Annotated in this window: 40 protein-coding genes; 14 read left to right on the top strand and 26 right to left on the bottom strand. The window is 73.8% G+C overall.

Going from position 1 to position 47,362, the window contains the following annotated elements:
• Positions 1-90: 90 nt before the first annotated feature.
• Positions 91-486: a transposase gene (locus ABZS80_RS31740; RefSeq protein WP_355061692.1), complete on the top strand. Its 396-nt coding sequence runs from the start codon at positions 91-93 to the stop codon at positions 484-486.
• A gap of 204 nt (positions 487-690) precedes the next feature.
• Positions 691-1,248 (top strand): hypothetical protein, encoded by a 558-nt coding sequence (locus tag ABZS80_RS31735; protein ID WP_355061690.1) that lies wholly within the window; start codon positions 691-693, stop codon positions 1,246-1,248.
• Between the two features lie 60 nt (positions 1,249-1,308).
• On the opposite strand, the gene ABZS80_RS31730 is transcribed toward ABZS80_RS31735, so the two are convergent.
• The 4 genes from ABZS80_RS31730 to ABZS80_RS31715 all read right to left on the bottom strand — a co-directional run bounded on the left by ABZS80_RS31730 (position 1,309) and on the right by ABZS80_RS31715 (position 7,054).
• The gene (locus ABZS80_RS31730; RefSeq protein ID WP_355061688.1) at positions 1,309-3,747 is read right to left on the bottom strand and encodes a glycoside hydrolase family 2 protein; all 2,439 of its coding nucleotides are present in this window, start codon (positions 3,745-3,747) and stop codon (positions 1,309-1,311) included.
• Positions 3,744-4,622: a carbohydrate ABC transporter permease gene (locus ABZS80_RS31725; RefSeq protein WP_355061686.1), complete on the bottom strand. Its 879-nt coding sequence runs from the start codon at positions 4,620-4,622 to the stop codon at positions 3,744-3,746. The genes ABZS80_RS31730 and ABZS80_RS31725 overlap by 4 nt, the downstream gene beginning before the upstream one ends.
• A 55-nt stretch (positions 4,623-4,677) precedes the next feature.
• Positions 4,678-5,688, bottom strand: a complete 1,011-nt coding sequence (locus ABZS80_RS31720; protein ID WP_355061684.1) for a sugar ABC transporter permease — start codon at positions 5,686-5,688, stop codon at positions 4,678-4,680.
• An 82-nt stretch (positions 5,689-5,770) separates the two neighbouring features.
• Positions 5,771-7,054 carry an extracellular solute-binding protein gene (locus ABZS80_RS31715; RefSeq protein ID WP_355061682.1) on the bottom strand — a complete coding sequence of 428 codons (1,284 nt, stop codon included), beginning with the start codon at positions 7,052-7,054 and terminating at the stop codon, positions 5,771-5,773.
• 340 nt (positions 7,055-7,394) lie between these two features.
• Here ABZS80_RS31715 and ABZS80_RS31710 point away from each other — a divergent pair, with 340 nt between their 5' ends.
• Positions 7,395-8,414, top strand: a complete 1,020-nt coding sequence (locus ABZS80_RS31710; protein ID WP_355061680.1) for a LacI family DNA-binding transcriptional regulator — start codon at positions 7,395-7,397, stop codon at positions 8,412-8,414.
• Positions 8,415-8,445: 31 nt separating this feature from the next.
• Here the strand turns inward: ABZS80_RS31710 and ABZS80_RS31705 are convergent, their stop codons facing one another.
• Positions 8,446-10,767 carry a GGDEF domain-containing phosphodiesterase gene (locus ABZS80_RS31705; protein WP_355061678.1) on the bottom strand — a complete coding sequence of 774 codons (2,322 nt, stop codon included), beginning with the start codon at positions 10,765-10,767 and terminating at the stop codon, positions 8,446-8,448.
• A gap of 236 nt (positions 10,768-11,003) precedes the next feature.
• Here ABZS80_RS31705 and ABZS80_RS31700 point away from each other — a divergent pair, with 236 nt between their 5' ends.
• On the top strand, positions 11,004-11,381 hold the full coding sequence (locus ABZS80_RS31700; RefSeq protein ID WP_355061676.1) for a PH domain-containing protein: 378 nt from the start codon (positions 11,004-11,006) through the stop codon (positions 11,379-11,381).
• Positions 11,382-11,385: 4 nt separating this feature from the next.
• On the opposite strand, the gene ABZS80_RS31695 is transcribed toward ABZS80_RS31700, so the two are convergent.
• Positions 11,386-12,312 carry a 2-hydroxyacid dehydrogenase gene (locus tag ABZS80_RS31695; RefSeq protein WP_355061674.1) on the bottom strand — a complete coding sequence of 309 codons (927 nt, stop codon included), beginning with the start codon at positions 12,310-12,312 and terminating at the stop codon, positions 11,386-11,388.
• Positions 12,313-12,453: 141 nt separating this feature from the next.
• Here ABZS80_RS31695 and ABZS80_RS31690 point away from each other — a divergent pair, with 141 nt between their 5' ends.
• The 3 genes from ABZS80_RS31690 to ABZS80_RS31680 are packed head-to-tail and all read left to right on the top strand — an operon-like array spanning position 12,454 to position 17,160.
• Positions 12,454-14,259 (top strand): SpoIIE family protein phosphatase, encoded by a 1,806-nt coding sequence (locus ABZS80_RS31690; RefSeq protein WP_355061672.1) that lies wholly within the window; start codon positions 12,454-12,456, stop codon positions 14,257-14,259.
• Between the two features lie 56 nt (positions 14,260-14,315).
• Positions 14,316-15,491 (top strand): PQQ-dependent sugar dehydrogenase, encoded by a 1,176-nt coding sequence (locus ABZS80_RS31685; RefSeq protein ID WP_355061670.1) that lies wholly within the window; start codon positions 14,316-14,318, stop codon positions 15,489-15,491.
• Positions 15,492-15,546: 55 nt separating this feature from the next.
• Positions 15,547-17,160, top strand: coding sequence for a metallophosphoesterase (locus ABZS80_RS31680; protein ID WP_355061668.1), 1,614 nt, complete (start codon positions 15,547-15,549; stop codon positions 17,158-17,160).
• A gap of 3 nt (positions 17,161-17,163) precedes the next feature.
• Here the strand turns inward: ABZS80_RS31680 and ABZS80_RS31675 are convergent, their stop codons facing one another.
• The 6 genes from ABZS80_RS31675 to ligA all read right to left on the bottom strand — a co-directional run bounded on the left by ABZS80_RS31675 (position 17,164) and on the right by ligA (position 28,213).
• Positions 17,164-19,521 carry a pyruvate dehydrogenase gene (locus tag ABZS80_RS31675; protein WP_355061666.1) on the bottom strand — a complete coding sequence of 786 codons (2,358 nt, stop codon included), beginning with the start codon at positions 19,519-19,521 and terminating at the stop codon, positions 17,164-17,166.
• A gap of 109 nt (positions 19,522-19,630) precedes the next feature.
• On the bottom strand, positions 19,631-21,124 hold the full coding sequence (gene gatB / locus ABZS80_RS31670) for an Asp-tRNA(Asn)/Glu-tRNA(Gln) amidotransferase subunit GatB (RefSeq protein ID WP_355061664.1): 1,494 nt from the start codon (positions 21,122-21,124) through the stop codon (positions 19,631-19,633).
• 13 nt (positions 21,125-21,137) lie between these two features.
• Positions 21,138-22,613 (bottom strand): Asp-tRNA(Asn)/Glu-tRNA(Gln) amidotransferase subunit GatA, encoded by a 1,476-nt coding sequence (gene gatA / locus ABZS80_RS31665; protein ID WP_355061662.1) that lies wholly within the window; start codon positions 22,611-22,613, stop codon positions 21,138-21,140.
• Positions 22,610-22,915, bottom strand: coding sequence for an Asp-tRNA(Asn)/Glu-tRNA(Gln) amidotransferase subunit GatC (gatC, locus tag ABZS80_RS31660; RefSeq protein WP_355061660.1), 306 nt, complete (start codon positions 22,913-22,915; stop codon positions 22,610-22,612). Before gatC ends, gatA begins: the two co-directional genes overlap by 4 nt.
• A 218-nt stretch (positions 22,916-23,133) precedes the next feature.
• Positions 23,134-25,926 carry an EAL domain-containing protein gene (locus ABZS80_RS31655; RefSeq protein WP_355061658.1) on the bottom strand — a complete coding sequence of 931 codons (2,793 nt, stop codon included), beginning with the start codon at positions 25,924-25,926 and terminating at the stop codon, positions 23,134-23,136.
• 151 nt (positions 25,927-26,077) lie between these two features.
• Positions 26,078-28,213 (bottom strand): NAD-dependent DNA ligase LigA, encoded by a 2,136-nt coding sequence (ligA, locus tag ABZS80_RS31650; protein ID WP_355061656.1) that lies wholly within the window; start codon positions 28,211-28,213, stop codon positions 26,078-26,080.
• A gap of 110 nt (positions 28,214-28,323) precedes the next feature.
• Here ligA and ABZS80_RS31645 point away from each other — a divergent pair, with 110 nt between their 5' ends.
• Entirely contained in the window at positions 28,324-29,151 is an 828-nt protein-coding gene (locus ABZS80_RS31645; protein WP_355061654.1) for a type II toxin-antitoxin system PemK/MazF family toxin, read from the top strand.
• 132 nt (positions 29,152-29,283) lie between these two features.
• Here the strand turns inward: ABZS80_RS31645 and ABZS80_RS31640 are convergent, their stop codons facing one another.
• The 8 genes from ABZS80_RS31640 to ABZS80_RS31605 form a co-directional block, all read right to left on the bottom strand.
• On the bottom strand, positions 29,284-30,297 hold the full coding sequence (locus ABZS80_RS31640; protein ID WP_355061652.1) for an ADP-ribosylglycohydrolase family protein: 1,014 nt from the start codon (positions 30,295-30,297) through the stop codon (positions 29,284-29,286).
• A 31-nt stretch (positions 30,298-30,328) separates the two neighbouring features.
• A complete protein-coding gene (locus tag ABZS80_RS31635; RefSeq protein WP_355061650.1) occupies positions 30,329-30,697 on the bottom strand; it encodes a VOC family protein in 369 nt (122 codons plus the stop codon).
• A 5-nt stretch (positions 30,698-30,702) separates the two neighbouring features.
• Positions 30,703-32,160 (bottom strand): transposase, encoded by a 1,458-nt coding sequence (locus ABZS80_RS31630; protein ID WP_355061648.1) that lies wholly within the window; start codon positions 32,158-32,160, stop codon positions 30,703-30,705.
• Positions 32,161-32,367: 207 nt separating this feature from the next.
• Positions 32,368-33,372, bottom strand: coding sequence for a methionine synthase (locus ABZS80_RS31625; protein WP_355061647.1), 1,005 nt, complete (start codon positions 33,370-33,372; stop codon positions 32,368-32,370).
• A gap of 29 nt (positions 33,373-33,401) precedes the next feature.
• Entirely contained in the window at positions 33,402-34,475 is a 1,074-nt protein-coding gene (gene mnmA / locus ABZS80_RS31620) for a tRNA 2-thiouridine(34) synthase MnmA (protein WP_355061645.1), read from the bottom strand.
• Positions 34,476-34,512: 37 nt separating this feature from the next.
• Positions 34,513-35,688, bottom strand: a complete 1,176-nt coding sequence (locus ABZS80_RS31615) for a cysteine desulfurase family protein (protein ID WP_355061643.1) — start codon at positions 35,686-35,688, stop codon at positions 34,513-34,515.
• Between the two features lie 88 nt (positions 35,689-35,776).
• Positions 35,777-36,436 carry a class F sortase gene (locus ABZS80_RS31610; RefSeq protein ID WP_355061641.1) on the bottom strand — a complete coding sequence of 220 codons (660 nt, stop codon included), beginning with the start codon at positions 36,434-36,436 and terminating at the stop codon, positions 35,777-35,779.
• Positions 36,433-37,263 (bottom strand): DUF4397 domain-containing protein, encoded by an 831-nt coding sequence (locus ABZS80_RS31605; RefSeq protein WP_355061639.1) that lies wholly within the window; start codon positions 37,261-37,263, stop codon positions 36,433-36,435. The genes ABZS80_RS31610 and ABZS80_RS31605 overlap by 4 nt, the downstream gene beginning before the upstream one ends.
• 240 nt (positions 37,264-37,503) lie before the next feature.
• Between ABZS80_RS31605 and ABZS80_RS31600 the strand changes: the two genes are divergently transcribed.
• Both ABZS80_RS31600 and ABZS80_RS31595 read left to right on the top strand, forming a co-directional pair.
• The gene (locus ABZS80_RS31600; protein WP_355061637.1) at positions 37,504-38,109 is read left to right on the top strand and encodes a sigma-70 family RNA polymerase sigma factor; all 606 of its coding nucleotides are present in this window, start codon (positions 37,504-37,506) and stop codon (positions 38,107-38,109) included.
• Entirely contained in the window at positions 38,063-38,824 is a 762-nt protein-coding gene (locus ABZS80_RS31595) for an anti-sigma factor (RefSeq protein ID WP_355061635.1), read from the top strand. Before ABZS80_RS31600 ends, ABZS80_RS31595 begins: the two co-directional genes overlap by 47 nt.
• Positions 38,825-38,943: 119 nt before the next feature.
• Here the strand turns inward: ABZS80_RS31595 and ABZS80_RS31590 are convergent, their stop codons facing one another.
• From ABZS80_RS31590 to ABZS80_RS31575, 4 genes are all read right to left on the bottom strand, one after another.
• A complete protein-coding gene (locus tag ABZS80_RS31590; protein ID WP_355061633.1) occupies positions 38,944-39,903 on the bottom strand; it encodes an electron transfer flavoprotein subunit alpha/FixB family protein in 960 nt (319 codons plus the stop codon).
• An 11-nt stretch (positions 39,904-39,914) separates the two neighbouring features.
• Entirely contained in the window at positions 39,915-40,694 is a 780-nt protein-coding gene (locus ABZS80_RS31585; protein ID WP_151463914.1) for an electron transfer flavoprotein subunit beta/FixA family protein, read from the bottom strand.
• A 390-nt stretch (positions 40,695-41,084) separates the two neighbouring features.
• Positions 41,085-41,489 (bottom strand): hypothetical protein, encoded by a 405-nt coding sequence (locus tag ABZS80_RS31580; protein WP_151463915.1) that lies wholly within the window; start codon positions 41,487-41,489, stop codon positions 41,085-41,087.
• A gap of 2 nt (positions 41,490-41,491) precedes the next feature.
• The gene (locus ABZS80_RS31575) at positions 41,492-42,289 is read right to left on the bottom strand and encodes a GNAT family N-acetyltransferase (RefSeq protein ID WP_355061631.1); all 798 of its coding nucleotides are present in this window, start codon (positions 42,287-42,289) and stop codon (positions 41,492-41,494) included.
• A 41-nt stretch (positions 42,290-42,330) separates the two neighbouring features.
• On the opposite strand from ABZS80_RS31575, the gene ABZS80_RS31570 reads away from it, so the two are divergent.
• Genes ABZS80_RS31570 through ABZS80_RS31560 form a run of 3 tightly spaced genes read left to right on the top strand, consistent with a single transcriptional unit; the run spans position 42,331 to position 43,449 of the window.
• Entirely contained in the window at positions 42,331-42,717 is a 387-nt protein-coding gene (locus ABZS80_RS31570; RefSeq protein ID WP_355061629.1) for a DUF202 domain-containing protein, read from the top strand.
• The gene (locus ABZS80_RS31565) at positions 42,714-43,013 is read left to right on the top strand and encodes a DUF202 domain-containing protein (protein WP_355061627.1); all 300 of its coding nucleotides are present in this window, start codon (positions 42,714-42,716) and stop codon (positions 43,011-43,013) included. Before ABZS80_RS31570 ends, ABZS80_RS31565 begins: the two co-directional genes overlap by 4 nt.
• Before the next feature lie 28 nt (positions 43,014-43,041).
• Positions 43,042-43,449, top strand: a complete 408-nt coding sequence (locus tag ABZS80_RS31560) for a PLD nuclease N-terminal domain-containing protein (protein ID WP_151463919.1) — start codon at positions 43,042-43,044, stop codon at positions 43,447-43,449.
• 117 nt (positions 43,450-43,566) lie between these two features.
• Here ABZS80_RS31560 and ABZS80_RS31555 read toward each other — a convergent pair whose 3' ends face one another.
• Positions 43,567-45,189: an acetolactate synthase gene (locus ABZS80_RS31555; protein ID WP_355061625.1), complete on the bottom strand. Its 1,623-nt coding sequence runs from the start codon at positions 45,187-45,189 to the stop codon at positions 43,567-43,569.
• Positions 45,190-45,295: 106 nt separating this feature from the next.
• Positions 45,296-46,069: an enoyl-CoA hydratase-related protein gene (locus tag ABZS80_RS31550; RefSeq protein ID WP_151465820.1), complete on the bottom strand. Its 774-nt coding sequence runs from the start codon at positions 46,067-46,069 to the stop codon at positions 45,296-45,298.
• Positions 46,070-46,262: 193 nt separating this feature from the next.
• Between ABZS80_RS31550 and tnpB the strand changes: the two genes are divergently transcribed.
• Positions 46,263-47,362 (top strand): IS607 family element RNA-guided endonuclease TnpB (gene tnpB / locus ABZS80_RS31545; protein WP_355061622.1); only part of this gene is annotated, 1,100 nt, incomplete at its 3' end.

Here is a 47,362-nt window from a genome sequence, read left to right as displayed (position 1 = left end):
CGCGGCTGTAGAGGGGAAGGAAGCCGCAAAACCGATCATGCATTCACGGCGAGGCAGCAACCGCCGCAACACACCCAATTAGCCAGCAGGATCCAACTGGCCTACAAGCAGCAGTGGCGCGGCGGCCAACTGGCCCTGGTCGACCGCTGGTACCCGTCGACCAAGACCTGCTCCGCATGCCGGAGGGTGGCCCCCGCGATGCCTCTGCACCAGCGCACGTTCACCTGCCAGGTGTGCGGGCATCGGGCCGATCGGGACCACAATGCCGCAGTCAACCTCGCTGTCTGGGCCGAGCAGCACCATGCCCAGGTCCGGGACCTCCCCGCAGGGGGCCCGGTCACCAACGCCGGCCGAGGGGAAGGCTCTGGCCCACGCACACGCGCGGGCGAAACCGGCCCCGATGACGCAGGAACCGCACCCGCCCCACCCGGGGCAAGGCGCGGACGCCCGAGAAGGGCGCTGTCTCACAACTCCACAGAGTTATGAAACAGGCCGTAACACCGTCCCCCGGGTAGGGTGCCGCGGCGTGGACACGACTGTGAGCTATGCCCGACTGATCCGACCGGCCATTGACCGGGTGTACGTGGGCGCCCGCTGGGCGGCCCGCGCCCGCATGGAGAAGTTCTACACCGACGCGGCGCCGACCTCGGCTACGAGAACTCGTTCTTCTCCGGGGTGCTGGCCCGCCCGATGCCCGCCGAGGCGCTCGCCGACGGGCTGGCCTACACCGACGGCGACATGAGCCGCGAGCTGGCCCAGGGTGTGACCACCGTGGACGCCGACGGCGCCTGGCACCTCACCGAGCTGGGCCGGGAGCTGGCGCTGTTCGCGCAGCGGGCCACCGCCGAGGCCGCCGAGGAGCTGTGGTCGGACCTGCCGGGAATGCTGCCCGGCCTGCGCATCGTGCCCCGGCTGGCCGACCTCGTGGGCCGGGTGCTCGCACACGGGCAGGCCACCGGCGGACCGGCGTTCCGGGCCATGTCCCCGCCGTACGAGCCGGACGGCGCCTCGCCGGCGCTGCTGCTGGTCACCCGCCTCGGCTCGCTGCGCCACCACCGCGCCGACGCGCACCGGGCGGCGTGGCGGGCCGCCGGGCTGACCGCCGACGAGATCCGCGCGCTGCCCGACGGGCCGGAGCGAGCCGCCATCGAGGCGGAGACCGACCGCCGCGACGAGCCCGCGTACGCGGTGCTGACCGATGCCGAGCGCTGGGAACTGCTCTCCGGCCTGGCCGCCCTGCCGAACTGACACTGCAGGTTAGGAGGGGGCCCTTCCTATACAGGAGGCGTTAATAGGGGGCCCCTCCTTTCAGTCGTTGACGCAGCGCAGCACCGGGCGGGTGGTCAGGGCCGTCGGGTCGAGTGGGGTGGGTGCGGTCACCGTGAAGGTGGTGGATTCGCCCGGCAGCAGGGTGATCAGGGCCTGGTCGACCTGCGCCGACGGGTGCAGCCGGTCCGGGTGGAGCGTCAGGTCGCGCAGCACCGTCCGGGCGGTGACCCGCACTCGCTGGCCGTCGCCCGCCGGCTCGACCGTCGCGGAAAACGCCGCCGCCGGCCACTCGACCTCCCGGTCGGTGGCGAAGAACCACAGCGCCCGCTCGGCGGTCTCCCCCGCCTCCGCGACCAGCAGTTCCCGCCGGGCCTCGTCCGGCCGCGCCAGCTCCGCGGGTAGCGCCAGCACCACCGAGGAGTACGCGGGGACGTCGAGGTCCACCGAGGTCTTCGCCCTCGGCTCCCCGGTGAGGGTGAGCCGGGTGACCGTGCCCGGCGCCTGCCACGCCTCGCCGGTCTCGTTCACCGCCACCAGCGCCAGCCCGCCGTCGCGGGGCTGCACGGTGAGCAGCCGGGCGGCGTAGGCGCGGCGGAGCGCGTACCAGAGGGGTTTGCGCCGGCCGTCGCCGTCGACGGCCGACCAGGAGGTGACCGGCCAGCAGTCGTTGAGCTGCCACACGATGGTGCCCATGCAGATCGGCCGGTGCGAGCGGAAGTGCTCGACGCCGAGTTGGATGGCCCGGGCCTGGTTGAGCTGGGTGAGGTGGTGCCAGTCGTCGAAGTCGGCGGGCGCCGGCAGGTGGGCGTCGAGGCCGCGCCGCAGTTTCCGGTCCCCGTCGGCGGCCTTCTGGTGGTGCGCCATGCCGGGTGAGTCGTGGGCGAGCGGCTCGTCGGAGAGGGCCCGGCGCAGCGTCGCGTACGCGGGGGGCGCCTGGTAGCCGAACTCGGCGACGAAGCGGGGCACGTACTCCCGGTATTTCGTGTAGTCGTCGGTGTTCCACACGTCCCAGATGTGCGTGGTGCCGTGGGCCGGGTCGTTGGGGTGCACGTCCTCGCTGCCCGACCAGGGGCTGCCCGGCCAGTACGGCCGGGTCGGGTCCAGCTCGGCGACGACGGCGGGCAGCAGGTCCAGGTAGTAGCCGCGCCCCCAGGTGCGGCCGGCGAGCGGCTCCTGCCAGTCCCAGTCGTGCCAGCCCCAGATGTTCTCGTTGTTGCCGGTCCAGAGCACCAGCGAGGGGTGGCTGGCGAGCCGGGTGACCTGCTCCCGCGCCTCCGCCTCGACCTCGGTGCGGAACGGCTCCTCCTCCGGGTAGGCGGCGCACGCGAAGAGGAAGTCCTGCTGCACCAGCAGCCCGAGTTCGTCGGCCAGCTCGTAGAAGTCCTCCGACTCGTAGCGGCCGCCGCCCCAGACCCGCAGCAGGTTGACGTTCGCGCCGGCGGCCTGCGCGAAGCGCTCGGCGAGACGCACGCGGGTGACCCGGTTGGGGAAGGCGTCGTCGGGGATCCAGTTGACCCCCTTCACGAAGACCGGCACCCCGTTGACGTGCAGGGTGAACGCGGAGCCGTGGGCGTCGGGGGTGGTGTCGAGGCGTACCGAGCGGAAGCCGATCCGGCGGGACCAGCCGTCCAGCGCCCGGCCGTCGGCGGCGCGGAGGGTCACGTCGAGGTCGTGCAGGGGCTGCTCGCCGTACCCGACGGGCCACCAGAGCGCCGGGTCGCGGACCGTGAGGGTCGCCACGGCGCGGCGCTCCCCCGCGGGGACGGTGACCTCGACGGCGGCGCCGGCCACGGTGGCGTGGACGGTGAGCGGCTCGTCCCGCGTCCGCTCGACCTCGACGTGCAGCTCCACGCGGCCGCTGCCGGCCTCGACGGTGACCAGTGGGCGGACGGTCGCCAGCCGGGCGACCGACCAGGCGTGCAGCCCGATCTCCTGCCAGATGCCGGCGGTGACCAGCGTCGGTCCCCAGTCCCAGCCGAAGTTGCAGGCCGTCTTGCGGATGAAGTGGAACGGCTCCGGGTACGCGTTGGGCCGGTCGCCGAGCCGGTCCCGGTGCGCCTCGGCGTAGCGGTAGGGCGAGTCGAAGCGCACGGTGACGGTGTTGGCGCCGGGCCGGAGCAGCGGGCCGATCGGGAAGCGGTGGCCGCGGTGCTGGTTCTCGGTGCGGCCGGCCTCGGTGCCGTTGACGGTGATGGTGGCGACCGTGTCGAGGCCGGCGCAGACCAGGTCGACCCGCTCGTCGTCGCCGGGCCGCCAGTCGACGGTGGTCTCGTAGACCCAGTCGGTGCGGCCGATCCAGCCGAGGCGGTTCTCGTTGTCGTCGAGGTACGGGTCGGGGATGAGGCCGGCCGCCAGCAGGTCGGTGTGCACTTCTCCGGGGACGGTCGCCGGCACCGCCCGCCCGGCGACCTCCGGCGGCACCTGCGGGCCGGACACGGCCCGTAGCAGCCAACCCTCGTGCAGCGTCTGACGGCTCACGACTTCACCGCGCCTTCCATGATTCCGCGGACGATCTGTCGTCCACCGATGAACAGCATGACCAGCAGGGGCACGGTGGCGATGAACGCCCCGGCCAGCACCCGCCGGTAGATCACGTAGTTGCCGCTGGCCAGGTCGGAGACCGCGACCATCGAGGTCGGGAAGTCCGTGCCGCTCAGCGTGATGAGCGGCCACTGGAAGTCGTTCCAGGTGGCCACGAAGGTGAGCAGCCCGAGCACGGCCAGGGCCGGGCGGATCGCCGGCAGCACGATGCTGGCGTACACCCGCATGGTGGTGGCGCCGTCCATCCGGGCCGACTCGACCAGCTCGTCGGGGACGGTGTTGACGATGAACTGCCGCATGTAGAACACCCCGAACGCGGTGACCAGCCCGGGGGCGATGACCGCCAGCAGGGTGCCGTTCCAGCCGAGCTTGCCCATCACGATGTAGAGCGCCACGATGCCGAGCTGATTGGGCACGGTGAGGGTGAGCACCACGAAGACCATCAGGGCGTTGCTGCCCGTGAAGCGCAGCTTGGCGAAGGCGAACCCGGCCAGCGAGCAGAAGAACAGCACCGAGGCGGTGACCACGGTGGCGACGATGACGCTGTTGACCAGCGAGGCGGCGAAGTAGACGTCCTGGAGCGAGAAGACCTCGTCGACGTTGGTCAGGAACCGGTCGCCGGGGACGATCGCCGGCGGCAGCTTCGCGAGCGCCTCGTCGTCGCTGGTCGCGATGACGAACATCCAGTAGAGCGGGAACGCGGCGAACAGCATGGTCAGCGCGAGGAACAGGTAGGTCCAGAGCCCGGCGGCGGTCTCCTGCGGGGCCCGGGCCACCAGCCGCGGCCGGCGGCGCGGGGGTGCGACGGTCATCAGAGCCTCCTTCCGTTCGCGACTGCGGTACTCCGCTTCGCTGCGTTCCTCGCGCTCACCGCTGCCCTCCGGACAGTCGGTTCGTCACGAGGTAGTTCACGCCCGCGACGATCAGGATGATCAGGAAGAGGGCCCAGGACATGGCCGCGGCGTAGCCGAGGTTGAGGTCCTTCCAGCCGACCTTGTAGATGAGCTGGGCGATGGTCTGCCATTCGCCGTTCGGCCCGCCGGTGGCGGCCTGGGCGTTCGGGTCGAAGAGCATGGGCTCGGTGAAGAGCTGGAGGCCGCCGATGGTGGAGAGGATGACGGTGAAGAGCACCACGGGCTGGATCATCGGCACGGTGATCCGCCAGAGCTGCTTCCACGGCCCGGCGCCGTCGATGGCCGCCGCCTCGTAGACGTCGCGCGGGATGGACTGCATGGCGGCCAGGTAGAGCACGGCGTTGTAGCCGATCCACTTCCAGTTGACCATCGTGGCGATGGCGATCCAGGAGTGCAGCTTGTCGGCCCGCCAGTCGATCGGGTCGTCCGGGCCGCCGAGGCCGAACAGGCCGAGCACCCAGTTGGCCATGCCGAAGTCGCGGGAGAAGAAGACGCTGAACACCATGGTCGAGGCGACGATCGGGGTCACGTACGGCAGCAGCACCCCCACCCGCCACCAGGTCTGCGCCCGCAGCTTGCGGTTGAGCAGCGAGGCGACGACGAGCGCGAGCAGCAGCTGGGGCACCGAGGAGAGCAGGAAGATGCCGAAGGTGTTGTAGAGGGCGTTCCAGAAGTCCTCGTCGCCGAGGAGCCGGCTGAAGTTCTCGCCGCCCGCCCAGTAGGGCAGCGTCGGGTCGTCCAGCCGGTAGTTGCGCAGCGAGACCACCGCGTTGAACAGCAGCGGGAAGAGCCCGAACACGATGAAGAGCAGGAAGAACGGCGCGATCATCAGGTACGGCATGTAGCGCATGTCGAAGCGGTACAGCCGGTTGCGCCAGGACAGCCGTCGGTCGCCGCCGGAGCGGCCGCGCTCCGGCCCGGCGGGGCGGCTCGACGGCGCGGGCGCGGCACGGGTGGTGGACATCGGATCACTCCAGGGCCGGGGTGGGTGAGGCGGTACGGCGGTGACGGGGCCGGCCGCGGCCCACCCCGTCACCGGTGTCCGGTCAGGACCTGGCGGCCTTGTCGGCCTCCTTGACCGCCTCGCCCCAGGCGGCGTCCGGCTTGAGGCTCTTGTTCTCGACGCGCCGGATCACGTTCTCCACGGCGACCCGGGTCGGGCCGTTTTTCCTGCCCAGGTACTGCGGGGTGAGGCCCTGCGCCATCTTCGGGAAGATCTGGCCGACCGGGGCGTCGTTGAAGAACGGGTTCTTGAAGTCGGCGATCGCCGGGTCGGCGTAGAGCGCCGGCTGCGAGGGCAGGTTGCCGACCTTCTTGAAGATCTCGATCTGCTGCTCGGGCGCGACCAGCCACTCCAGCAGCTTGTACGCCTCGTCGACGTGCTTGCCCTGCTTGGGGATGGTCAGGAATGAGCCGCCCCAGTTGCCGCCGCCGCCGGGCACTGCGGCGATGTCCCACTTGCCCTGGGTGCCGGGGGCGGTGTCCTTGATGTGGCCGAGCATCCACGCCGGGCAGGCGAGCACGGCGAAGGCGCCGCTCGTGAAGCCCTTGTCCCAGTCGGCCTGGAAGCTGACCAGATTGGCCGAGAGCCCGGCCTGGACGGCCTTGACCGTGTAGTCGAAGGCGACCTTGGGGCCGCCGTCCATCTGGAGTTGCTCCTGGTCGGAGTAGAAGCCGACCTGCTGCTGGCCGAGGATCGGGTTGAACAGGTTGGTGCCGGCGTCGATGAACTTGTTGTTGGTCTTCGCGGTGTACTGCTGGCCGACCTCGATGAACCTGTCCCAGTTGGGCCAGAGCGCGGAGACCTGGTCCCGCTCGGTGGGCAGGCCGGCGGCCTTGAACAGGTCGGTGCGGTAGCACATGGCCAGGCCGCCGACGTCGGTGCCGAGGCCGATCTGGGTCCTGCCGTCGGCAGAGAGCGACTGCTTCCACTTCCAGGGCAGGTACTTGCTCTCGTACTCACCGGCGCCCTTGTCCAGCAGGTTGACGAACGTGTCGGACTGGCTGCGGAACTGGACCATGAAGCCCTCGTCGATCGCCGCGATGTCCGGCGCGCCGTTGCCGGCGACGAGCTTCTTCTGCAGGTCCTCGTGCTGTGCGTTGTACTCGCCGGAGTTCAGCTGGATCTTGACGTTCGGGTGGTCGGCCTCGTACCTCGCCTTGAGGTCCTGGAGGCCGAAGTCGCCCCAGAAGTTGATCTTCAGGGTGACCTGACCGCCGGCGGCGTCGGAGCCGCCCGTGGTGCTCTTGCCGCTGCAGGCCGCGACCATGACCAGGCTGACGGCACCCACGGTGGCCGCCCGGGCCCAGTGCGTCCAGGACCGTTTCATGTCATCCTCCGCGCCGAATGTGGGAACGCTCCCGAGATCGAGGAACGTTGACTGAACCGGATAAGTGAGCACACCGTACGGGGCACCCCCAGGGCTGTCAACGGCCGGTGACGAGCGGGGCCGTCCGGTAACCTGATCGCCGTCATTAGCGCTTGTTTCACCACTCTTCGGCGCCCGACCGGCCCGAAGCGAGGTGGACCGAGTCCGGCGCTTAACCGTGCAAGCGGTGGGCGGGCGTGCCGCACCGACCGCGCCGCAACCCGGTGCAGTAGCGTGACAGCCGCCGGTCACCCCGGCGGTGAAACGGGCCCGCGAGGGCCGGACCAGTGGAGGAGCGCCGGTGAAGCGGCCGACCATCGCCGATGTCGCCCGGCGGGCCGGGGTCTCCAAGGGCGCGGTGTCGTACGCGCTGAACGGCCAGCCCGGCGTGTCCGAGGCGACCCGGCAGCGGATCCTGGCCATCGCCGCCGAGATCGGGTTCAGCCCGAGCAGCGCCGCCCGGGCGCTCTCCGGCGCCACCGCCAAGGCGGTCGGCCTGGCCCTGTGCCGGCCGGCCCGGATACTGGGCATCGAGCCCTTCTTCATGGAGCTGATCAGCGGCGTGGAGGCGGAGTTGTCAGCCCGCTCCTACGCGCTGACCCTCCAGGTGGTCGCCGACCAGGAGGCCGAGATCGCGGTCTACCGCCGCTGGTGGGCCGAGCGCCGAGTGGACGGCGTGTTCGTCTGCGACCTGCGCACCGACGACCGGCGGGTGCCGGCGCTGGAGGAGCTGCAGCTGCCGGCCGTCGTGATCGGCGGCCCCGGCCACACCGGCAGCCTGGCCAGCGTCTGGTCCGACGACGCGGCGGCCCTGGTCGAGACCGTGGAGTACCTGGTCGCCTTGGGGCACCGGCGGATCGCCCGGGTGGGCGGGCTTCCCTCGCTGCTGCACACCGAGATCCGCACCGACGCGTTCACCGAGGTGTGCCGGCGGCTCGGGCTGGACGAGGCCACCACGGTCTGGTCCGACTACACCGGTGAGGAGGGCGCGCGGGCCACCCGCCGCCTGCTCAGCTCCGCCGCCCGGCCCACCGCGGTGATCTACGACAACGACGTGATGGCTGTCGCCGGGCTCTCCGTGGCTCAGGAGATGGGGCTGGCCGTGCCGGGCGACCTGTCCATCGTGGCCTGGGACGACTCCCCGCTCTGCCGGCTCGTGCATCCGCCGCTGACGGCGCTGGGCCGGGACATCCCCGCGTACGGGGCGCACGCCGCGCGGCAACTCCTGGCCGTGATCGCCGGCGAGCCGGTGACCGGCCTCCAGGACGAGGCCGCCCACCTCACGCCGCGCGGCAGCACCGCACCGCCGCGCCCTCGGTGAACCGGTTCAGCGATCCGGCTGGACGGCCAGGTCAGCGGAGTGTCGAGGGGAACTCCTCGAACCACGCCTCCACCCGCTCGGCGGGGGCCGGGCGGGCCAACGCGAAGCCCTGCCCGTAGCGGCAGCCGGCCCGGCGTGCCCCGGCGACCTGGGCGTCGGACTCCAGGCCCTCGACCACCACCTCCAGGCCGAGCCGGTCGCCCAGATTGGCCACCACGTCGATGAGCGGGCGCTGCCCGTCCGCGCCCGGCCCGACCAGGTGCGGGCCCGCCTTGAGCAGGTCGATCGGCAGGCGGCGGAGCTGGGCGAGCGAGGCGTGCTCGGCGCGGAAGTCGTCCAGCGCGGTGCGGACGCCGAGCGAGCGGAGGCCGGCGAGCCGGGCCACCACGGTGGACAGCTCGGGGGCCACGGCCGGCTCGGCCACCTCCACCACCAGGCGCTCCGGCGGCACGTCGTACGCGGCCAGCGCCGTCGCCGTGCGGGCCACGAAGTCGGGCGCGGCCAGCTCCCGGGGCGTCACGTTGACCGCCATCCACAGCTCCCGGCCGCCCCCCGACCAGTCGGCGAGCTGCCGGCAGGCCCGGTCCAGCACCCACCGCCCGACCTCGCCGAGCAGGTCGAGGTCGGTCGCCACGGGCAGCAGCTCGGCCGGCAGCACCGTGCCCAGCACCGGGCTGCGCCACCGCAGCAGCGCCTCGGTGCCCACCGGCTGCCGGTCGGCCAGCGCCAGCACCGGCTGGTAGACCAGGTCCAGCTCGCCCCGGGCGACCGCGCCCGGCAGCTCGCGTTCCAGGTCGAGCCGGCGGACCAGTTGCTCCTCCAGGTAGGCGTCGTACCACTCGACCCGGTCGCGGCCGAGCTGCACCGCGCGCCGCCGGGCCAGGTCGGCCTGGCGCAGCACGTTCTCCGGCTCGCCGCCGGTGGTCTCGGCCAGCCCGATGCTGGCCCGGATCCGGCTCGCCCCGCCGGGTCGCGGGCACGGCTCGGCGAGCGCGGCCAGCAGGCGGATGCCCAGCGCGTACGCGGGCACCGGCCCGAGGTCGGTGAGCACGGCGAACTCGGTGTCGGTGAGCCGGGCCACCAGGTCGTGCGGGCCCGAGCCGGCCCGGAGCCGGTGGACGACCTCGGCCAGCACCGGCCCGTCCAGCACCGCCGTCTCGTCGGCGCCGTGCAGGTCGACGACGAGCAGCGCGCCGCCGGCGCGCCGGGCGAGCGCGCGGACCAGCTCGGCCCGGTCGGCCGGTGGGGCGTCCGCGGGCCACTCCCCGTCGCCGGCCAGCAGCCGCAGCCGCGCCTCGCTCGCGGCCAGCCGCTCGGCCCGGCGCCGGTGGTCGGCGGCGGCCAGGACCTCTCGGACCACCATCGGCGGGATGACGGCCAGCCCCAGGGCGATCTCCGGTGCGGTGAACTGTCCCACCGTCCACAGGTGGTGACCGGCGGCCAGCGCCGCGATGCCGGCCGGCGCGGTCAGCCCGGGCCAGGCGGCCGGCGCGGCGCCCGTGCGGGGCCGCTCCCCGGCCGCGGTACGCCGGGCGCCGCCCGCGGTCAGCAGCGCGCCGGCCAGCAGCGGCGGCGCGACGGCCAGCACGGCCCGGTCCGGGGCGGTGCCGGCGAGCAGCACCACGAGCAGGGCCAGCCCGCCCAGCGTGGCGGCCGCGCCGGCGTGGCAGAGGGCCGCGCCCGGTCGCCGGCGCCGCTCGGCGAACGCGGCGACCAGCAGGACGGCCAGCGCCAGGGCGCCGCCGACGCTCGCGGCCCGCGCGGCCGGCGGCACCGGGCCGGTCGGCAGCAGCACCCAGCCGGCGAAGACCAGGCTGACGCCGAGGCCGACCACGTCCACGCCGCGGCGCAGCCGTTCCGCGCCGGAGAGCCGGGAGCGGCCGGGCAGCCGGAGCAGGGCGACGGCGTACAGCGGGGCGGTCACCGCCAGGCCGGCCAGGGCGACCGGCAGCCGGTGCGCGGGTTCGGTCAGCGGCAGCACTGCCACGGTGAGGCCGGCGGCCAGCACGGCGACGTCGAGGATCCCGGCGACCCGGCGGGACAGCGCCACCCGGCGGGCCCGCCGGCCGGTCGGCCGGGCGGCGGCCGGCTCCGGCCGGTCCGGCGGACCGGTACCGCCGGAGCGTTCGGCGGGCGGCGCGGCGGTGGGCGGCGCCGGTGGGGTGCCGGCCAGCCAGGCGAGCCGGACGCAGGCCAGGGCGGAGCCACCGGCCACGGCCAGCGCCACGGCGGCGGGGCCGGGAACCAGGCCGGCGGCGCCGGCGAGGACGAACAGCGCGCCGGCGAGCGACACGACGAGGTCGGGCAGTGGTGGCCGGCGGCGGGGACCGGCGGCGGGGTGGGTGACGGGCACGGCGGTCGCCTTCGTGAGGGGGCACGGGGCGGTGCGGTTGCGGTACGACGTGCGGGGTCAGCGGGTCGGTGCGGGTGCGACCGGCACCGGACGGGGACCGGTGCGGCCACGCCCATAAACGATCCCGGACGCCCCCGGTTACGCGACACATCACGTGACGCCCGTCACACCCGAGCTTCCGCCCGTGCCGGCCGCCCACTGGGATCCCCGCCGGCCCGGGGTGGGATCATCGAGGGGTGAGCCGCGCCGACACCGTCCGTTTCCGCTACAACCAGGCGATCCTGGTCGCTGCGCTCGTCGCGTTCCTCGGCGCGCTGCCGCTGGCCACCGCGCGCTGGTGGCTGCTCTGGGTGCTGCTGGTCCCGCTCGCGGTCGCCGTCTGGGCGTGGCGGGCCGGCACCGACGCGGACGCCCGTGAGCTGCGGCTGCGGGCCCTCGTCGGCCAGCGGCGGGTGCCCTGGGCGCGGGTCGCCGAGCTGGCCGCCGACCCGCGGGGCCGGGCCGTCGCCCGCCTCGACAACGGCGAGACGCTCATGCTCCCCGCGGTCCGCGCCGCCGACCTGCCCCGGCTGGTTTCCGCCACCGGGCAGGAACTGCCCGAATCCGCCGGCTGACCGGTCAGTAGCCGTCGACCACCCGGTTCGTCAGCGGCTCCCCGGCGGCGAACCGGCGCAGCTGCTCCCCCACGAGCCGGTACGCCCGCGGCAGCAGGCCGCGGACCGAGCCGGCGACGTGCGGGGTGAGCAGCACGTTCGGCAGCTCCCACAGGGGATGCCCGGCCGGCAGCGGCTCCGGGTCGGTCACGTCCAGCGCGGCCCGCAGCCGCCCCGACGCCAGCTCGGCGACCAGCGCCGGGGTGCGGGCCACCGGGCCGCGGGCGGCGTTGACCAGCAGCGCGCCGTCGGGCATCGCGGCGAGGAACTTCTCGTCGACCAGCCCCCGGGTCTGCTCGGTCAACGGCACGAGCAGCACCACCACGTCCGCCTCGGGCAGCAGGGCGGGCAGTTCGTCGACGCCGTGCACCCCCTCGGCCGGGCGCGGCGTGCGGGCAACCAGGGTGAAGCTCACCTCGAACGGGGCCAGCCGCGCTCGGACGGCCGCGCCGATCGAGCCGGCGCCGACGATCAGCACCCGCTTGCCGGCCAGCTCGTCGGTCGGGGCCACCTCGTCGTACGCCCACTCGCCGCGGGCCTGGGCGCGGGCCAGCGGGCCGAAGCCGCGCAGCGCGGACAGGATCGCGGCGACCACCCACTCGGCGGTCGCCGAGTCGTGCACACCCCGGGCGTCGCAGAGCGTCACGCCCTCGGGAACCTTCCCCACCCAGGCGTCCGCTCCAGCGGACAGGAGCTGCACCACCTTCAGGTCCGGCAGCTCGGACAGGAGCGCGCCCGCGTCCGGACCGGCGAGGAAGGGCGGCACCCAGAACCGCACACCGGTCGGGGACGACGGCGGCCGGGCCGGATCCTCCAGCAGCTCCACGGTGACGCCCGCGGGCAGGTCGCCGAGGAGACGCCGGCCGGCCGGGTGCGGAATCCATACCTTCACGACCGCCGACGATAGCCGTCCCCGACGGCGTACGTGGGCGGGGTCGTGACGGCCACCGCTGAGACGATTGACGGCCGGCGGCGCGAGGTATAACCGAGGCGGAGCGCCGGCCGGCGTTCCCGAATCCGGAGACAGGTGGCGATGAGCGAGGAAACTCCGGGACGCCCGGCCGTGCCGATTCCGGCGCTGGCCGACCCCGAGCGGCTCCGGTCCCTCGCGGAGACCCGGCTCGACGCGGCGCCCGACGAGGCGTTCGACCGGTTCGCCCGGCTGGTCGGCGACCTGCTCGACGTGCCGGTCGCGCTGGTCTCCCTGGTCACCGCCGACCGCCAGTTCTTCCCCGGTGCGGCCGGGCTGCCCGAGCCGTGGGCCGGCCGGCGGGAGACGCCGCTGAGCCACTCGTTCTGCCAGCACGTGGTCGACGTCGAGGTGCCGATGGTGCTGCCCGACGCCCGGCTCCACCCGCGGGTGCGGGGCAACCTGGCCATCGAGGACCTCGGGGTGGTCGCGTACGCCGGGATGCCGCTGACCGACCTGGACGGCCGGGTGCTCGGCTCGCTCTGCGCCATCGACAGCAAGCCCCGGGCCTGGACGGCCGAGCAGCTGCGCACGCTCGCCGACCTGGCCGCCGCCTGCTCGTCCGAGCTGCGCCTGCGCATCGCCGTGCAGAGCGCCGAGCAGGCCCGCCGCCGCGCCGAGGAGGCCCACGACCGACTCACCGTGCTGGCCGGGATGAGCGAGACGCTGGGCGGCACGCTCGACGTGGCCACGGCGGTCGACCGGCTCGGGCACGCCATGGTCCCGCTGCTGGCCGACTGGTGCCTGATCACCCTGGTCGACCCGGTGGGCCGGCCGCGTTCCGTCTCCGGCCTGCACCGGGACCCGGACCGGGCGGGCGACCTGGCCCGGTTCGCCGCGCTGCTGGCCACCGGCCTCGGCCCGGACTCGGTCATCCGGTCGGTGCTGCGGAGCGGGCGGCCGGTCATGCGCGAATCGGCCACCCTGGCCGACGTCGAGCGGGGCACCACCCACCCGGAGCTGACGCCGCTCGCCGGCCGGCTGGGCTTCAGCTCGCACCTCACCGTGCCGATCACCGCCACCGGCGTCCGGGTCATCGGCGCCGTCACGCTGGTCAACGGCCCGTCCCGGCGCGGGCTCGACGAGAGCGACCTGCGGACCGCGCTGGACATCGGCCGCCGCGCCAGCCAGGCCGTGGACAACAGCCGGCTCTACGGCGAGCAGCGGCACGTCGCCGAGGTCCTGCAGCACAGCATGCTGCCCCTGCTGCCCGTGGTGCCCGGCGTCGAGCTGGCCGCCCGCTACCAGGCGGCGGCGGACCGGGTGGAAGTGGGCGGCGACTGGTACGACGCCTTCGTCCAGCCCGACGGCGATCTGGTGGCCGCGATCGGCGACGTCGCCGGGCACGACATCGAGGCCGCGGCGACCATGGGGCAGCTGCGCAACCTGGTCCGCGGCGACGCGTACGGGCGGGACGACCCGGTCGACGAGCTGCTGACCCACCTCGACCGGGCGATCCAGGGGCTGCCCGTCCCGACCGTCGCCTCCGCCGTGCTGGCCCGGGTCCGGCCGGCCGCGCCCGGGCTCCGGATCTCCTGGTGCAACGCGGGCCACCCGCCGCCGCTGCTGGTCCACGCCGACGGGCGGGTGCGGATACTGGACGGGGTCCGGGGGCCGCTGCTCGGCCTGACGCACCCGCCGCGCCGCGCCCGGCAGGAGCTGACGCTGGCACCCGGCGACACCCTGCTGCTGCACACCGACGGGTTGACCGAGCGCCGGGACCGGCCGATCGACGAGGGCGAGGCCGAGCTGATGGCGCAGCTCGGCGGTGCCGCCGGGCTACCCCTCGCGACCCTCTGCGACCGGCTGCTCGCCGCCGCCCACCGGCGCGAGGACGACGTCGCCCTGCTCGCCCTGCGCGCCCGTTGAGCCGCGACTCGGTTCGTCGGGCCCGCTTCGCCACCGGCCCCGCTAGGCTGGGCCGGGTGAGGCCGCGTCCCCCGTACCCCCGCACCGGCCGCCTCCGGGCGGCGCTGGCGGCGTCCTGCGCGACGCTGCTGCTGGGCACCGCCGGTTGTGCCTTCGGCGACCCCGATCCCGACCCGGCCGGCGAGCCGCCCAACCTCCCGTCGCCGTCCACCTCGGCCAGCCCCGGCGGCGCCGGCCAGCAGGTGGTGGCCACGGTGCTGGCGAAGGGGCTGGCGGTGCCCTGGGGCGTCGCCTTCCTGCCCGACGGCGCCGCGCTGGTCACCGAACGGGACAGCGGGCGGATCCTCCAGGTCGGCCCGGAGTCGGGGCCGGAGGGGATGACCGTCCGGGTGGTGCAGACCGTGCCGGACGTGGCAGCCGCCGGCGAGGGCGGGCTGCTCGGCATCGCCGTCTCCCCCGCGTACGCCCGGGACCGCACGGTCTTCGTCTACTACACCAGCGCCGAGGACAACCGGATCGCCAAGCTGGAGCTGGGCCGACCGCCGACCCCGATCGTCACCGGCATCCCCAAGGCCGGCAACCACAACGGCGGCGGGCTGGGCTTCGGCCCGGACGGCTTCCTCTACGCCAGCACTGGCGACGCCGGGCGCACCGCGAACGCGCAGGACCCGAAGAGCCTCGGCGGCAAGATCCTACGGCTCACCCGGGACGGCAAGCCCGCTCCCGGCAACCCCACCGCCGGCTCCCCGGTCTGGTCGACCGGGCACCGCAACGTGCAGGGGTTCGCCTGGACGCCGGACAAGCGGCTGTACGCCGTGGAGTTCGGCCAGAACACCTGGGACGAGATCAACCAGATCAACAAGGGCGGCAACTACGGCTGGCCGCAGGTCGAGGGGCGCGGCGACGACCGCCGCTACGTCAACCCGATCGTGCAGTGGCGCACCGGCGAAGCCTCCTGCTCCGGCCTGGCCGCCGTGGACCGGCTGCTGATCACCGCCTGCCTGCGCGGGCAGCGACTCTGGCTGGTCGAGCTGGCCGGCAACGGCACGGTCCTCGGCCAGCCGCGCGAACTGCTCACCGGCAGGTACGGGCGGCTGCGCGCCGCCGCCGTGGCGCCGGACGGCTCGGTCTGGGTGACCACCTCCAACCGGGACGGGCGGGGCAAGCCGGCCGGCGACGACGACCGGATCCTGCGGCTGGTCTTCGCCGACGGCGGCGCCGGGCGCGGCTGACACCGCTTCCCCCGGGTTTGCCAAGATCCTTCGACGGGCAGGTCAGAATCTCAGCATGGACGGCCAGGAGAACGAGCAGCACAGCGCCGGGGACGGGACGACCCCGGAGGACGGGCGCGCCCGTCGCCGGTGGCGCCCCGGCAGCGGCCTGCGCCGGCTCGGCGTCGTGCTGGCCCTGCTCGTGGTCACCTTCGCGGGGGTCGTGGCCGGCACGTACGCGGGCGGGCACGTGGGCACCGACATCGGGCCGTTCCGCGCGCAGCTCAACCTCAGCCCGTCGCTGAGCGGCGGCACCACCGTCGACATCCCGCCGCTGGGCGCGCTGCTGCTGGACAGCCACGACGGGCCGGCGTACCTGACCGTCGAGCTGGGCGCGCTCGACCAGCGGCGGACCGAGGCGCTGATCGACGACCCGGCGAGCATCAGCCGGGCCAGCCAGTCGGCGGTCGAGGACGTCCGGGCCGGCGTCATGCGGCTCGGCCTGAAGACCCTCGCCTCGGCGGTGCTGGCCACCCTGCTGCTGGCCGGGCTGGTCTTCCGCGACGCGCGCCGCACCGCCTGGGCGGGCGGCCTGGCGCTGGTGGTCACCGCCGGCAGCCTCGGCCTGGCCGCCGCCACCATCCGGCCGCAGGCGATCGAGGAGCCACGCTACGAGGGGCTGCTGGTCAACGCGCCGGCCATCGTCGGTGACGCGCGGCGGATCGCCAACGACTACACCAAGTACGCCGAGCAGCTGCAACGGCTGGTCGGCAACGTCAGCAAGCTCTACACGACCGTCTCCGCGCTGCCGGTGGTCCAGCCCTCACCCGGCACCACGCGGGTGCTGCACGTCTCCGACATGCACCTCAACCCCACCGGCTGGCAGCTCATCCGCACGGTGGTGGAGCAGTTCGGCATCGACGTGGTGATCGACACCGGTGACATCACCGACTGGGGCAGCGAGCCCGAGGCGTCCTTCGTCGGCTCGATCGGCCTGCTCAAGAAGCCGTACGTCTACATCCGCGGCAACCACGACTCGGCGCGGACCGCCGCCGCCGTGGCCGCCCAGCCGAACGCCGTCGTGCTGAACAACTCCACGACCACGGTGGCGGGGCTGACCATCGCCGGCATCGGCGACCCCCGGTTCACCCCGGACAAAGAGACCTCACCGGCCGGCAGCGGGCTCACCAGGGTGGTCGCCGACCAGGTGATCGGGGCCGGCGAGCAGCTCGCCGCCACGGTGAACAGCTCGCCGAAGCCGGTGAACATCGCACTGGTACACGACCCGGCCTCGGCCGGCCCGCTCTCCGGCACCTGCCCGCTGGTGCTGGCCGGGCACACCCACGCCCGGCAGGTGTCGAAGCTGCCGCAGGTGCCCGGCAAGCAGCCCACCCAGCTCTTCGTCGAGGGCTCCACCGGCGGCGCCGGGCTGCGCGGCCTGGAGGGCGAGAAGCCCACCCCGCTGTCGATGACGGTGCTCTACTTCGACCAGCAGAAGCTGCTCCAGGCCTACGACGACATCACCGTGGGCGGGACCGGGCAGTCGCAGGTCAACCTGGAACGGCACATCATCCAGGACCCGAAGAAGGGCGACCAGGTGCCGGTCACCCCGACCCCGACCCGGGGCGGGCCCGTCACGCCCGCCCCGAACGGCAGCAGCCCGACCGCGACGCCCAGCCGCACGGGCTGAGGCTCAGCGCAGCGACAGGGCGGCCAGCGCGGCGTTGACGATGCTGCCGGGCAGCAGGTCGTGCAGCTCGTACAGCTCTCCGACGCTGCCGGACTGGCCGAACTCGTCCACCCCGAGCGGCACGGCCGGGGCGCCGAGCGCCGAGCCCAGCCAGGCCATCGCGTGCGAGGCGGCGTCGTGCACGGTGACCACCGGGACCCGGTCGGCGAAGGCCGACCGCAGCGCGCCGGGCACGCTCGGCACGGTCGCCGTCCGCACACCCTGGCGCAGGGTCCGCTGCCACGCCCGGTAGAGCCGGTCCAGGCTGGTCACGTCGACCACGTGCGCCGCGACGCCCTCCTCCGCCAGCTCCGCGGCGGCCGCGAGGACCTCCGGCAGCACCGCGCCGGAGGCGGCGAGCTGCACGGCCGGGGCGTCCGCCAGGTGGGGGTACGCCTCGTGCGCGTCGACGAGCCGGTACGCGCCCGCCACCACCTGCCGGCGCAGCACCGCGTCGCCGATCCGCGCCCGGGCCGCCTCGAACGGCGCCTGGTCGACGGGCCGGGTGCTGAGGCGGAAGTAGTACGCCCCGTCCTCGGCCGGCGCGGCCGTGGCGGCCGGCGCCGCTCCCCCGGCGATCTGACCGAGCGCGTCGCAGAGCAGCCAGTCGAGGCTGCCGGCGTACGCGGGTTCGCAGAAGGTGACCCCGGGCAGCTCCAGGCCCACGGAGGCCGTGATGGTCGACTGGTGGGCGCCGCCCTCGGGGGCCAGGGTGATGCCGGACGGCGTGCCGGCCACCACGAACCGGGAACCGGAGTAGGTGCCGTAGAGGAACGCGTCCAGGCCGCGCAGCACGAACGGGTCGTAGACCGTGCCGACCGGCAGCAGCGGCTGCCCGGACAGGTCCCACGACAGGCCGAGCTGGCCGAGCAGCAGGAACAGGTTCATCTCGGAGATGCCCAGCTCGATGTGCTGGCCGGCCGGCGTCTCCGTCCAGCGCAGCATCCGGTCCTCGGTCCACGACCGCTGCTCGGTGGGGGCGAACACGCCGGTCTTGTTGATGAACCCGGCCAGGTTCGTGGAGGTGGCCACGTCCGGCGCGGTGGTGACCAGGTAGGGCGCGACCTTCGGGTCGCGGGCCAGGTCGACCAGCACCCGGCCGAAGACCTCCTGGGTGGAGACCGGCTTGTTCACCCGTACCTTCGTGGTCTCCGGGACGGTGACCCCCAGCGCCCGCTCACGCGGCGCGCGGGCCAGCGCCTCCCGGCGCTCGCCGGCCCGGATGCCGGCCGGGGACGCCGGGTCGAGGCGGTCCCACTCGGTGTCGCGGGTCAGACCGTGGGCGGCGCGCAGCGCGTTGACCTGCTCGGTGGTGAGCAGCGCCGAGTGGTTGCGCGGGTTGCCGGCGATCGGCAGGCCCCAGCCCTTGACCGTGTAGGCGAAGACCACGCTGGGCCGGTCGGTGACCGCGTCGCACTGGGCGTACGCGTCGAGCATCGCCTGGAGGTCGTGCCCGCCCAGGTCGGTGACGAGCGGGCCCAGCTCGTCGTCGGGGATGTCGGCCACGAAGGCCGCCACCTCGGCCGGGGCGCCGTCCAGGAACTGCTTGCGCAGGGCCGGCCCGGCCAGCCCGAACAGCGACTGGTACTGCTCGTTGGGCATCAGGTCGATCCAGTCACGCAGCGCCGCCCCGCCCGGCCGCTCGTACGCCTCGGCGAGCTTGCGGCCGTACTTGACCTCGACCACGTGCCAGCCGGCGGCCTCGAACTGGCCGCGCCACTGGTTGATCCGCACGCCGGGGACGACCCGGTCCAGTGACTGGCGGTTGAAGTCGACAAGCCACATCACGTTGCCCAGCCCCGTGGTGGCCGGGTCGGCGACGGCCTCCCAGATGTTGCCCTCGTCCAGCTCGGCGTCACCGATGAGGGCGATGAACCGGGAGTGCGGCCGCTCGCCGAAGTGCGCGTCGACGTAGCGGCGGGTGACCGCCGCGAACAGCGGCGCGGCCGCGCCCAGGCCGACCGAGCCGGTGGAGAAGTCCACCCCGTCCGGATCCTTGGTCCGCGACGGGTACGACTGGAGCCCGCCGCGCGCCCGCAGCTTCGGCAGGTACGACCGGTCGAGGTTGCCGAGCAGGTACTGCACGGCGTGGAAGACCGGCGAGGCGTGCGGCTTGACCGCGACCCGGTCCTCGGCGTCCAGGTGGGCGAACCAGAGCGCGGTCATCGCCGTGACCAGCGAGGCGCTCGACGCCTGGTGGCCGCCGACCTTCACCCCGTCGCCGGTGTCCCGGTCGTGGTTGGCCGCGTCGACGATGCGGGTGGCGAGCCAGAGCACCCGCCGCTGGATCTCGTCGAGGACGTCGAGGTCGTGCTGGTTCACGGTGACTCCATCCGGGCGTCGCCGTTGACGCCCTGTACGCGGGGGGTGAGGCGTTAGGAAGGGCCCCCTCCTACGCACCAGGCGTTAAGAAGGGGCCCTTCCTTGCAGCTCAGGCGCCGAGGCGCGCCAGGATCAGCTCGCGGACGGTCTTGGCGTCGGCCTGGCCGCGGGTGGTCTTCATGACCGCGCCGACCAGCGCGCCGGCCGCCGCCACCTTGCCGCTGCGGATCTTGTCGGCGACGTCCGGGTTGGCGGCGATCGCCTCGTCCACGGCGGCGGTGAGCGCGCCGGTGTCGGAGACCACCTCGAGGTTGCGGTTGGTCATGATCTCGGTCGGCGAGCCCTCGCCGGCCACCACGCCCTCCAGCACGGTGCGAGCCAGCTTGTCGTTGAGCTTGCCGGCGTCGACCAGACCCTGCAGCTCGGCGACCTGCGCCGGGGTGGCCCCGACGTCGGCCAGCTCCACGCCGCTCTCGTTGGCCCGGCGGGACAGCTCGCCCAGCCACCACTTGCGGGCGGCGGCCGGGGTGGCCCCGGCCGCCACGGTCGCCTCGATCAGCTCGACCGCGCCGGCGTTGACCACCGACTGCATGTCCAGGTCGGACAGGCCCCAGTCCTGCTGGATCCGCTTGCGGCGCAGCCGCGGCAGCTCCGGCAGGGCGGCCTTCAGCTCGGCCACCCAGGCGGTGTCCGGCGCGAGCGGGACCAGGTCCGGCTCCGGGAAGTACCGGTAGTCGGTGGCGGTCTCCTTGGACCGCCCGGAGGTGGTGTCCCCGGTGTCCTCGTGGAAGTGCCGGGTCTCCTGGGTGATCCTGCCGCCCGCGTCGAGCACCGACGCCTGGCGCAGCATCTCCGAGCGGACCGCCCGCTCGACCGAACGCAGCGAGTTGACGTTCTTGGTCTCGGTGCGGGTGCCCCACTCCTCGCCCGGCCTGTTCAGCGACGTGTTGACGTCGCAGCGCAGCGAGCCCTCCTCCATCCGGACGTCGGAGACGCCCAGCGAGCGGATCACGTCGCGCAGCTCGGTGACGTACGCCCGGGCCACGTCGGGGGCGAGCGCGCCCGTGCCCGGGATCGGCTTGGTGACGATCTCGACGAGCGGGATGCCGGCCCGGTTGTAGTCGACCAGCGACTCGGTGGCGCCCTGGATCCGGCCGGTGGCGCCGCCGACGTGCAGCGTTTTGCCGGTGTCCTCCTCCAGGTGCACCCGCTCGATGCCGATCCGCACCGTCTCGCCGTTGACGTCGACGTCCAGGTAGCCGTCGACGCAGAGCGGCTCGTCGTACTGGCTGATCTGGAAGTTCTTCGGCATGTCCGGGTAGAAGTAGTTCTTCCGGGCGAACCGGCACCACTCGGCGATCGAGCAGTTCAGCGCGAGGCCGATCCGGATGGTCGCCTCGATGGCCGCCTTGTTGGCCACCGGCAGCGAGCCGGGCAGACCCAGGCAGACCGGGCAGACCCGGGTGTTCGGCTCGCCGCCGAAGTCGGTCGGGCAGCCGCACCACATCTTGGTGTTCGTGCCCAGCTCGACGTGGGTCTCCAGGCCGACCACCGGTTCCCAGCGCGCCACGACCTCGTCGTACGCGGGCAGTGTCGTCGTCATCGGTGCTCCTGCCTCACAGTGCCGGTGGGGTGAACGTGCCGACCGTGGACTCCAGCGCGGCGGCGACCCGGTACATCCGGTCGTCGGCCATCGTCGGCGCCATGATCTGGAAACCGACCGGGAGGCCGTCGGAGAGGCCGCACGGCACCGAGATGGCCGGTCCGCCGTACAGGTTGGTCGGGATGGTGAACAGGTCGGCCAGGTACATCTGGTAGGGGTCGGCGGTGCGCGCCCCGATTGGGAAGGCCACGAACGGGGTGGTCGGCGAGATGAGCGCGTCCACCCCCTCGAAGGCGGCCGTGAAGTCCCGGGTGATCAACGTGCGGACCTTCTGCGCCTGCCCGTAGTAGGCGTCGTAGTAGCCCGACGAGAGCGCGTAGGTGCCGAGCATGATGCGCCGCTTCACCTCGGGGCCGAAGCCCGCCTCCCGGGTCAGCGACATGACCTCTTCGAGGGACCGGTTGCCGTCGTCGCCGACCCGCAGGCCGAACCGGACGCCGTCGAAGCGGGCCAGGTTGGAGGAGCATTCGCTCGGCGCGATCAGGTAGTAGGCCGGCAGCGCGTACTTGAAGTGCGGGCAGGAGACGTCGACGATCTCGGCGCCCAGCTTCGCGAGGGCCTCCACCGACTCGCGGAACGCGGCCATCACGCCCGGCTCGGCGCCCTCGCCGGTGAACTCGGTGACCACACCGAGCCGCACCCCGGTCAGGTCGCCGGACGCGCCGAGCCTCGCGGCGCCCACCACGTCCGGCACCGGGGCCGGGATCGAGGTGGAGTCGCGCGGGTCGTGACCGCCGATCACCTGGTGCAGCAGCGCGGCGTCCAGCACGTTGCGGGCGCACGGGCCGGGGGTGTCCAGCGAGGAGGAGAACGCCACCAGGCCGTAGCGGGAGGTGCCGCCGTAGGTGGGCTTCGCCCCGACGGTGCCGGTGACCGCGCCGGGCTGGCGGATCGAGCCGCCCGTGTCCGAGCCGATCGACAGCGGCGCCTCGTACGCGGCCAGCGCCGCAGCGCTGCCACCACCCGAGCCGCCCGGGATCCGCGCCAGGTCCCACGGGTTGCGGGTCGGGCCGTACGCCGAGTATTCCGTGGAGGAGCCCATGGCGAACTCGTCCATGTTGGTCTTGCCGAGCATCACCGTGCCGGCGGCGCGCAGCCGCTCGACGATCGTCGAGTCGTACGGCGGGCGCCAGCCCTCCAGGATCTTCGAGCCGACGGTGGTCGGCACGCCCTTCGTGGTGAGCACGTCCTTCACGGCGACCGGCACGCCCGCCAGGGGGCCCAGGTCCTCGCCGGCGGCCCGGCGCTCGTCCACGCTCCGGGCGGCGGCCAGCGCGCCCTCGGTGTCGACATGCAGGAAGGCGTGGACCTGCTCGTCGACGGCGGTGATCCGGTCCAGGTGGGCCTGCGTGACCTCCACGGCGGAGGTCACGCCGGTCGCCACCAGGCCGGCGATCTCGGCGGCGGTGAGCCGGGTCAGGTCGGTCATGAAGCCACATCCTCGTCCAGGATCCGCGGGACGCGGAACCGCTGCTCCTCGGCGTCGGGCGCACCCGCCAGCGCCTCCTGCGGGGTCAGGCACGGCGTCACCACGTCCTCGCGGAGGACGTTGGTCAGCGGCACCGAGTGGGACGTCGGCGGGATGTCCGCCGCGGCGACCTCGCCGACCTGGGCGACCGACTGGAGGATCACGTCCAGCTGGCCGGCGAAGGTGTCCAACTCCTCCTCGGTGACGGCGAGCCGCGACAGTCGCGCGAGATGCGCGACCTCCTCGCGGGAGATGGCGGCCATCGGGTGCCCCCTTCGTGGCTGTCCTGCTGCGTCTGCGGTGTGCCGGCCGCGCGCTCGCTCGGGACGATGACACGCGGTGACCGGAGCGAGTCTATTGCCCTCCGGTCGGGTCGACGCCTCCGACTCCCGGTGCCCGCCCGCCGCGACGCCGGTCAGCGTGCTCGGGCCCGTCGGCGATGTGCCGGTCAGCGTGCTCGGGCCCGTCGGCGGTGTGCCGGTCAGCGGGCCGGGCGGCGTGGGCCCTCGCCGTCCGCCGTCACGGCCGGGTGGACCGGCCGGTACCGGGACAGCCAGGTGACCAGTTCCTCGGCGGGCATGGGCCGGGCGTAGAACCAGCCCTGCGCCACGTCGCAGCCGGCCGCGTGCAGCAGCCGCCAGGTGCGCTCGTCCTCGACGCCCTCGGCCACCACCCGCAGCCCGAGCGCCCCGGCCAGCTCGATCATCGAGCGGACGATCGCCGCGTCGTCCGCGTCGTCGGCCATGCCGAGCACGAACGACCGGTCCACCTTCACCTCGGACAGCGGCAGCCGGCGCAGGTGCTGCAACGACGAGTAGCCGGTGCCGAAGTCGTCCAGCGCGATGCCGACCCCGATCCGGTGCAGCTGGGTGATGCTGGCCAGCACCCGCCGCGGGTCGGCCATCAGCGCCCCCTCGGTGATCTCCACCTGGAGCCGGTCCGGGGGCACGCCGTACCGGGCCAGCCGGTCGGCGATCTGCTCGGCGATCTCGCCGGTGTGCAGGTCCCGGACGCTGACGTTGAGCGCGGCGCGCAGCGTGACGCCGGCCGCGGACCACTTGGCGACCTGCTCCACCACGTCGTCCACCACTCGGCGGGTGAGCAGCCGCATCACCGCGCTCTGCTCGGCGACCTGGATCAGCTCCCCGGGGTCGACCATGCCCCGGCGCGGGTGCCGCCAGCGCAGCAGCGCCTCGACCCCGACCACCTCGCCGCTGGCGATGGCGATCTGCGGCTGGTAGTACATGGTGATCTCGCCCGGGTCCCCGGCCGGGTCGTCGAGGGCGACGAAACCGGTGCCGCCGCGCTGCTCGGCCGGCCGGGTCGGCGCGGGCGCCGCGCCGCCGGCAACCCCCGCGCGGCCGTCCGGCAGATCCGGACCGCCGCGCTCCGGACGGTCGGCGGACACCGTTCCGGTCCCGCCACCGAGCACCGCGCCGGGCGGGTCGTCGGGCACCGCGCCGGGCCGGGCGTCCCGCACCGCGCCGGGCCGGCCGTCGGACGTGGCGTCGGGCTGACCGTTCGGCACCGCGCCTGGCCGGCCGTCCGGCATCGTGTCGGGCCGGCCGTCCGGCGCCACCGTGGGTGGGACGCCGAAGGCCGGGGTGAGGCGGTCGCCGTCCCCGGGTGCCGGGCCCTCCGCCGGGGGCGGGTGGGCGGCCCGGCGGCGGATGGGGTCGGCGCCCGTGACGATCCGGTTGATCAGCTCGTCGTCGTGGCGCACCTCGACCCGCTCGCGCCGCCGCAGCCGCCACCGCGCCGGCGGCTCCAGGTCCCGACGCGGCGTCACGCGGGTCCCACCCGAGTTGCCGGAGGACCCGGGTCGCGCCCCGCCGGACCGGCCGCCGTTGCGGGGCAGGGCGTCGCCGCGGGCCGGCCCCGCCGCCGGGGCGGGCAGGTCGGGCGCCGGGGCGAGCGCCGCGCCGTCACCCCCGCGGACGCCGGTCGGCTCCTCGGCCCGGGCCGGCGGCCCGGACTCCAGCACCCGGCGCAGGTCGGCGAGGAGGCTCAACCGCTCGGCGGAGTTGTGGTCGGACTCGGGCGCGTAGACGGCGACGGTGTCGTTGCGGTGCTTCGCGTCGTACATGGCCACGTCGGCGTGGCGCATCAGGGTGGCGAAGTCCTCGCCGTGCTCGGGGAACAGGGCGATGCCGATGGAACCGCCCACGTCCAGCGGCAGGCCGTCCAGCGGCACCGGCTCGGCGAGCGCCGCCACCACCCGGTCGGCCCGCTCGCGGGCCTGGTCGGTGCCGGTGAGCCCGGGTACGACGATGGCGAACTCGTCGCCGCCGAGCCGCGCCACCAGCTCCTCCCCGTCGACCACCTCGATGAGCCGGGCGCTCACCTCGACAAGCAGCCGGTCACCTACGGCGTGCCCGAGCGCGTCGTTGACGTGCTTGAACCGGTCGAGGTCCAGCAGCAGCAGGGCCAGGTGGGCGTCCGGCTCGCCGCGGGCCGCCCGCTCGGCGTGCAGGTGCACCTGCTCGGCGACCTCGGTGAGCAGGGCCTTGCGGTTGGGCAGCCCGGTGAGCGGGTCGAGGTCGGCGAGCTGCTCCCGCTCGGCGGAGAGCCGGGCCATCCGGTAGACGGCGAACAGCGGCACCAGCACCAGCGGGATCAGCGCGGCGCTGGCCCGGGCGGCGGCCACCAGCACCGGGGCGAGCAGCAGCAGCGAGCCGGTGGAGAGCAGCTCGTAGGCCAGGCCCTGCCGGATGCTGGGCCACCAGCGGTCGCCGAACCGGAGCCGGATCGCGCAGCTGACCAGGCCGTAGTTGACGACGAACCAGGTCGCCGTGGCGCCACCGACCGCGGCCACGTCGGTCCAGTGCAGCCGGCCGCCGCCGAAGAGCTCGCCCGGGCCGAGCCGGGTGACCGCGTACGCGGCGGCCAGCGCGCACGCGTACTGGGCGCCGTTGAAGGCGGTGCGCCAGCCGGCGTAGCCGAGCCGCCAGCCGGAGACGGCCACCGCCACGGCCTGCACGGCGACGGCCGGGCCGAGTCCCCAGCCGAGCAGGATGGCGAACGTGAAGCAGGTCGACGGGAAGACCGCCGAGGTCTGGCGTCGGCCGGGCGGCACGAACGGCCGGGCGTCGCAGGCGACGGCGAGCGCCGCCATGGTCCAGAAGGCGGCCGGCAGGTGGGGTAGCTCGTCGGGGAGCGCGGCCAGCGGCCCGGCCGAGACGACCAGGGCCAGGATGCCGACCACGGTGACGAAGCCGAAGAACGGCCCGGTCCGCCCGGGCGGGACGGAGTTTCGCGGGTCGCCGGTCTCCATCGCACCTCCCGGGGTCGGCCCTGGCACGCGCCGTCACGCGCCGTACGCCAATGAAACGCCCTCGGTGCCGGTTTCCCCGACACGACAGTCACGAATCGGTCGTAGTCGTAATTAAGTTGGAATGCGCGGCGGGGGCCGCCGCGGGGGCGGGTCAGCCCTCGATGCGGGCCGCATCGCGGGCCGCGTCGGGGCCGGACTCCAGCAGCACCCGGAAGCCGTCCTCGTCGAGGATCGGCAGCTTCAGGTCGGCGGCCTTGTCGGCCTTGGACCCGGGGTTGTCGCCGACCACCACGAAGCCGGTCTTCTTGGAGACCGAGCCGGTGACCTTGCCGCCCCGGCTCTGGATCGCCTCGGACGCCTGGTCGCGGCTGAACCCGGCCAGCGTGCCGGTGACCACCACGGTCACCCCTTCGAGCGGGCGCGGGCCCTCCTCGCCGGCCTCCTCGGCCATCCGCACGCCGGACTCGGCCCACTTGCGCACCACCTCGCGGTGCCAGTCGACGGCGAACCACTCCTTGATGCTGGCCGCGATGGTCGGGCCGACCCCGTCCACCGAGGACAGCTCCTCCTCGCTCGCCGCGTCGATCGCCTCGACCGAGCGGAAGTGCCGGGCGAGCGCCTGCGCCGCGGTCGGGCCGACGTGCCGGACGGAGAGCGCGACGAGGACCCGCCACAGCTCCCGCTCCTTGGCCACGGCCAGGTTGTCGAGCAGCTTGGTGGCGTTGCTGCCGAGGGTGCCGTCCTTGTTGACGAAGAAGGGCGAGCGGGAGAGCTGATCGGCGTCGAGCGCGAACAGGTCGCCCTCGTCGTGGATGATCCCGGCGTCGAGCAGCGCGGCGGCGCCCTTGTAGCCGAGCACCTCGATGTCGAAGGCGCCCCGGCCGGCCAGGTGGAAGACCCGCTCCCGGAGCTGCGCCGGGCAGCTGCGCGAGTTGGGGCAGCGGATGTCGACGTCGCCCTCCTTGGCGGGCGCGAGCGGGGTGCCGCAGGCCGGGCAGGCGGTGGGCATGACGAACGGGCGGGCGTCGGCCGGGCGCAGGTCGACCACCGGGCCGAGCACCTCGGGGATGACGTCGCCGGCCTTGCGCAGCACCACCGTGTCGCCGATGAGCACGCCCTTGCGCTCGACCTCGCGGGCGTTGTGCAGGGTGGCCAGGGCGACCGTGGAGCCGGCCACCCGGACCGGTTCGAGGACGGCGAACGGGGTGACCCGGCCGGTGCGCCCGACGTTGACGTCGATGTCGAGCAGCTTGGTGGTGACCTCCTCCGGCGGGTACTTGAACGCGATGGCCCAGCGTGGCGCGCGGCTGGTCGAGCCGAGCCGACCCTGGATGGACACCGGGTCGACCTTGACCACCACGCCGTCGATCTCGTGCTCGACGTCGTGCCGGTGCTCGGCGTAGTAGGCGATGTATTCCGCCACCCCGGCCAGGTCGGGCACCACCCGCCAGCGGTCGCTGGTCGGCAGCCCCCACGCCTGGAGGGCCGCGTAGGACTCGGACTGCGCGGCCGGCTGGAAGCCCCGGCGGGCGCCGATGCCGTGCACCACGAGGCGCAGCGGCCGGGAGGCGGTGATCCGCGGGTCCTTCTGGCGCAGGCTGCCGGCGGCCGCGTTGCGCGGGTTGGCGAACGGCGCCTTGCCCTGCTCGACCAGGCCGGCGTTGAGGTCGGCGAAGGCTGCCACCGGGAAGTAGATCTCGCCGCGCACCTCGAGGAACTCGGGCACGTCGGGGAAGTCGTCGGAGGGGGTCAACCGGGCCGGCACGTCGCGGATGCTGCGGACGTTGGCGGTGACGTCCTCACCGGTGCGCCCGTCGCCCCGGGTCGCGGCCCGGACCAGCCGCCCCTTCTCGTAGGTCAGGTTGATGGCCAGGCCGTCGACCTTCAGCTCGCAGAGGTAGGGCACCGGGCCGCCCGCGTCCCGCTCGACCCGCTCGGCCCAGGCGGCCAGCTCCTCGTCGGCGAAGGCGTTGTCGAGCGAGAGCATCCGCTCGGCGTGGGTGACCGGGGTGAAGTCGGTGGAGAAGGTGCCGCCGACGCGCTGGGTCGGCGAGTCGGGGGTGCGCAGGGCCGGGTATTGCTCCTCCAGCGCCTCCAGCTCGCGGAGCTGCTTGTCGAACTCGGCGTCGGAGACGGTCGGCGCGTCCAGCACGTAGTAGCGGTATTGGTGCTCGGTGAGCTCCTGGCTCAGCGTGGCGTGCCGCTCCCGCGCCTCCGGGGTCGGCTCGGCGCCGGCCGCCGCCTCCTGCGCGGGGCTGACCGCCTGGGGAATCGCTTCTTCGGACACCCTGCCGCCTTCGGACACCGTCGTCGACCTCCCGTGATCCTGCTACCCCCGCACGGTAGCGGGCGGGCCCGACAACCGCCCCCGCCCCGTCGTTCCGTTCCCCGTCGATCATGGGATTGGCAGCGCCGAAGCGGACATTCCATTCCGCCAACCCCCTGATCGACCAGCGGTTCCCGGGTCCGGGCCGGAGTCCGTGGTGCGGGGCGGCGGGGTGGCCGGCGTGCGAGGATCGCCGGGCGGTGGTGGGCCGGCACGGGCGAGAGGCGGGGGTACGGATGCGCGACGGGCTGCTCTGGGCGGCGGTGATCGTGGCGTGTGTCGCGGCCGGCTGGCTGTGGGGCGAATGGCGACGCCGGGCCGCGAATCGATCCGCGGAGTCGGGTCGACGCGCGGGAGGCCGGAGCGGGGCACCGGGCACGGTGGATGACCGGCCCCGTCGTGGATCCCGCTCCGGGACGGACGCGGGCGCCGGCAGCGGCGCACGTCCCCGACCCGGCGGACGCCCGGGCGGTGGGCCGGACGGCGGACACCCGGACGGCGGACGTCCGGGCGGTGCACCGGCGAGGGGGCGTAGCGGCGCGGCACCCCGGCCGCGGGACGCCGGGCGGGGTCCGGCGATCGCACCCCGCCCCGGGGAGATCTGGTGGGCCGACGTGCCCTACGCCGACGGGACCGGCTCGAAGGTGCGCCCCTGCCTGGTGCTGCGGGTCGACGGCCGGGACGCCGAGGTCCTGAAGATCACCAGCCAGGACAAGTCGGACCGGGACGACCACCTGCCGATCCCCACCCGGGGCTGGGACCCGGACGCCGACCACGACAGCTTCCTGGACATCAGCGAGCCCATCCCGCTGCCCGTCACCGCCTTCGAGGACCGCGCCGGCGCCTGCGACCCCGACGTGTGGCGCGGCGTCCGCCGCCTGCCCCACCTGACGACCTGACCCGCCACCGACCACCGCCGCCCGCCCTGCGCCCGCCCTGTCGATCATGAAGTTGTTGCCTCACCCACCGGCGTGTCGTGGCAATAACTTCATGATCAACGCGGCGAGGGCGCAGGGAGGCGCGCGGCCGGGTCAGTCCAGGGGGGTGCTGAGGGCGCGCAGTTGGTCGGCGTACTCGATGCGGGTGGACCAGTCGGCCGGCCAGGCCGACATGCCGTGCGCGGCGCCCACGAAGGCGCCGGCCAGGGCCGCGATCGAGTCCGAGTCACCGGCCGTCGTGGCGCCGCGGGCCAGCGCGCCGACCGGGTCCTCGGGGTGGCGCAGCGCGCAGAGCAGCGCGGTGGCCAGCGCCTCCTCGGCGATCCAGCCCTCGCCGGTGAGCCGGCACGGGTCGCCGCCGTCGTCGGGGCGGGCCAGCGCCGCGTCGAGCCGGCCGAGCACCCGCAGGCAGTCGTCCCAGCCCCGGGCGATGAACTCCGCCGGCGTCCGCTCGCCCGGGCGCTGCCACAGGTCGCCGAGCCAGTCGTCCCGGTAGACCGTGCGCTGGGCGTGGGCCCGGTCGGTGAGCAGCCCGGGCAGGTCGGGCAGCGCGGCGCCGTCGCGGAGCAGCCGGACCGCGTACGCGGTCAGCTCGCTCGCGGCCAGGCCGGTCGGGTGCCCGTGGGTCAGGCCGGCCTGGAGCTGGGCCAGCCCGGCGAGGGTGTCGAGGTCGACGTCGAGCAGCCCGACCGGGGTGACCCGCATGTTCGCCCCGCAGCCCTTCGAGCCGGCGACCGTCGCCTCCTGCCAGCGGGTGCCCCGGTCCAGCTCGGCACAGGCGCGCAGGCAGGTCATGCCGGGCGCGCGGTTGTTGTCGGGGCTGACCGCCCAGTCGAGGAAGCGCCGCCGCAGCAACGGCTCCACCGCCTCCGCCGTGAAGGCGGGGGCGTCGTGCAGCGCCCACGCCACGGCGAGCGCCATCTGGGTGTCGTCGGTGACCAGCGCCGGATCGCCGGTCAGCTCCCGGGGGCCGGCCGGGCCGTAGCGGCGGACGATCTCGGCGACGGTAAGGAACTCGGTGGGCTTGCCCAGGGCGTCGCCGTAGGCGAGGCCGAAGAGCGAACCGGACGCGCGGCGCGGGTCAGAGTCGATCACGGTGGCGATCATGCCCCGCCCGCGCAAGCCGGGGGTGGGGGGATCAGTCCAAGCAGAGGCAGAACGGGTGGCCGGCCGGGTCGGCGTAGACCCGGAAACCCTCCCCCTCGCCGGGCAGCCGGCGCGCACCGAGGGCGAGCGCCGCCTTCTCCGCGGCCTCGATGTCGTCGACCATGACGTCGAGGTGGAACTGCTGCGGCCGCTCCGGGTCGGGCCATTCGGGGGCACGCAGGTCGAGCGCCTTCTGGAAGGCGAGACGCGGCTGGTGCCCCGGCCGGCCGCCGAGCACCACCCAGTCGTCGCCGTCGGAGTTCTCCTCGATCAGCGGGAGGCCGAGCAGCTCCGCGTAGAAGCCGGCCAGCGCGCGCGGATCAGGGCAGTCGATCACCACGGAACGCAGCTGTCCAATCATGCCGGTCATCCTGCCCCCGGGGTACGACAGGAAACCTCACTGCTTCCGAACTGATTGCTTATCATGCCGTTCGGATGGTTCGCTCTCCGCTCGACGGTGGCCGGGCTGGAGTCCTGGACCGGCAGTCTGGTCCGGTGGCGATCGGTCCTCTCCTGCAGGATCTGCCTCACCCTGTCATGTGGGGTGTGCAGGGCGATGTCGGGGTCGCCGGCTCGCTGCAGGATGTTGATCGCGGCGTTCACGTCGGCCTGCCACACCACCCCGCACGAGGTGCAGTAAAGCCGGTCCCCGCTGCGTCGGCCGAAGGCGCCGCAGCGGTGACAGGCTTGTGAGGTGTAGGCGGCATTGACGTGCACGAGCGCAGAACCTCTGCGCTCCGACACGTTCGCTAGCGCCTCCGCGGTGACTCCTTTGGTCCACCCGGCGAGGCGTCGATTCATGTTCTTGCCGAGCGTCTTACGCCCGGCGAAGCGCTTGGTCAGGTCTTCGGCAACGACGACGCCGGCCTTGTCGACGACCCGATGCGCGGCCTTAAAGATCTCCGTGCGTACCTGCGCGCGGTGACGGACTGCCTGCCGGTCTCGCTTGACGGTCCCGAGGTTGTGGGACCTGATTTGATGCGCTTTTGCATAGTTCCCACGCAGGGCGGCGGTGTTCGCAATCGAACGCAGCTTCGCCCGCCGCCGGTTACGCTCCTTCAACCGGTCCGACTCGCCGGACAGCAGCTCGCCGAGTCGGCGGCCGTGGCGCGCGCCTTCGGAGTCCGTTAGGGCTTCGGTGTAGCCCTTGTCGACGCCGATGGTCCGGTCACCGCACGGCCGCTGTGACGACCGCATCTGCGACGCGTCTATCTGGTAGTGCACCTCGACGCGACCACCGCGCAGGATCAACCGCAGCGTGCCGGTCGGGGCAACCGTCGTGGACAACGGAATTCTGACCATGCGGCGACGTTCCAGACCGGGAACCGCCAGCCACAACTGGCCGCGCCGGTCAACGACGGTGTTGTGTTGATCAGCGCGCACCACGATCTGATCATGCGTGCGATTCCTGCCACGCTTCCAGTGCTTCCGCATCTGCCGGGCCAGGAAAGGGTCGCCAGCCCACCGGTCGGCCTTGAGGGAGTTCAGCATCTGCATCCGCTCGGCCGGGTCGCTACCACGCCGGATGGCCGCTCGACGAACCTCGACCTTAGCCGCTGCCAGGTTCGCAGCGATGTCGGTCATGGCGTCGCGGAGGGTTTCCTTCCACGCGTTGGCCAACACACCGAACCGCGCATGTGTGTCATCAGCCAACCACCGATCCCGCACCGGCCGATCCTTCAACCCGGATCCGACCCCAGAGATTGACCCGTAACGCTGCCACACCTCGCTGCGAACCTGACCCAGCCGGCGAGCCTGCTCATGCAAGGCGGCATACTTGCTGCGATTGAGGCGGGTCGAGTATGCGATCCGGGTTACCTTCACCGGTCGACCTTGACGCTCAGATGCACCACCTGGAGCTCCTTCGCGTGGGTCACACTCGGCGCGGCTGGCGTTGCTCCCGCTTGCGGAACGATGATTTGTGGCCGCAGCCCGCTTCTACCCGCCGAGGAAGGCTGTGGCAGAACGGGCCGGACATCCATCCGAAAGCATAGCGACGGCGCTCACAATAAAGAGGAATTCGACAACCGCTTAGTCCTCCTCGGCGAGCCGGCGGCCGGCGTCCCGGCAGGCGGCGAGGACCTCCCGCACGTACGCCGGGGTGGCCCCGGCCAGGCCGCAGGCGGGGGTGACCACCACCTGCTCGGCGAGCTGGCGGCGGGGGAAGCCGAGCTGGTCCCAGACCCGGCGTACCCGGTCGGCGACCTGGGCCGACGTCGGCGCGCGACCGGCCGGCGGCAGCGCGGGCGCGGCGCCGGCCAGCAGACCGAACCCGGCGTCGATCGCCTCGCCGAGCGGGTCCAGGTCGGTGACCAGGGCCAGGTCGAGGGCGACGCCGACGGCACCGGCGGTGCGGATGAGGTCCAGCGGCACGTCCGGCGCGCAGCAGTGCACGACGGTCGGCGCGCCGGCCGCCTCGATGACGCCGCGCAGCAGTGTGCGGGCGACCTCGGACTCGACGGCCCGGTGGGTGCCGAACCCGCTCTCGGTGGGCACCCGGCCGGCCAGCGCCGCGGGCAGCGACGGCTCGTCGAGCTGCAGCAGCACCGAGGCGTGGGGCAGCCGCCGGGCCACCGCCGCCACGTGCCCGCGCAGGCCCTCGCCGAGCGAGCCGGCGAGGTCGCGGACCGCGCCGGGATCGCGCAGCAGCCGGCCGCCGATCGGCAGCTCCAGCGATGCGGCCAGGGTGAAGGGGCCGGCGGCCTGGACCTTGACCGGGCCGGTGTAGTCCTCGGCCTGCTCGGCGAGCTGGTCGAGGTCGCGTTCCATCAGGTCGCGGGCGCGGCGCAGGTCCTTGCCGGGGCGCGGGGCGATCCGCCAGCGGGCCGCGTACAGCTCGACCGGCAGTTCGACGAGGAGCCCGCCGGTGCGGCCGATCAGGTCGGCGCCGGGGCCGCGGGCGGGCAGCTCGGGCAGGTGCGGCAGGTCGGGCAGCTCACCGAGCACGATGCGCTGCGCCTCGGCGACGTCGGTGCCGGGCAACGACCCGATCCCCGTCGCCGTCCCCACTCCCCACGGCCAGGTCGTCTCACTCACCGCCGCAGCCTATCCACCCCTCGGGGATGTCAGTCGGTGATGGTGGCCGAGCCGAGCACGACGTCACCCGCCGGGTCCGGGCGGTACGCGACGATCGCCTGGCCGGCGGCCACCCCGCGGACCGGGCGGCGCAGGTCGGCGTGCAGCCCGTCGGCGTCCAGCGACACGGTCGCCGGCACCACGTCGCCGTGCGCCCGGAGCTGCACCTCGCACTCGATGGGCCCGTCGGGGCGCGCGCCACCGGTCCAGACCGGGCGGGCGGCGCGGACCTCGGCGACCTCCAGGGCCTCGGCCGGGCCGACGGTGACGGTGTTGGTCTTCGGGGTGATGGAGAGCACGTAGCGCGGGCGGCCGTCCGGCGCGGGCCGGTCCAGGTGCAGGCCGCGTCGCTGCCCGACGGTGTACTGGTAGGCGCCGCTGTGACTGCCGACCACCGCGCCGGTGAGCGCGTCCACCACCTCGCCGGGCGCCTCGCCGAGCCGCTGGGACAGGAAGCCCCGGGTGTCGCCGTCGGCGATGAAGCAGATGTCGTGCGAGTCCGGCTTGTCGGCCACCGCGAGACCGCGCCGGGCGGCCTCCGCGCGCACCTCCGCCTTGGTCGAGTCGCCCAGCGGGAAGATCGACCGGTCGAGCTGCGCCCGGGTCAGCACCGCGAGGACGTACGACTGGTCCTTGGCGGCGTCGACGCTGCGGCGCAGCAGGCCGTCGGGGCCGAGCCGGGCGTGGTGGCCCGTGACCACCGCGTCGAAGCCCAGGGCCACGGCCCGGTCCAGCACCGCCGCGAACTTGATCTTCTCGTTGCAGCGCAGGCACGGGTTCGGGGTACGGCCGGCCGCGTACTCGGCGACGAAGTCGTCCACCACGTCCTCGTGGAACCGGTCGGCCATGTCCCAGACGTAGAACGGGATGCCGAGCACGTCGGCGGCGCGGCGGGCGTCCCGGGAGTCCTCCAGGGTGCAGCAGCCCCGGGCGCCGGTGCGGTAGGTCTGCGGGTTGCGGGCCAGCGCCAGGTGCACGCCGGTCACGTCGTGCCCGGCCTCCACCGCGCGCGCCGCCGCCACGGCGGAGTCCACCCCGCCCGACATCGCCGCCAGAACCCTCACCAGCTCACTCCCCTCGTCATCACCGAGGGTATCCGGGTCAGCGGGGAGTGCGGAGGGCGGCCGCGCGACGGGCCCGCTCCACGGCCGCCGGCAGCGCGGCGATCAGCGCGTCGACGTCCGCCTTGGTGCTCGTGTGGCCGAGGGTGAAGCGCAGCGACGAGCGGGCCCGGTCGTCGTCGGCGCCCATGGCCAGCAGCACGTGCGAGGGCTGGGCCACCCCGGCGGAGCAGGCCGAGCCGGTCGAGCAGGCGATGCCGTGGGCGTCGAGGAGCAGCAGCAGCGCGTCCCCCTCGCAGCCGGGGAACGAGAAGTGCGCGTTGCCGGGGAGCCGGTCGGCCGGGTCGCCGTTGAAGACCACCTCGGGGACCGCCTGCCGGACCCGCTCGACCAGGTCGTCGCGGAGCGCGGCGACGCGGGCCGCGTACTCCTGCTGGCCCTTCACTGCGGCCTCGACGGCGACCGCGAAGGCGACGATGCCGGCGGTGTCGAGGGTGCCGGAGCGGACGTCGCGCTCCTGGCCGCCGCCGTGCAGCAGCGGGGTGGCGGCCACGTCGCGGGCCAGCAGCAGGGCGCCGACCCCGGTCGGGCCGCCCAGCTTGTGGCCGGTGACGGTGAGCGCGGCGACGCCGCTGGCCGCGAAGTCGACCGGCACCTGGCCGACCGCCTGGATGGCGTCGGTGTGGAACGGCACTCCGTGCTCGGCGGCCACCGCGGCCAGCTCGGCCACCGGCTGCACGGTGCCCACCTCGTTGTTGGCCCACATGGCGGTGACCACCGCCACCCGGTCGCCGTGCGCGGCCAGTTCGGCGCGGAGCCGCTCCGGGTCGAGCCGGCCGGCGGCGTCGACCGGCAGCCAGCCGACCTCGGCGCCCTCGTGTCCGGCCAGCCAGTCGACGGCGTCCAGGACGGCATGGTGTTCGACGGCGCTGGACACCACCCGCACGCGCTCGGCGCGGGCGGCGCGGCGGGCCCAGAAGATGCCCTTCACGGCCAGGTTGTCGCTCTCCGTGCCACCCCCGGTGAAGATCACCTCGGACGGGCGGGCGCCGAGCACGGCGGCCACCCGCTCCCGGGACTCCTCCACCCGCCGCCGGGCGCGCCGGCCCGCCGCGTGCAGCGACGACGCGTTGCCCACCTCGCGGGCCGTGGCGACGTACGCCTCGAGTGCCTCGTCGAGCATCGGGGTCGTCGCCGCGTGATCCAGGTATGCCATCACCGCTCAGCCTAACGGCCGACCGGCGTGCCGCCGGATGCCGGACCGCCCGCTCCCGTGCCGTGGTGGGGGCGGGCGGTCCGGACACTCAGGTGGGCACCGCCGTGACGACGATGTTGTCCCGGTAGTGCCGGGTCTTCGCGTCGAACGGGCCGCCGCAGGTGATCAGGGTGAGCCGGGGGCTGCCGTCCCGGGCGAAGTACCGGTCGAGCGGGATCCGCGTCTTCGCGTACTCCTCCCGGGCCACCACCCGGAAGCGGCGCTCCCGGCGGTCGGAGCCGGTGGCGGTGAGCAGGTCCCCCCGGTCCAGCTCGCGCAGCCGGAAGAACGCCCCTTTGCCCTGCTCGGCGCTGTCGACGTGGCCGGCGATCACCACCGAGCCGGTCCCGGCCTCCAGGCCCGGGCCGTGGCGGTACCAGCCGACCTGGTCGACGCTGGGTGGGACCTCGAACTCACCGGTCCGCGGGTTGATGCCGACCGGGTCGACCGTGGCGGTGACCCCGATCGGCGGGATGCGCAGCCGCACGGGCGGGACGACCGCCCCGGCCGCGGGCAGGCTGCCCGCGTTCACCGGCACCGACGGGCCCTCGGGTGCCGTGGTGGTGGGGGTGGCGCTGGCCAGCGCCGCCGCCTCGCCGGCGCCGACGTCCTCGGCGGGCCGCGAACCGCAGGCCACCACTGTCGCGATGGTGAGCGCGGCGACGCCGGCGGCCATCGCCGCCAGCGCCCCGCGGTGGCGGACCGTCACGGGCGACCGGCCCGGGCGGTGGTCACCCGCGCCCCGCCGCCGAGCAGGAGCAGCACGCCGGCGCCGGCCAGCACGTACCACCAGGTGTCCACGCCGGTGCCGGCCTGGCCACCGGTGCCGCTGGGCACGCCGCCGGGGGCCGAGTGCAGCCCGGTGACGGTCTGGGCGACCAGTTCGAGGTTCTTGTCCTGGGCGGAGCCGGTCGCGTACACGATCGTCGCGGTGCCCTCCTTGAGGTTCAGGTCGGCCGGGCCGATGGCGACCGTGTCGGTGCCGGCGAGCACCACGTCCGCTTCGACCGTGCCGGCGGCGACGTCGGCCTTGGCCTCCTTCGGGTTGGTCAGGTCCTCGAAGACCGGCTTCCCGCCGGCCCGCACGTCGACGGCCGGTGCGGCCGCGGTGTGCCGGACGATCAGCCGGGCCTTTCCGGCGTCCACCTTGGACACGTCGTTGACGAACGGGGTGATCCGCGGCTTGCCGTCGGCGCTCAGGTGGGCGGCGAGGCTGATGTTCGCCCCGCCCGGCACCGCGGCGTCGTCGACCGTGAGGATCGCCTTGTCGACCGCCTCGCCCGGCTTGGTCAGGGCGATGTCGTACGTCCCCTCGGGCAGGGTGAGCGGGCCGGCCACGTCACCGGGCTGGAAGTTGTCCAGGGTCTTCTTCCCGTTGACGTACACGTCCACCGGGGTGCCCGGGATGCCGTGCACGACCGACACCGTGGACGAGGCGGCCCAGGCCGCGCCCGGGGTGGCGGCGCCGACGCCGGCGAACGTCAGGGCGGACACCGCGCCGATCGCGGCGACCCGACGGAACATGGCGAACTGCATTGTCTGCCTCCTGGTGGTTGGTGCTGGTTCGTCAGGACTGGCGTGCAGAACGGGTTACGCCGGCTTCGGAGCCGCCGGATGCGGCGGGATCCGATTTCTTTTCCTCCGGCCGGACCGCATCCGGACCGGCCCCGCGCGACGAAGAGCAGGGTGGACGAGGGAGCGCAGATTGACCGGGAGAGTGGGGCGAGGGCTGTGGCAGCTACAGTCGGGCATGCCCCAGCGAAGGCGGGCCGCCCCGTGACGGCGGTCCGGCAGGGCCCCGAGCCGCCGGGCGACGACGACCTCGCCGAACGGTTCCGCGCCGGGGACGAGACCGCCCTGCGGGAGGCGTACGACCGGTACGGCCGAGCCGTGCTGCACCTGGCCACCACGACCCTGGCCAACCGCAGCGACGCCGAGGACGTGACCCAGGCGACGTTCGTCGCCGCCTGGCTCGGCCGGGCGACGTTCGACCCGGCGAAGGGGTCGCTGGTCGGTTGGCTGCTCGGGATCGGGCGGCGCAAGGTGGTCGACCGGCTCCGGGCCGCCGCCCGGGAGACGCGGGTGGTCGAGACGGTCCGCCAGCTGCCCGAGCCGGCGACCACCGGGGCGGACCCGGACACCGTGGTCGACCGGCTGGTGGTCGCCGACGAGCTGGCCCAGCTCCCGGACGAGCAGCGTCGGATGCTGGAGCTGGCGTTCTACGACGACCTGACCCACCAGCAGATCGCGACCGTGACCGGAGTGCCGCTCGGCACGGTCAAGAGCCACATCCGGCGCGGCATGCAGAGCCTGAGACGCAGATGGGAGGTGGACGGTGCCGCACGTGGACCACGACCGGCTGGTCTTTCTGGCGCTCGGTGAGAGCGAGGCCGAGGGCGGTGAGGCCACCCACCTCGACACCTGCGCGCACTGCCGCAACGAGATCGCGTCGCTCCGGCACGTCGCCGGGCTGGGCGCCGGCAGCCAGGGCCTGGGCGACCTGCCCGACCCGCCGGAGCACGTCTGGCAGGGCATCGCCGCCGAGGTGCGGGCGGCCGAGGAACTGCCCGCGCGGACCGGCCGGCGCGTACCCCGGCCGGCCGATCCCGCCGATCCACCGGCGCCGGCCGAGCGCCCCCGCCGCCGGGGCCGCCGCTGGCCGCGCTGGGCCACCACCGCGGTCACCGCCGCGGCCGCCGCCCTGATCGGCGTGGTGGGCACCGCCGCCGTGCTGGGCGGCGGTGACGAGCCGGCGCCACAGCCGACGGTGCTGGCCAGCGCGCCGCTGGCCGCGTTCGGGTCGACGCCGAAGGACGCCTCGGGTGACGCCCGGGTCCTCGGCGGCAGGCAACTGCATCTGCACGTGGCGAATCTCCCGAGCGTTCCGGGGTACTACGAGGTCTGGCTGATCGATCCCCGAACGATGCGGATGTTCTCCTTGGGTACCCTGAGCAAGGCGTCGGGAGACGAGGTGCTGCCGATGCCCGCGAACGTGGACCTCCGGACCTACTCGGTGGTCGACGTCTCCGCCGAACAGTTCGACGACAAGCCCGCCCACTCCGGCGACAGTCTGCTGAGGGGCACCCTGACGGGCTGATCGGCGGGCCGGCTCAGCTCCCCGGCCCGCCGATCAGCTCCCTTCCACCGCATGGAAGGGGCCGCGACACAGCGAGCCGCCGCCCGGATCACCGGACGGCGGCTCGTGTCGTGACGGGGTCACTTGCGCTTGCGGATCTCCTCGGCGGCCTGCGGGACGACCTTGAACAGGTCACCGACCACGCCGAAGTCGGCCAGCTCGAAGATCGGCGCCTCGGCGTCCTTGTTCACCGCGACGATGGTCTTCGAGGTCTGCATGCCGGCCCGGTGCTGGATCGCGCCGGAGATGCCCAGCGCGACGTAGAGCTGCGGGGAGACGGTCTTGCCGGTCTGGCCCACCTGGAACTGGTGGGGGTAGAAGCCGGAGTCGACCGCGGCCCGGGACGCGCCGACCGCGCCGCCGAGCAGGTCGGCCAGCTCCTCGACCAGCTTGAAGTTGTCGGCGTTGCCGACGCCGCGACCGCCGGAGACGACGACCGACGCCTCGGTGAGCTCCGGGCGGGAGCCCTTCTGCTCGGCCACCCGCTCGACGACCTTGGCCAGCTTGTCCGCGTCGGAGACCGACACGGTGAGCTGCTCGACGGCCGGCGTGGCCGCGGCCGGCGCCGGGTTGAGCGAGTTGGGCCGGACGGTGACCAGCGGCAGGCCCTTGGTGACCTTGGACTTGACGATGGTGGAGCCGGCGAAGGCGACCTGGGTGGCCGTGCCGTCGGCGGCCAGGCCCACCACGTCGGTCAGGATGCCGTTCTCCAGCTTGACGGCCAGGCGGGCGGCGACCTCCTTGCCCTCCTGGGACGAGGCGAGCAGCACGGCGGCCGGCTGCACCCGCCCGACCAGCTCGGCCAGCACGGTGGCCTTCGGAGCCACCAGGTAGCCGTCGATCTCCTCGCCCTCGGCGGCGTAGATCTTCTCCGCGCCGTACTCGCCCAGCTTGGCGCTCAGCGCCTCGGCGGCGCCGGCGCCACCGAGCACGACCGCGCTCGGGGTGCCCAGCTCGCGGGCGAGGGTGAGCATCTCCAGGGTGACCTTCTTGACGCCGAATTCCTTGGTGGCTTCGACGACGACGAGAACCTCAGACATGTCCAGACCTCTCACACGAACTTCTCGGTGGCGAGGAACTCGACCAGCTTCACGCCGCCCTCGCCCTCGTCGGTGATCTTCGCGCCGCCGGAACGCGGCGGGCGCTTGGTGTGCTCGAGCACGGCGCTGGTGGCGCCGTCGAAGCCCACCTCGGAGGGAGCGACGCCCAGGTCACCGAGGGAGAGCGTCTGCACCGGCTTCTTCTTGGCGGCCATGATGCCCTTGAAGGAGGGGTAGCGCGGCTCGTTGATGGTGTCCCAGACGGAGACGACGGCCGGGGTCGAGGCGGTGACCACCTCGTAGCCCTCCTCGGTCTGCCGCTCGACGGTCAGGGTGCCGCCGTCGACGGTGAGCTTGCGCGCGCCGGTCAGGGCGGCCACGCCCAGCCGCTCGGCGATCATGTGCGGCATGACCTGGACCCGGCCGTCGGTCGACTCGGCGCCGCAGATGACCAGGTCGGCGTTGAGCTGCCCCAGGGCGGCGGCGAGCACCTTCGAGGTGGTCACGGCGCAGGACCCGTGCAGGGCGTCGTCCACCACGTGCACGGCCTTGTCCGGCCCCATGGAGAGCGCCTTGCGGATCGACTCGGTCGCCCGGTCCGGACCCATGGTCAGGATGGTGACCTCGCCGCCGTGCGCCTCCTTGATCTTCAACGCCTCCTCGATGGCGTACTCGTCCATCTCGTTGATGACGTTGTTCGCCGAACCGCGGTCGACGGTGTTGTCGTCAGGACGCAGGTTGCGGTCCGCGCCCGAATCGGGCACCTGCTTGACGAGTACGACGATGTTCATCGCGCTTCGACGACCCTCCTGTTTGGTGTAGCGATCACTCGCCCGGTCACGGGCGCAGCCTTGCGCGTGACTTAACGTTCGGTCAACCGCGGGGAGCTGTGCAGTTGCCCACGGCGGTTATGTTACCCGCAAGTAGCATCCGCTCCCCGGTGCCTCAGAGTGACACAGCTCACCGGGCTCCGTCGCGGCGGGTAAGCTCCCGAAACAGGGAGGTGACGGATATGCCGGAAAAGAACGTTTCGGCGGGACGGCGGGACGCGGCGGACGGCCCCCGGACCGCCCGCCGAGCCTGCCGCCGCATGCTCCCGGAGACCTACCGCTGCGCCTGCGGCCGCGTCCGCGACCGCTGCGTGCGGGCCAGCGTGCGCGCGCTCTGGTCCGCCCAGCCGATCACGCCGGCTCGGCCAGCGCATGCCTGATCTTGTCGATCACCGCCGCCTCGGCCGGCGTCACACCCCGGTGGGCCTGCGCCACCCGGTCCGCGGCGGCCAGCACCACCGACCGGTACGCCTCGACATCCCCCGGTGACTTGGTCCGCAGGATCTCCACCGCCCGGCCCAGCGCCGGCAGCACGGTCGCCTCGATCTCCAGCGCCGAGTCCCGGGGCAGCTGCGGCAACGGACCCGTGGTGAGGGCCTCCTTGACCACCCCGCTGGCGTCGGCGAGGGCGCCGGAGGCGGCCATGCTCTCCCGCACCATGGCGAGCATCCCGGGCACCGCGTTGGAGACCAGGAAGACGGCCCCGAAGGCTCCCGTCTTGAGGGTGAGCTGCTCGTCCGCCGTCAACCGCTCCATGATCACGGAGTGTAGACGTACGGGGTGGTCGTGGTGACCGCAACGAGACCGAGCCGCTCCAGGATCGGCCGGCTGTCCGGCGAGCAGTCCACCTGCACGAGGGTCTTGCCGCGCTGCTCGGCCAGCCGCGCCCGGTACGCCACCAGCGCCCGGTAGACGCCCTTGCGCCGCCACTCCGGCAGCGTCGAGCCGCCCCACAGCGTGGCGAAGCCGGTGCCCCGCAGGTAGCGCACCCAACCGGCGCTGACCACGGTGTCGCCCGCCTCGGCCACCACGATCGTGATCGACTGCGCGTCGGCCTCGATCTCCCGCGCCAGCCCGGTCACCAGGTGACTCCGGTCCTCCTGCCAGACCGCCTGTTCCATGGCGGCGATCCGCTCCAGGTCCTCGTGGCTGGTGACCTCGCGCAGGCGTACCCCCTCGGGCGGCGTCGGAACGGCGGCCGCCAGGGCCGCGACCGGGCCGACCACGACGGTCTCCAGCTCCTCCGGCACGAAGCCGGCGGCGCGCAGCCGGTCGCCCAGGTCGGCCGGCTCGTCGTGCCCGGTGAGCTTCCACTCGACCGACTCGCCCCGGGCGCGGAAGAACTCCACCTGCCGGGCGATCAGCGCGTCCAGCTCGGCGCCGGCCAGCCCGTCCAGGGTGCGGTAGGTGAGGAAGCCGCCCCGGTCCAGGTTGAGGACGCGGAACAGCGGACCATCCCGGTCGATGGTCACCCCGGCCGGCACCGGGTCCGGAAGCTCGGGGCGGATCTGGGTGTCGTAGGCGTCGCGCAGGCTCCGCGAGTCAAGATCGGTCATCCCTTCAGGCTAGGCACCGGGCAAAGCGGATAATCGACGTCGTGTGGGAGGCGATCAGGGGCTGGTTCGACCCGCGTGAGCTGCGGTCGGTCGGCAGCAGGCCGGACTACCGCTTCTCGCTGGCCAACGAGCGGACCTTCCTGGCCTGGCTCCGCACCGGGCTCGCGTTGATCGCCGGCGGGCTGGCCGCCGCGCAGTTCCTCCCCCGGCTCCCCCTGGCCCACCTGCGCGAGGTGATCGCCGTCGCGCTGCTGCTGCTCGGCGCCACGGTCGCGGTCCGGGCGGTGGACCACTGGGCCCGCACCGAGCGGGCCATCCGGCTGGACGAGGAGCTGCCCGGGTCCCGCTTCCCGGCCGTCCTGGCCCTCGTGGTCGCGCTCGGCGCGCTGCTGCTGGTGGTCGCCCTGCTGGTCCGGGGCCTCGGGTGAGGCGGGACCCGGGGCTGCAACCGGAACGCACCCGGCTGGCCTGGCGGCGGACGCTGCTCGCGGTCACCGTGATCCTGGTGCTGGAACTCCGGCTGGCGTTCACCGGGCGCACGGTCGACGCGCTGCTGGCCGGGCTGGCCGTGGTCACCTGGCTGGGCGTCCTGCTGGTCGACTGGCGGCGGGCCACCGGCGCCGGGCCGCGGCGGCCGGAGCGCTGGTCGATCCCGCTCACCGCGCTGGCCGCGGCCGGGCTGGCGGCGCTGGGGGTGGTGCACGTCCTGCGCGGGCTGCGCTGAGCGTCCCCGGTGCGCCATGATGTCCGGCATGGTTCGCCTCTACGGGCTGCTCTTCCTGGCCCAGCTCGTGCTTGCCGTCTGCGCCCTGATCAGCTGCCTCTCCGCCGAGGAGGGCGAGATCCGCGCGCTGCCCCGGGTCGCCTGGGTGCTGATCATCCTGTTCTTCCCGCTGGTCGGCTCCATCGCCTGGTTCGTGGCCGGCCGGGAGGCCGGCGCCCGGCGGACGCGCACCGCCTGGCCCGTGGGGAACGGCTTCTCCGAGCAGCACCGCCCCCGCCCGGTCGCGCCGGACGACGACCCCGAGTTCCTCTCGTCGCTCGCCGAGCGCAAGCGGGCCGACGACCAGGAACGCCTCCGCCGCTGGGAGGAGGACCTGCGCCGGCGTGAGGAAGAGCTGCGCCGAGGGCAGGACGACCGGGACCGGCCGGAGGTCTGAGCGACGGCGCTGACGCTACGGCGACAAGCGCTGACAGACCGCTGATTTTCGCCTCCGGGCGCAACGACGCGACCGCCGTCGCCGGTCACCCGGGCGACGGCGGTCGCGGCGTCGAGGTCAGGCCAGGTTCGACGACCGGGGGTACGCGTCGGACGGGTCGGTCAGCACGTTGACCAGGTACGGCACGCCGGCGTCGAAGGCGCGCGCCAGGGCCGGACCCAGGTCGGCGGCCTTCTCCACCGTCTCGCCCGCGCCGCCGAGCGCCTCGACCACCTTGTCGTAGCGCAGCCCGGGCTGGAGGTCGGCGGCCACGTCGTAGCCGTACATGGCCCGCATCGGGTGCTTCTCCAAGCCCCAGATGCCGTTGTTGCCGACCACGATCACCACGGGGAGCCGCTGGCGGGCCAGGGACTCCACGTCCATCAGCGAGAAGCCGGCCGCGCCGTCGCCCATGAGCACGCAGATCTGCCGGTCGGGGTGACTGACCCGGGCCCCCATGGCGTAGCCCATCCCGGTGCCCAGGCAGCCGTACGGGCCGGGGTCGAGCCAGGTGCCCGGCTGGGAGGGCTCCAGGTACTTCCCGGCGTACGAGACGAAGTCACCGCCGTCGCCGATGGTGATCGCGTCGGGGGCGAGCACCTTGCGCAGCTCGCCGTAGACCCGGGCCGGGCGGATCGGGTCGGTCTCGGCGGCCATCTCCTCCGCGTCGCGCGCCCTCACGGCGTCCTCGGCCGTGCGCAGCTGGGCGATCCAGTCGGCGTGGTCGGCCCGGTGACCGGGGTGCTCGGCGAACCCGGTGAGGATCAGCCGCAGGTCACCGGCGGGCGCGGCGGCCGGCTGGACGTGCCCGGCGCGCTGGCTGGGCGCGTCCACGACGTGCACCACCCGCGCCTCGCCGAAGTCGCCGAAGCCCAGCCGGAAGTCGAGCGGGGTACCGACCACCACGACCACGTCGGCGCCCCTGAGGGCGACCCGGCGGGCCTTGGCGAAGGCGAGCGGGTGCTCCGGCGGCAGCGCGCCGCGGCCCATGCCGTTGGTGAACACGGGCACCTGGAGGGACTCGGCGGCGGCCCGCAGCGCCTCGACGGCGTCGCCCGCGTACACGTCGGAGCCCGCGATGAGCACCGGCCGGGACGCGGCGGCGATCAGGGCGGCGGCCTTCGCGACCTCGTCCGGGTCGGCCTCGATCGGGGCGGGCGGGGTGACCGCCGGCAGGTCCGCGTCGCCGACCGAGAAGACCGCCTCCAGGGGGAAGTCGAGGAAGGCCGGGCCGCGGTGCGGGGTGAGCGCGGCGGTGAGGGCCGCGGTGACCGCGCGCGGGATGTCGTCGGCGCTGAACACCGTCTCGGCGTGCTTGGTGACCGGGGCGACGAGCGGCAGGTGGTCCATCTCCTGGAGGCTGCCGGAGCCCCAGCGGAACTGCGGGGCCCGCCCGCCGAGCACCAGCACCGGCGAGGCGTTGAAGAAGGCGCTGGTCAGGCCGGAGACGCCGTTGGTGACGCCGGGGCCGGCGGTGAGCACGGCCAGGCCGGGCCGGCGCTGGAGCTTCGCCACCGCCTCGGCGGCGAAGACGGCGGACTGCTCGTGCCGGACGTCGTAGATCGGGAAGCCGGTCCCGTGCGCGGCGTCGTAGAGCGGAAAGACGTGCCCGCCGGAGAGGGTGAACATCTCCCGTACTCCGTGCGCGCGCAGCGCCGCGAGGGCCAGCTCGCCGCCGTGCCCCTCGACCCGTTCCGTCATCGCCACTTCCCTTCGTCATGACCGGAGTCACACGCTACTGGCCGGTAAGCGGGATGTGAACCGCTCTCGGGTCGGCGGCGGTGGGCCGCCGACCCGGACCGGCGGTTCAGCGGCCGGTGAAGCCCGGCTTGCGCTTCTCGACGAACGCGGCCATGCCCTCGCGCCGGTCGTCGGTGGCGAACAGCGCCGCGAAGAGCTGGCTCTCCCAGGCCAGGCCCGAGTTGAGGTCCATGTCCAGGCCGCCGTCGACGGCCAGCTTGGCCGCCCGCAGCGCCTGCACCGGGCCGGTCAGGTACGGCTTCACGTAGGCGACCGCGGCCTCGTAGACCTCGGCGGCCGGGACCACCCGGTCGGCCAGGCCGATCCGCAGCGCCTCCTCGGCGTCGACCATCCGGCCGGTCATGATGAGGTCCTTGGCGCGGGCCGGGCCGACGAGGCGGGCCAGCCGCTGCGTGCCGCCGGCACCCGGGATGATGCCCAGCTTGATCTCCGGCTGGCCGAGCTTCGCGTCCTCGGCCACGATCCGCCAGTCACAGGCCAGGGCCAGCTCGCAGCCGCCGCCCAGGGCGTACCCGGTGATCGCGGCGACCACCGGCTTGGGGATCCGGGCGATGGCGCCCAGGGCGCTGGACAGGTCGGCGGCCCGGCCGGCCATGTCCACGTAGGACATGTCGGCCATCTCCTTGATGTCCGCGCCGGCCGCGAAGACCTTCTCGCCGCCGTACACGATGACCGCCCGGACCTCGGCGTCGGCGGTGGCCGCCGCGGCGGCGGCGCGCAACTCCTCCTGCACCTGGGTGTTGAGCGCGTTCATCGGCGGCCGCTCCAGCCGGATGGTGCCGATGCCGTCCTTCACTTCCAGCCTGACGAACTCGCCCACGCTGCCCTCACTTCCTCGTCGAAGTCGCGTGCCAACCTTACGACCCGGCTCGTTGGGGCGGTCAGATGGTGGCGTGTCAGGCATCTCTTGCGCCCTGTGGGTCCTATCGTGTTTGGGTGAGCTGTGGTGGCCGGGGCGGGGCGGACGGTGCCCGTAAGGCGATCGCGGGAGCGGCGGGTACGGACGGTCTGGTGTGAAGACGGTCCAGGCGTACCGGTTCGCTTTAGATCTCACTGCGGGCCAGGAGCGGCTGGTGCTTGCTCATGCCGGGGCCGCTCGTGTGGCTTACAACTGGGCTTTGGCTCGGGTGAAGGCCGTGATGGATCAGCGGGCGGCGGAGCGTTCCTACGGTGTGCCGGAGGATCAGCTGACTGCGGCGCTGGGCTGGTCGTTGGCGGCGTTGCGGCGGGCGTGGAACGCAGCCAAGGGTGAGGTGGCTCCTTGGTGGCGGGAGTGTTCGAAGGAGGCGTACAACACTGGTCTGGACTCCCTGGCTCGGGGTTTGAAGAACTGGGCGGAGTCCAGGTCGGGCACGCGGGCCGGCCGGTCGGTCGGGTTTCCTCGTTTCAAGTCTCGTCGTCGGGCGGTGCCGTCGGTGCGGTTCACGACCGGTGTGATCCGGGTGGATCCGGACCGCAAACATGTCGTGCTGCCCCGGCTGGGCCGGTTGAAGCTGCACGAGTCCGCCCGCAAACTCGCCCGACGCGTGGAGGCGGGTACGGCCCGGATCATGTCGGCGACGGTACGTCGTGACGGTGGCCGCTGGCACGTGGCGTTCACGGTGGAGGTCGAGCGCCCCGAGCGGCGAGCGGCCCGACCGGAGTCCCTGGTCGGCGTGGATGTGGGGATCGCACATCTGGCGGTGCTGTCGACCGGTGAGTTTGTGCCCAACCCGCGCCACCTGGGCGGCGCTCAGCACCGGTTGCGGTCGTTGGGGCGTGCCCTGTCCCGTAAGGTCGGCCCGGACCGGCGTACCGGGCAGCGCCCGTCGAACCGGTGGCGGCGCACCCAGCAGCGGCTCGCGCGGGCGCACGCGCGGGTGGCGAACCTGCGCCGGGACGGTCTGCACAAGCTCACCACCCGACTCGCCCGCGAGCACGGCACAATCGTGGTCGAAGACCTCAACGTCGCGGGCATGCTGGCCAACCGGCGACTGGCCCGGCACGTCGCCGACGCCGGCTTCTTCGAACTGCGCAGGCAGTTGGATCCTGCTGGCTTATTGCCTGGTTCATGCGGCCAGGGCGAGTCGGGCGAGGTGGCTGGTGCGGGTTCGGTCGAGGGGGTGACCGTTCC

The sequence above is a fragment of the Micromonospora sp. NPDC005305 genome (genome assembly GCF_040607315.1).
In the GTDB taxonomy this organism is placed as follows: Bacteria; Actinomycetota; Actinomycetes; order Mycobacteriales; family Micromonosporaceae; genus Micromonospora.
The sequence above is the reverse complement of the archived record's forward strand: the minus strand, read 5'-3'. Positions and strand labels throughout refer to the sequence as shown.

Bases quoted from the DNA above. Each gene is read 5' to 3' on its own strand.
- ABZS80_RS31735 (WP_355061690.1), top strand. From the start codon at position 691: ATGCCCGCCGAGGCGCTCGCCGACGGGCTGGCCTACACCGACGGCGAC.
- ABZS80_RS31725 (WP_355061686.1), bottom strand. From the start codon at position 4,622: ATGACCGTCGCACCCCCGCGCCGCCGGCCGCGGCTGGTGGCCCGGGCC.
- ABZS80_RS31720 (WP_355061684.1), bottom strand. From the start codon at position 5,688: ATGTCCACCACCCGTGCCGCGCCCGCGCCGTCGAGCCGCCCCGCCGGG.
- ABZS80_RS31715 (WP_355061682.1), bottom strand. From the start codon at position 7,054: ATGAAACGGTCCTGGACGCACTGGGCCCGGGCGGCCACCGTGGGTGCC.
- ABZS80_RS31690 (WP_355061672.1), top strand. From the start codon at position 12,454: ATGAGCGAGGAAACTCCGGGACGCCCGGCCGTGCCGATTCCGGCGCTG.
- ABZS80_RS31680 (WP_355061668.1), top strand. From the start codon at position 15,547: ATGGACGGCCAGGAGAACGAGCAGCACAGCGCCGGGGACGGGACGACC.
- gatB (WP_355061664.1), bottom strand. From the start codon at position 21,124: ATGACGACGACACTGCCCGCGTACGACGAGGTCGTGGCGCGCTGGGAA.
- gatA (WP_355061662.1), bottom strand. From the start codon at position 22,613: ATGACCGACCTGACCCGGCTCACCGCCGCCGAGATCGCCGGCCTGGTG.
- gatC (WP_355061660.1), bottom strand. From the start codon at position 22,915: ATGGCCGCCATCTCCCGCGAGGAGGTCGCGCATCTCGCGCGACTGTCG.
- ABZS80_RS31655 (WP_355061658.1), bottom strand. From the start codon at position 25,926: ATGGAGACCGGCGACCCGCGAAACTCCGTCCCGCCCGGGCGGACCGGG.
- ABZS80_RS31645 (WP_355061654.1), top strand. From the start codon at position 28,324: ATGGGATTGGCAGCGCCGAAGCGGACATTCCATTCCGCCAACCCCCTG.
- ABZS80_RS31640 (WP_355061652.1), bottom strand. From the start codon at position 30,297: ATGATCGCCACCGTGATCGACTCTGACCCGCGCCGCGCGTCCGGTTCG.
- ABZS80_RS31635 (WP_355061650.1), bottom strand. From the start codon at position 30,697: ATGATTGGACAGCTGCGTTCCGTGGTGATCGACTGCCCTGATCCGCGC.
- ABZS80_RS31615 (WP_355061643.1), bottom strand. From the start codon at position 35,688: ATGGCATACCTGGATCACGCGGCGACGACCCCGATGCTCGACGAGGCA.
- ABZS80_RS31605 (WP_355061639.1), bottom strand. From the start codon at position 37,263: ATGCAGTTCGCCATGTTCCGTCGGGTCGCCGCGATCGGCGCGGTGTCC.
- ABZS80_RS31590 (WP_355061633.1), bottom strand. From the start codon at position 39,903: ATGTCTGAGGTTCTCGTCGTCGTCGAAGCCACCAAGGAATTCGGCGTC.
- ABZS80_RS31585 (WP_151463914.1), bottom strand. From the start codon at position 40,694: ATGAACATCGTCGTACTCGTCAAGCAGGTGCCCGATTCGGGCGCGGAC.
- ABZS80_RS31580 (WP_151463915.1), bottom strand. From the start codon at position 41,489: ATGGAGCGGTTGACGGCGGACGAGCAGCTCACCCTCAAGACGGGAGCC.
- ABZS80_RS31575 (WP_355061631.1), bottom strand. From the start codon at position 42,289: ATGACCGATCTTGACTCGCGGAGCCTGCGCGACGCCTACGACACCCAG.
- ABZS80_RS31560 (WP_151463919.1), top strand. From the start codon at position 43,042: ATGGTTCGCCTCTACGGGCTGCTCTTCCTGGCCCAGCTCGTGCTTGCC.
- ABZS80_RS31555 (WP_355061625.1), bottom strand. From the start codon at position 45,189: ATGACGGAACGGGTCGAGGGGCACGGCGGCGAGCTGGCCCTCGCGGCG.